This is a genomic window from Acinetobacter sp. ANC 5045, from assembly GCF_004331005.1.
Lineage (GTDB): Bacteria > Pseudomonadota > Gammaproteobacteria > Pseudomonadales > Moraxellaceae > Acinetobacter > Acinetobacter towneri.
Genome location: NZ_SJNS01000007.1, coordinates 1 through 57,671 on the forward strand (window position 1 = coordinate 1; position 57,671 = coordinate 57,671).

At 41.6% G+C, this 57,671-nt stretch carries 50 protein-coding genes, 1 tRNA gene and 2 pseudogenes (1 of these 53 running past the window's edge); 20 read left to right on the forward strand and 33 right to left on the reverse strand.

Annotated elements, in window-relative coordinates:
• Positions 1–557: 557 nt before the first annotated feature.
• From E0H79_RS07225 to def, 3 genes are all read right to left on the reverse strand, one after another.
• Positions 558–2,564, reverse strand: coding sequence for a TonB-dependent copper receptor (locus E0H79_RS07225; protein ID WP_131261253.1), 2,007 nt, complete (start codon positions 2,562–2,564; stop codon positions 558–560).
• Positions 2,565–2,627: 63 nt separating this feature from the next.
• Positions 2,628–3,056 carry a DUF2946 family protein gene (locus tag E0H79_RS07230; protein ID WP_104853276.1) on the reverse strand — a complete coding sequence of 143 codons (429 nt, stop codon included), beginning with the start codon at positions 3,054–3,056 and terminating at the stop codon, positions 2,628–2,630.
• Positions 3,057–3,171: 115 nt separating this feature from the next.
• Positions 3,172–3,702 carry a peptide deformylase gene (gene def / locus E0H79_RS07235; RefSeq protein ID WP_004970115.1) on the reverse strand — a complete coding sequence of 177 codons (531 nt, stop codon included), beginning with the start codon at positions 3,700–3,702 and terminating at the stop codon, positions 3,172–3,174.
• A 121-nt stretch (positions 3,703–3,823) separates the two neighbouring features.
• On the opposite strand from def, the gene E0H79_RS07240 reads away from it, so the two are divergent.
• Genes E0H79_RS07240 through E0H79_RS07250 form a run of 3 tightly spaced genes read left to right on the forward strand, consistent with a single transcriptional unit; the run spans position 3,824 to position 6,840 of the window.
• Positions 3,824–4,981, forward strand: a complete 1,158-nt coding sequence (locus E0H79_RS07240) for a LysM peptidoglycan-binding domain-containing protein (protein WP_070155503.1) — start codon at positions 3,824–3,826, stop codon at positions 4,979–4,981.
• Positions 4,982–4,998: 17 nt separating this feature from the next.
• Positions 4,999–6,222 (forward strand): DNA-processing protein DprA, encoded by a 1,224-nt coding sequence (gene dprA, locus E0H79_RS07245; RefSeq protein WP_004970117.1) that lies wholly within the window; start codon positions 4,999–5,001, stop codon positions 6,220–6,222.
• Positions 6,223–6,270: 48 nt separating this feature from the next.
• Positions 6,271–6,840, forward strand: a complete 570-nt coding sequence (locus E0H79_RS07250; RefSeq protein ID WP_004970120.1) for an L-threonylcarbamoyladenylate synthase — start codon at positions 6,271–6,273, stop codon at positions 6,838–6,840.
• A 34-nt stretch (positions 6,841–6,874) separates the two neighbouring features.
• Here the strand turns inward: E0H79_RS07250 and E0H79_RS07255 are convergent.
• Positions 6,875–7,932: pseudogene (locus tag E0H79_RS07255) on the reverse strand (RNA-guided endonuclease InsQ/TnpB family protein).
• 131 nt (positions 7,933–8,063) lie between these two features.
• On the opposite strand from E0H79_RS07255, the gene E0H79_RS07260 reads away from it, so the two are divergent.
• The gene (locus E0H79_RS07260) at positions 8,064–8,357 is read left to right on the forward strand and encodes a hypothetical protein (RefSeq protein ID WP_228258776.1); all 294 of its coding nucleotides are present in this window, start codon (positions 8,064–8,066) and stop codon (positions 8,355–8,357) included.
• Positions 8,358–8,441: 84 nt separating this feature from the next.
• On the opposite strand, the gene E0H79_RS07265 is transcribed toward E0H79_RS07260, so the two are convergent.
• Positions 8,442–9,350: a DMT family transporter gene (locus E0H79_RS07265; protein WP_096902732.1), complete on the reverse strand. Its 909-nt coding sequence runs from the start codon at positions 9,348–9,350 to the stop codon at positions 8,442–8,444.
• 285 nt (positions 9,351–9,635) lie between these two features.
• On the opposite strand from E0H79_RS07265, the gene E0H79_RS07270 reads away from it, so the two are divergent.
• Entirely contained in the window at positions 9,636–10,181 is a 546-nt protein-coding gene (locus E0H79_RS07270) for a glutathione peroxidase (protein ID WP_004970127.1), read from the forward strand.
• A gap of 335 nt (positions 10,182–10,516) precedes the next feature.
• On the forward strand, positions 10,517–11,107 hold the full coding sequence (locus tag E0H79_RS07275) for a hypothetical protein (RefSeq protein ID WP_104853273.1): 591 nt from the start codon (positions 10,517–10,519) through the stop codon (positions 11,105–11,107).
• A 79-nt stretch (positions 11,108–11,186) separates the two neighbouring features.
• Here the strand turns inward: E0H79_RS07275 and E0H79_RS07280 are convergent, their stop codons facing one another.
• The 10 genes from E0H79_RS07280 to E0H79_RS07325 form a co-directional block, all read right to left on the reverse strand.
• Positions 11,187–11,606 carry a F0F1 ATP synthase subunit epsilon gene (locus E0H79_RS07280; protein WP_004970132.1) on the reverse strand — a complete coding sequence of 140 codons (420 nt, stop codon included), beginning with the start codon at positions 11,604–11,606 and terminating at the stop codon, positions 11,187–11,189.
• A gap of 27 nt (positions 11,607–11,633) precedes the next feature.
• Entirely contained in the window at positions 11,634–13,028 is a 1,395-nt protein-coding gene (atpD, locus tag E0H79_RS07285; RefSeq protein ID WP_004970134.1) for a F0F1 ATP synthase subunit beta, read from the reverse strand.
• Between the two features lie 29 nt (positions 13,029–13,057).
• Positions 13,058–13,927 carry a F0F1 ATP synthase subunit gamma gene (atpG, locus tag E0H79_RS07290; protein ID WP_004970136.1) on the reverse strand — a complete coding sequence of 290 codons (870 nt, stop codon included), beginning with the start codon at positions 13,925–13,927 and terminating at the stop codon, positions 13,058–13,060.
• 83 nt (positions 13,928–14,010) lie between these two features.
• A complete protein-coding gene (gene atpA, locus E0H79_RS07295; protein WP_004970138.1) occupies positions 14,011–15,555 on the reverse strand; it encodes a F0F1 ATP synthase subunit alpha in 1,545 nt (514 codons plus the stop codon).
• Positions 15,556–15,595: 40 nt separating this feature from the next.
• Positions 15,596–16,132, reverse strand: a complete 537-nt coding sequence (locus E0H79_RS07300; RefSeq protein WP_004970141.1) for a F0F1 ATP synthase subunit delta — start codon at positions 16,130–16,132, stop codon at positions 15,596–15,598.
• 14 nt (positions 16,133–16,146) lie between these two features.
• Entirely contained in the window at positions 16,147–16,617 is a 471-nt protein-coding gene (locus tag E0H79_RS07305; RefSeq protein ID WP_004970142.1) for a F0F1 ATP synthase subunit B, read from the reverse strand.
• Between the two features lie 39 nt (positions 16,618–16,656).
• Entirely contained in the window at positions 16,657–16,902 is a 246-nt protein-coding gene (gene atpE / locus E0H79_RS07310) for a F0F1 ATP synthase subunit C (RefSeq protein WP_000424060.1), read from the reverse strand.
• Positions 16,903–16,987: 85 nt separating this feature from the next.
• Positions 16,988–17,863 (reverse strand): F0F1 ATP synthase subunit A, encoded by an 876-nt coding sequence (gene atpB, locus E0H79_RS07315; RefSeq protein ID WP_004970145.1) that lies wholly within the window; start codon positions 17,861–17,863, stop codon positions 16,988–16,990.
• Between the two features lie 103 nt (positions 17,864–17,966).
• Positions 17,967–18,365: an ATP synthase subunit I gene (locus E0H79_RS07320; RefSeq protein ID WP_004970147.1), complete on the reverse strand. Its 399-nt coding sequence runs from the start codon at positions 18,363–18,365 to the stop codon at positions 17,967–17,969.
• Between the two features lie 173 nt (positions 18,366–18,538).
• The gene (locus E0H79_RS07325; protein ID WP_131261254.1) at positions 18,539–19,378 is read right to left on the reverse strand and encodes a metal ABC transporter solute-binding protein, Zn/Mn family; all 840 of its coding nucleotides are present in this window, start codon (positions 19,376–19,378) and stop codon (positions 18,539–18,541) included.
• Between the two features lie 135 nt (positions 19,379–19,513).
• Here E0H79_RS07325 and E0H79_RS07330 point away from each other — a divergent pair, with 135 nt between their 5' ends.
• The 3 genes from E0H79_RS07330 to znuB are packed head-to-tail and all read left to right on the forward strand — an operon-like array spanning position 19,514 to position 21,576.
• Positions 19,514–20,008: a transcriptional repressor gene (locus E0H79_RS07330; RefSeq protein WP_004970151.1), complete on the forward strand. Its 495-nt coding sequence runs from the start codon at positions 19,514–19,516 to the stop codon at positions 20,006–20,008.
• The gene (gene znuC, locus E0H79_RS07335) at positions 19,984–20,772 is read left to right on the forward strand and encodes a zinc ABC transporter ATP-binding protein ZnuC (protein ID WP_131261255.1); all 789 of its coding nucleotides are present in this window, start codon (positions 19,984–19,986) and stop codon (positions 20,770–20,772) included. Before E0H79_RS07330 ends, znuC begins: the two co-directional genes overlap by 25 nt.
• 3 nt (positions 20,773–20,775) lie before the next feature.
• Positions 20,776–21,576: a zinc ABC transporter permease subunit ZnuB gene (znuB, locus tag E0H79_RS07340; protein ID WP_131261256.1), complete on the forward strand. Its 801-nt coding sequence runs from the start codon at positions 20,776–20,778 to the stop codon at positions 21,574–21,576.
• Here the strand turns inward: znuB and E0H79_RS07345 are convergent.
• Both E0H79_RS07345 and E0H79_RS07350 read right to left on the reverse strand, forming a co-directional pair.
• On the reverse strand, positions 21,573–21,971 hold the full coding sequence (locus E0H79_RS07345) for a hypothetical protein (protein WP_131261257.1): 399 nt from the start codon (positions 21,969–21,971) through the stop codon (positions 21,573–21,575). The two genes, znuB and E0H79_RS07345, sit on opposite strands and share 4 nt — an antisense overlap.
• A gap of 111 nt (positions 21,972–22,082) precedes the next feature.
• Entirely contained in the window at positions 22,083–22,703 is a 621-nt protein-coding gene (locus E0H79_RS07350; RefSeq protein WP_131261258.1) for a LysE family transporter, read from the reverse strand.
• Between the two features lie 159 nt (positions 22,704–22,862).
• Here E0H79_RS07350 and E0H79_RS07355 point away from each other — a divergent pair, with 159 nt between their 5' ends.
• Positions 22,863–23,783, forward strand: a complete 921-nt coding sequence (locus E0H79_RS07355; protein WP_131261259.1) for a Dyp-type peroxidase — start codon at positions 22,863–22,865, stop codon at positions 23,781–23,783.
• A 54-nt stretch (positions 23,784–23,837) separates the two neighbouring features.
• Here E0H79_RS07355 and E0H79_RS07360 read toward each other — a convergent pair whose 3' ends face one another.
• The 3 genes from E0H79_RS07360 to E0H79_RS07370 are packed head-to-tail and all read right to left on the reverse strand — an operon-like array spanning position 23,838 to position 29,024.
• On the reverse strand, positions 23,838–24,542 hold the full coding sequence (locus tag E0H79_RS07360) for a hypothetical protein (protein WP_004970164.1): 705 nt from the start codon (positions 24,540–24,542) through the stop codon (positions 23,838–23,840).
• Positions 24,529–26,142 carry a glycoside hydrolase family 19 protein gene (locus E0H79_RS07365; RefSeq protein WP_131261260.1) on the reverse strand — a complete coding sequence of 538 codons (1,614 nt, stop codon included), beginning with the start codon at positions 26,140–26,142 and terminating at the stop codon, positions 24,529–24,531. The genes E0H79_RS07360 and E0H79_RS07365 overlap by 14 nt, the downstream gene beginning before the upstream one ends.
• Positions 26,142–29,024: a type VI secretion system Vgr family protein gene (locus E0H79_RS07370; RefSeq protein WP_131261261.1), complete on the reverse strand. Its 2,883-nt coding sequence runs from the start codon at positions 29,022–29,024 to the stop codon at positions 26,142–26,144. The genes E0H79_RS07365 and E0H79_RS07370 overlap by 1 nt, the downstream gene beginning before the upstream one ends.
• Before the next feature lie 394 nt (positions 29,025–29,418).
• On the opposite strand from E0H79_RS07370, the gene E0H79_RS07375 reads away from it, so the two are divergent.
• The 3 genes and pseudogenes from E0H79_RS07375 to E0H79_RS07385 form a co-directional block, all read left to right on the forward strand.
• Positions 29,419–29,646 (forward strand): hypothetical protein, encoded by a 228-nt coding sequence (locus tag E0H79_RS07375; RefSeq protein ID WP_004970172.1) that lies wholly within the window; start codon positions 29,419–29,421, stop codon positions 29,644–29,646.
• A 205-nt stretch (positions 29,647–29,851) separates the two neighbouring features.
• A tRNA-Thr gene (locus E0H79_RS07380) sits at positions 29,852–29,927 on the forward strand.
• A gap of 362 nt (positions 29,928–30,289) precedes the next feature.
• Positions 30,290–30,547, forward strand: a pseudogene (locus E0H79_RS07385) (PAAR domain-containing protein); the annotation flags it as partial.
• 70 nt (positions 30,548–30,617) lie between these two features.
• On the opposite strand, the gene E0H79_RS07390 reads toward E0H79_RS07385, so the two are convergent.
• The 7 genes from E0H79_RS07390 to E0H79_RS07420 all read right to left on the reverse strand — a co-directional run bounded on the left by E0H79_RS07390 (position 30,618) and on the right by E0H79_RS07420 (position 38,656).
• Positions 30,618–31,448 (reverse strand): SAM-dependent methyltransferase, encoded by an 831-nt coding sequence (locus E0H79_RS07390; RefSeq protein ID WP_131261262.1) that lies wholly within the window; start codon positions 31,446–31,448, stop codon positions 30,618–30,620.
• Positions 31,449–31,745: 297 nt separating this feature from the next.
• Complete coding sequence (locus E0H79_RS07395) at positions 31,746–33,053, reverse strand: FAD-dependent oxidoreductase (protein WP_004970183.1); 1,308 nt, start codon at positions 33,051–33,053, stop codon at positions 31,746–31,748.
• A gap of 423 nt (positions 33,054–33,476) precedes the next feature.
• Positions 33,477–34,361 carry a pirin family protein gene (locus tag E0H79_RS07400; protein ID WP_131261263.1) on the reverse strand — a complete coding sequence of 295 codons (885 nt, stop codon included), beginning with the start codon at positions 34,359–34,361 and terminating at the stop codon, positions 33,477–33,479.
• Positions 34,362–34,562: 201 nt separating this feature from the next.
• On the reverse strand, positions 34,563–35,126 hold the full coding sequence (ahpC, locus tag E0H79_RS07405; protein ID WP_131261264.1) for an alkyl hydroperoxide reductase subunit C: 564 nt from the start codon (positions 35,124–35,126) through the stop codon (positions 34,563–34,565).
• Between the two features lie 234 nt (positions 35,127–35,360).
• Positions 35,361–35,936 carry a single-stranded DNA-binding protein gene (ssb, locus tag E0H79_RS07410; protein WP_131261265.1) on the reverse strand — a complete coding sequence of 192 codons (576 nt, stop codon included), beginning with the start codon at positions 35,934–35,936 and terminating at the stop codon, positions 35,361–35,363.
• Between the two features lie 51 nt (positions 35,937–35,987).
• Positions 35,988–37,352, reverse strand: coding sequence for an MFS transporter (locus E0H79_RS07415; protein WP_131261266.1), 1,365 nt, complete (start codon positions 37,350–37,352; stop codon positions 35,988–35,990).
• Positions 37,353–37,570: 218 nt separating this feature from the next.
• Entirely contained in the window at positions 37,571–38,656 is a 1,086-nt protein-coding gene (locus E0H79_RS07420; protein WP_131261267.1) for a DUF475 domain-containing protein, read from the reverse strand.
• Between the two features lie 330 nt (positions 38,657–38,986).
• On the opposite strand from E0H79_RS07420, the gene tenA reads away from it, so the two are divergent.
• The gene (gene tenA / locus E0H79_RS07425) at positions 38,987–39,661 is read left to right on the forward strand and encodes a thiaminase II (protein ID WP_131261268.1); all 675 of its coding nucleotides are present in this window, start codon (positions 38,987–38,989) and stop codon (positions 39,659–39,661) included.
• Between the two features lie 149 nt (positions 39,662–39,810).
• Positions 39,811–42,645 (forward strand): excinuclease ABC subunit UvrA, encoded by a 2,835-nt coding sequence (uvrA, locus tag E0H79_RS07430; protein ID WP_131261269.1) that lies wholly within the window; start codon positions 39,811–39,813, stop codon positions 42,643–42,645.
• 124 nt (positions 42,646–42,769) lie between these two features.
• Here uvrA and E0H79_RS07435 read toward each other — a convergent pair whose 3' ends face one another.
• Complete coding sequence (locus E0H79_RS07435) at positions 42,770–44,470, reverse strand: GGDEF domain-containing protein (protein ID WP_026438407.1); 1,701 nt, start codon at positions 44,468–44,470, stop codon at positions 42,770–42,772.
• A 428-nt stretch (positions 44,471–44,898) separates the two neighbouring features.
• On the opposite strand from E0H79_RS07435, the gene E0H79_RS07440 reads away from it, so the two are divergent.
• A complete protein-coding gene (locus tag E0H79_RS07440; protein ID WP_004970207.1) occupies positions 44,899–45,081 on the forward strand; it encodes a hypothetical protein in 183 nt (60 codons plus the stop codon).
• Between the two features lie 513 nt (positions 45,082–45,594).
• The gene (gene omp33-36, locus E0H79_RS07445; protein WP_265937122.1) at positions 45,595–46,509 is read left to right on the forward strand and encodes a porin Omp33-36; all 915 of its coding nucleotides are present in this window, start codon (positions 45,595–45,597) and stop codon (positions 46,507–46,509) included.
• 90 nt (positions 46,510–46,599) lie between these two features.
• Here omp33-36 and E0H79_RS07450 read toward each other — a convergent pair whose 3' ends face one another.
• The 3 genes from E0H79_RS07450 to E0H79_RS07460 all read right to left on the reverse strand — a co-directional run bounded on the left by E0H79_RS07450 (position 46,600) and on the right by E0H79_RS07460 (position 49,544).
• Complete coding sequence (locus tag E0H79_RS07450; protein WP_131261271.1) at positions 46,600–47,298, reverse strand: ion channel; 699 nt, start codon at positions 47,296–47,298, stop codon at positions 46,600–46,602.
• 202 nt (positions 47,299–47,500) lie between these two features.
• Positions 47,501–49,210 (reverse strand): cation acetate symporter, encoded by a 1,710-nt coding sequence (locus tag E0H79_RS07455; protein WP_096902225.1) that lies wholly within the window; start codon positions 49,208–49,210, stop codon positions 47,501–47,503.
• Position 49,211: 1 nt separating this feature from the next.
• Entirely contained in the window at positions 49,212–49,544 is a 333-nt protein-coding gene (locus tag E0H79_RS07460) for a DUF485 domain-containing protein (protein WP_131261272.1), read from the reverse strand.
• A gap of 185 nt (positions 49,545–49,729) precedes the next feature.
• Here E0H79_RS07460 and E0H79_RS07465 point away from each other — a divergent pair, with 185 nt between their 5' ends.
• Both E0H79_RS07465 and E0H79_RS07470 read left to right on the forward strand, forming a co-directional pair.
• Complete coding sequence (locus tag E0H79_RS07465; protein WP_131261273.1) at positions 49,730–53,221, forward strand: PAS domain-containing hybrid sensor histidine kinase/response regulator; 3,492 nt, start codon at positions 49,730–49,732, stop codon at positions 53,219–53,221.
• A 519-nt stretch (positions 53,222–53,740) separates the two neighbouring features.
• Complete coding sequence (locus E0H79_RS07470) at positions 53,741–54,508, forward strand: hypothetical protein (protein WP_131261274.1); 768 nt, start codon at positions 53,741–53,743, stop codon at positions 54,506–54,508.
• 125 nt (positions 54,509–54,633) lie between these two features.
• Here E0H79_RS07470 and E0H79_RS07475 read toward each other — a convergent pair whose 3' ends face one another.
• A complete protein-coding gene (locus E0H79_RS07475) occupies positions 54,634–56,334 on the reverse strand; it encodes an NAD-dependent malic enzyme (RefSeq protein WP_131261275.1) in 1,701 nt (566 codons plus the stop codon).
• A gap of 170 nt (positions 56,335–56,504) precedes the next feature.
• Positions 56,505–56,786, reverse strand: coding sequence for a DUF2798 domain-containing protein (locus E0H79_RS07480; RefSeq protein WP_004970219.1), 282 nt, complete (start codon positions 56,784–56,786; stop codon positions 56,505–56,507).
• A gap of 195 nt (positions 56,787–56,981) precedes the next feature.
• On the opposite strand from E0H79_RS07480, the gene argS reads away from it, so the two are divergent.
• Positions 56,982–57,671, forward strand: the 5' portion of a protein-coding gene (gene argS, locus E0H79_RS07485; RefSeq protein WP_131261276.1) for an arginine--tRNA ligase. It continues 1,101 nt past the right edge of the window; the window shows 690 of its 1,791 coding nt (coding positions 1–690); the start codon lies at positions 56,982–56,984; its stop codon lies beyond the right edge, outside the window.

The following is a 57,671-nucleotide window of genomic DNA, read 5'->3' on the forward strand; positions in this document are numbered from 1 at the left end:
AATCTGGCTCATCAATTTTCTGACTTAAATTTCGCTCAAATAAACTTCGAGTAATTTAAACCAATCAATCAATGAAATATCTTCGATTAATCAATCAGTAAAAATCCACACAAGTTGTTCTTCATAATCTCTTAATGATCTTCTCGATGCTTCGTCAGCATCAAGCTAGGTCGGCTATATTACGCTTTATTTCTAAAGTGTCAACTGGTAATTTAAATTATTTTAAACTTTCTTTCTAAAACCCAACTCAATCATTCTTAACCAAGTCATTGTTTTATCAGAAGTTTTAATCTTCATCACCGCCGATGGATGTGCATTATAGGTGAAATATTTCGCCTTGCAAGACTTTTTTCAAAAGAAATATACTGGGTGTTTATTTTATAAACCCTAAAATCGATAAACCACTGTTTTATCTTATAAATTTATTTTAACAAAAATCCACCCAATTCCTTTAAACCAAATTTTAAAACACAACTCAATGTTTTATATACAATTATTCTTATAGAAAAGCAAAAAGCAGAGCCGAAGCCCTGCTTTTGGTTTAAATAAAGTCCAAATTAGAACTTCATACTGATACGCGCCCAGTAGTTACGACCAATATTATTAAATTGCTCATTCGCAGCAAAACCCAAACCCGCATTACCCATTTTGTTTAGATGCTCGGTATAAGTTTTATCCAGTACGTTATCAATACCCACAGACACATCAACACTTTTATTGAGGTTATAGCTGCCGTTTAAAGACAATACGCCAAAGCCACTGCTTTCTTTCACATCATAGCCCACGATATTACCTTCACGTTCGCTAATACGACTTTGACCATCAACAACACGTAATAATGCACCTAAAGTATATTTATCCTGAACATAGCGCAGGTTTAAACGTCCTTCCAAAGGTGAAATTTGTGGTAACGGCGTATTGTTTGTGGTGTTTTCACCCCACGCATACATAGCACTCACATCTGCCTGTAAGGCATCAGTAAATTGATAACCTATACCAACTTCTGCACCTGCAATCGTTGCATCCACATTTCGGGTTTCAGCTTTATTGTTTGCATTGTACTTGGTCAAGATAAAATCTTGAACCAAACCCGCATAAGCCGATGCCCAAGAACTAAATGCACCATGCTCATGTTGATAGCCAAAATCCAGTTGAAGTGTTTTTTCAGTATCAATATTTTTAAATGTATTTGGATTACCATTTCCTGATTTTGGTGTAAATAATTCCCAATAATCAGGCATACGCTCTACATAACCCAAACCGACATACGTTTTTGCATCATGGTGTGGATGCTGATTTTCCAAACGGATAAAGCCACTTGGCAAAGTTTCTTTACGTTGTTGAGCTGTTTGCACTGCATCAACTTCGACCTGATCGACACGCACACCTGCAACTAATTTATTTTGATCATTAAGCTGATAACTCAATTCACCAAAACCACCATAAGATTGAAATTCCATATCAGTCAAAAGAGGCTTAGTTAGATAAGAGCCCTGCATATCTGTTTTACGAATACCATGCTCATTATTCTGAGTATCAATACCTGTTATAAACTGTAATTTATCCCATTCATGTGTCACCGCCATACGTGCATTTAATGTTTTACGCGTCACATTAGTTGCCATTTCCATCATAGGTTTGGCGCGTAAACTATAGTTATCCATCACGTGATCATTAAAGCTATAGTTCACCTGTGCTTCAATTTTCTTAATAACATCGGTGATGTTATTCTTTTCTACACGCAAACCCAAACTTTCGCGGTCAAATTCAGAACCGTCCATCATGCGGCCCGCATAAACCACTTCAGCATCACCACGACCACCCGTCAGTTCTAGCCAAGTGTTTTCATCGGGTGTCCAGCCTAAAGCGAGATCGGCATTCCAACGCTCCCAATCCGAAGGAACAGTCGTGCCATTGCCATCTTTATAGCTGTCTGCCACAGAACGGTTGGCATTTAAACGAATATATTTCTGCGCATCACCCGCAGCCGCTTCAACATTATGATCTAAACGGCCAAATGACCCCATCAAGACACTGGCTTGGCCACGATAGTTTTGACCTTCACCAAATCGCTCAGGCTTACGCTCAAACAATACCGTTGCTGCCGAACCTGTGTTGGCATATTGCACCGTTTGCGGGCCTTTAATGACGGTAATTTCATCAAAACTTTCTGGGGAAATATAAGAGGTTGGTGAATCCATACGACTCGGGCATGCACCCAAGTTTTCAGAGCCATCGGTTAAAATTTTAATACGTGAACCAAACATGCCACGGAAGGTCACATCACCATTGGTACCCGCACCACTGTTGACCGCACTAAAGCCGACGATGCTTTGTAAATAGTCTGCACCATCTGTGGCTGGAATCGGCTGAATGGGTTGTTTTGGATTAGCACGAACCACCAAACCATTAGCATCATTGCCCTGTTGTGCGGTTGCAACAATAGGCGCAAGGCTATGCGTATTTGCAGACAGCATACTTTGATCGGCAAACGCACTTGCTGAATAGCAGGCAACACAAACTGCAGCCGCAATGGGCTGTAATAAAAATTTAGGCTGAGCCATTTTATTTCTCACTTCAAAACATAAATACAGTTAGGGTCAAAGCAGACCCGAAAAACATTGAATTTATGCAAAGTGAGGTGGAGCACGCCCCTGCGGAAGTAAAAAGAGTTGCTGAAGTGCAAACCAAACGTGTTGAAAACGTTTTTGGAAAGCCAAAAGGCGCACTTGAATACGATCAAGCACTTCTTTCAGCTCTAATTCAGGTGGTAGGACTAAATTGCCATATACCGTACAGTACTGACATTGATGTGAAGCATCGTGATGATGATGTTCGTTTTGTGTCGTAACTTGTTGTTGATCTGCATGTAGATGTGAGCTGTGCACATCATGCCCCACAGCAGTCATTGTTTTGTGTGGCAATAAAAGTGCACGCGTGATGGTTTCACAGACTGGTGCAACTTGATATTGCTCAGGCAGCAAAGGCTGTAAAAAAACAGCAATCTGTAAAAAAACTGCGATAAATGAAAGCAGTAAACCACTACGCAACAACAAAAACATCTATCCTGAATTTGTGTGGCACAAGTATAACAAAGCCCAATCGAAATTGGGCTGATTTTTAGGCTTTGGTCTAAACTTGTGCGTCTAGTCTTCTTGATTGTTCTACGTCTTAACGCTTGACCGCGACTTTTTCTTTCTGACGCTGGCGCACTACTTTTTCGACTTTTTCACGGGCACGCTGACGCTTGAGCGGCGATAAATAATCGACAAATAATTTGCCATTTAAGTGATCCATTTCATGTTGGATACAAACAGCGAGAAGTTCATCCGCTTCTAGCGCAAAGGATTGGCCCTCAAGGTTAATCGCTTCAATTTTTACACGTGACGGACGCTCAACTTTGTCGTATATTTGAGGCACTGACAAACACCCTTCTTCATACGGTTGGGTCTCTTCAGTCAATGCGGTAACTTTGGGGTTAATGAAGACCATGGGTTGATCTTTATTTTCAGATAAATCCATGACAATCAGCTGAATATGATGATCGACCTGCGTTGCAGCCAGACCAATTCCGGGTGCGGCATACATCGTTTCAAACATATCTGCAGCCAGCTGACGAATTTCGTCGGTGACTTCTTCGACGGGTTTGGCAATGGTACGCAAACGGGGATCCGGGAAACTTAAAATAGGTAATAAGGCCATAGGACGTCCTCACTGATATGCCATTGATCAAAAAACCGAATGAAGGAATGCTTCATCAAAAAAATGTGTGTAAGATCGTTATTATAACGCAACTACATACATAATTTTAGGAATTATGATAATGAAAAAGGTTTTGACAGACACATCCTCTTTTCGTGTCTTGGGGTTTAAAAAGCAAGTTTTAGCACTCGCGGTATGTCTCACAGTGGGACTTGGTGCGATCAGTGTGGCTGAAGCAGCACCTGCACGAAACATCAATCCGCCTGCCTTAAAAGCCAGCGCACCAAATGTGTATGTGGTAAAAAAAGGCGATACCTTATGGGATATTTCCAAAAAATTCCTGAACAACCCATTACGTTGGCCTGAAATTTGGGCAAGTAACCGTCACGTAAAAAATCCACACTGGATTTTCCCAGGTGACCGTTTGTTGATGTGTACCTACGAAGGTCGCCCTATTATTGGTAAAGATGAAGGCGATGGCTGTGAAGGCATTATTCGTCGTTATGCAGGCAAGAGCACCAATTTACAGCCGCAAATTCGCGTGGAGTCTTTAAATAATACCATTCCTGTGATTCCACTTGACTACATCAAACACTGGTTAGAGCGCAGCAGCATTATTGCCGCAGATGCGTTACAAGGCACACCATATATTTTAGGTACTTCTGATCAACGTGTTTTAGCTGCTAAAGGTCAAAGTGTGTATGCACGTGGTGCAGGTCTGGAAGTAGGTCAACGCTACGGTGTATATCGTGAAGGCGAACCGTACATGCTGACCGATGCCAATGGTCAAAAATTCAATGCAGGCATTGAACTCACTCAAGTTGCTGCAGGTATTGCAGTACGTGGTGAAAATGACATCACCACACTTGAATTGACCGATACCTACAATGCCGAAGTGCGTCGTGGTGATCGCGTCTTACCAATTTATGACCCAATGCTGCCAACCTTGTTCTACCCAACGCATGCTGAAAATGTCAGCACAGGTGGTCAGGTGCTACGTGTGATGGGTTCGATTGGTACTGCAGCAAAACACAGTGTTGTGGCAATTGATCGCGGTACATTACATGGCGTGCAATCTGGTCATGTGTTTAGCGTAGCGCAAAAAGGCGAAGTGGTCACCGACCCGAAAACCAAAGAACGTGTTCAGCTTCCGGGCGAACGTATTGGCAATATCATGGTCTTCAAGAGCTTTGACCACATTAGCTATGCCTATGTTTTAGACAGTGAATTACCAATTAAAGTCGGTGCGAGCTTACAAGCACCACGAATGGACGACTAAAACGGTTTAAGATGGTGATGTTGAATTCATTCAGCCCACAGCAAATCAACTACATTTTGTTGTGGTATTTGGTTCAACATTCACTGTCTAGTTTTTCCAAACTCGTACAACATTATGGTTCCGTGGCTGCCGCAGTGCAGCCCGAACACCTCCTCACATGGTCAGATGTGCGCATTCATGCCAACCATCTACAACGCGCCAAAGAATATCTCAGCCCAACAGGGCAACTCGCCTTTGAACAATGTCTGAATCAACTGCAACAGCAGTGCGATTTTATTCTAACTTTGGACGATGCGGACTATCCCAATCAGTTACGACCCTATTCCAACAAGCCACCCATTTTATTTGGGCAAGGCAATGCACAGGCTTTGTTGCAAGCGCAAATTGCGATTGTCGGCAGTCGCAAAGCCAGCCCGCATGGTCGGCAAGTGGCTTATGATTTTGCTTATTATTTAAGTGAACAAGGGTTCTTTATCAATAGTGGTTTGGCACAAGGTATTGATGAAGCCGCACATCAAGGTGCTTTGCAACATCAACGTACCATTGCAGTCATGGGCACAGGTTTGGACAGCACTTATCCAAGTGCACATCACAGCCTGCGCCAAAAAATTGTAGAATCTGGTGGTGCCGTGATTACGGAGTTTTTACCACAGACTAAGCCCTTACAGCAACATTTTCCACGACGTAACCGTATTGTCAGTGGACTAAGTTTAGGCGTGATTGTTGCTGAAGCCAGTTTAAATAGTGGCTCGCTGATTACCGCGAAACTGGCAGCAGAGCAAGGCAAATTAATTTTTGCCATTCCAGGACATATTTACAGTGAATTTCATCAAGGTTGCCACCAATTGATTCGTGAAGGTGCAATTTTAGTGGATCATCCTGAACAAGTGATTGAAGATTTAGCCCTACCCACCCAATGGCAATATCAACAAAACCAAATAGCATCAAGCCAAAATCAGACTACAGCAGCTTCAACAAAAGCAAAATTATCTACACCACCGACTGAAGCAATACTTCAAACCACCACAACAAAAACAGCAGATACAAGTACACCGCATATTCCCGAGCATTTATTGGCACTGTATCAACAACTGGATTGGGTCGGACAAAGCATCGATCACTTGGCACAGCAACTGAATTTAGATATTGCCACACTCACCAGCGCATTAATGGAACTGGAACTCATGGGCTTCTGTTTACAACAATCAGGTTTATATCTGCGTTGTCGTCCACTCAAATAAGGTTCACAATAAGCGCCTATTTCACGTTTCTGTTTAGGTAAAACTCCCATGATTACAACTTCTGTCACCGAAGCCGCTGCATGTCTACAACAAGGACAGGTACTGGCCTATCCTACAGAGGCGGTTTGGGGATTGGGATGTGATCCATATAATCAACAGGCATTTTTGGAAATTTTGCGTCTGAAACAGCGTCCGATTGAAAAAGGTGTGATTTTACTGGCAGGACATCTGTCACAAGTAGAGCATTTGCTGCAGGATTTAAACCCCGAAATGCGAGATCGCGTAATTGCGTCATGGACGAATACTTATCCCACAGATCGAGCAACCACCTGGCTATTACCCAGCACAGCCGCAATTCCAGAGTGGATTACAGGTCAACACCCCAAAGTAGCGGTGCGCGTAACCAATCATCCTTTATGTATGGCGTTATGCCATGCCTTTGATGGCTTTATTGTATCGACCAGTGCCAATCCTGCGGGACTTGCCCCTGCACGCTCTTTGCAAGAGACAACGCAATATTTCCATCAACAATTGCACTACTTAAATGGTGATTTGGGTTTAAGCCAGCAACCTAGCCGTATTTTAGATGCAGAGAGTGGGGCAGTGATTCGCGCCTAGCTTTAGACAAATTTTAGTTGACATCCTCCCCGACCTAAAGGACGGAGATTCCTACTGCTAGACGCTCATGCCCGAGCGCAAGAATATTCAGTGCGGAATTTACATCCCGATCATGGAGCGTACCGCACTCCACACACTGCCATTCTCTTATTCCAAGTCCTGCTCTACCTTCCGGACTACTGGAGCGTGAGCCACAGCACGAACAAATTTGGGTGGTATAGGCTTCATTGACTTCTTCATAACATACCCCTGCGTTCTCGCATTTATACTTGAGCATGGTTCTTAGTGTTGTCCAACTGGCATCTAGCACTGATTTAGCCAATCTGGTTTGTGCTAATGCTTTGGCATTCACATTGCCAACGAAGATGGCTGCATGTTCATTAACCAATTTTCGGCTGAATTGATGCAGCATGTTTTGTCTTACATTTTTAATCTTGGCATGGATGGCTTTGACACGTTTCTTATTTTTTGCACGTTGAGCAATACCAAGTTTTTGTTCATATTGCCGATAGATTTGAGGTGCTTTAAGTTTTACGCCATCTGAACAAGTCGCTAAATCTTTTAAACCTAAATCTATGCCAATTGAGGTTTTAGCGTTGTTTTTTCTATTTTGACTGCATCAACTACAAGACAAACATACCAACGTCCACGACTATCTTCTACGAATGTGCCTGTTTTGATATTGTATTGACTTAATCCGTAACTATCCCATAGTTTAAATTGATGCTTGCCATATTGAACATAGCCATCAGCATATTTGATTGCAACCTTTTTAAACGGTATCCAACCCAGTGAACGTCTAGCTGATTTTTTATTACTGACACGCCATTTTAGTTTTGCTTTTTTGAACTGCTTGCGTCTTGTGACCAATTCTTCTGTCACTGCCTGAATAGTTTGACTGTGCAAGTTGCATTCTTTCGATGTGCCTTTCGTGTATTTTGCAAGGTCGTATGCTGAAAAGAATTGTTGTTTACGTTGTAGATGCTTAAAACACAAATCATTGACATAATTCCAGACAAAATTTACTTCGGATGCTAACTGATTTAGCACCTTGCAATGTTTGTCTTTTATGCGTAATTTGAGTGTCTTCATCCAATTATTTTAACAGTATTTTTCTTAATAGTGACTATAGTACAAGTATTTAAAACGACATTTCGTGTCGTTCATATGGTTTACTCCAGTGGCTTATATCCTCGTGCTGAACCACGAGGTTTTACGCTCCAGTGGATAAAAAAAAGCTCAACCATATAGGGATGGTTGAGCATAAAAAGGATGTGTATAAAAGCACATCCAGAGGGTTTGAAAATCTTGCTGCAAATGATATTTCACTGATTATTGAATACTGTGGATCATTTTCAGTACGTGAATTATGGAGTAATTTAGTCGACTATACAAATAGATTTTTCCTATTAATCCAAGACAAATATTCAATGAAAGATTCATCTTTTTTTCTTAACAATTTAAATTATCTTACTATTTTTACAATTATTTTAGAAAAATTAAAAAAACTGTCATAACTCATAACACTCAATACTGTATAAATTTTGAATAAAAGGCATTTTAAATACACCTTTATGTGATCAAAAAAACACCAATTAAACTCAACTTTTTGCTTGAATGTGTACGCGTGCTTTCATTTGTGCCAACACAATACCCGTTAAAATAATCAATCCACCGATACTGTGATAACTCCCCCACACTTCTGCCAACCAAAAATATGCAATGATAGCCGTGAAAACAGGCATCAAATTCATAAAAATACTGGTGCGATTTGGCCCTAAATATTGAACGGCCAACATCCATACCAAAGGTGCAATAATTGAAGGAAATATACCTGCATACAGCACACTTAAACCATTTTGGCTATTTAAATGATCCAAGCCGAACCACAAAATAAATGGCAGATGGTAAAGTAAGGCGAATATAATTTGCACATAAAGACTCAGCATGAGCGGCAATTTTAAATTCCATTTCTTTAAAAACACCCCATAAAAGGCGTAAAAAAATACCGCCAAAACCATGAGCATATCGCCCGCATGTCCTGTCAGCTGACTGAGTTGACGCAAATCTCCTTGTGCAATCACATACAACAAACCCGAAAATGAAATAATGCAGCCCAAAACCGCAAATCGTGTCGGAATGTCTTTTAAGATCAGCAATGAAACCAAAACCGTAAACATGGGAATAAACGCATTAATAATGCCCATATTGGTTGCAGTGGTGTAATTGGCTGCGGTATAGCTTAGACCTTGATACAGCACCAAACCAAAAGCACTAAGCACTGCCAACTGTTTCAAATGTGGACGAATCAACTCACGCTGCTGCCAAACTTTGGGCAATATCCACGGGGTTAAAATCAGAAAAGCAATCAACCAGCGATAAAAACTGATACTGACGGGTGAAATATACTCCGCCACATACCTCGTTACTGCAATATTTAAAGACCAAATCAATACCGCAATCAATGGCAATAAAATTGCCCAAAATACGCCTTTATCTGACCGTATCATGTATTCATCATCCTTGTTGTACCAAACAGCATACCTGCTGTGAAACCCTTTTCTATAACTGACTTGTGATGCAAAGTGCTAAAAACCCAGTGTCTATTTATGGCACTTTTCGCTCGATTTATCCATCAATAAAATAAAATGCAGATACGAATTACATTTTTCTGCGCAATATCACGGCTATGCGGGATTCCATCAGTGTCGTAAATTTCTTTGCTATAAAACTTGCTGTACCCAAAAATTACAGTTACAACAGTAGCGGTAAAATACAGATTCTAGGAAGCAACTATGCGCACTTCAGTTTATGACATTGCAGTAAAAACCAATCAGGGTACGGAAACCACATTAAATCAATATGCAGGAAAAGTGTTGTTGATCGTGAACGTGGCATCAAAATGTGGCTTAACCCCGCAATACGAAGGCTTACAGCAACTCTACGCAGCAAAACAGGCACAAGGCTTAGAAATTTTAGCCTTTCCATCGAATGATTTCTTGGCACAAGAACCGGGCAGCGATACAGAAATTCAGGAATTTTGCTCACTGAATTATCAGGTGAGTTTTCCATTGTTTGCTAAAATTCCAGTCGTGGGTGCAGAAAAACATCCTCTCTACACGGCTTTAACGCAAGCAATTCCTGAACGTATTGGTGAAGGCCCATGGTGGAAAGATTTGGTTGATTACGGCTTAACCCCAAATGAACCACCTGAAGTATTGTGGAACTTTGAAAAGTTTTTGGTGAATAAACAAGGTGAAGTGGTGGCGCGTTTTGCCCCAGATTTAACCGCAGATGACCCGCGCATTGTAGAAGCGATTGAGGCTGAATTGGCTAAATAATTTTTTATTCAGCAAGTTAAAGAGTTCTTTCATAAATTCTCTTTAAATCAATAATTCAGCTCCCTCATCCTCTTGCGGAATATATTCCACATCCTGAGCCATATATGGCGCAAGAGAAGGGACTATCAATATCAATTCGACATCAATTCGACGCATTACTTATGATCATTTTTCTTTTATGAAAGAAGTGTAATTCATAGGAGTTTCTTTAAAACTCCTATTTTTTTTGATTTAGACAAAAAAATTAAGATTTGTTATTGCTTTGCAACAATCTGTTTTTTATTCATATTTTCGTTTTATATTCATTCTCAATGAGTACCAAAAATCACATGAATATGAAAAATGTATCTTCGAAGACACTACTTCCGTTTGCACTATTGAGTTCTGCCTTGCTACTCAGCGCCTGTGATCAAATGAACACGCCGCAAACGCAAACAACTAATCAAGATGATTCCAGCGCATCATCCAACAGCAATACAAACCCAACCAACGCTCCATTAAGCAGTGGCAATATGTTCTATATTGTGCGCGATGTGGCTGATCTACAGCTCAAAGCAGGTCAATATGTCGAACAACTGAATCAAACCAAGTCTGAATTGCAAACCGCTGTAGATGCGCAAGATCCACAACAATTACAAATTGCAGCGACTCAATTACAACAGCAGTTACAAGGCTTCAATCAAACACTAAGCAGCCTAGACTTAAAAACACAGGAAATTGATACCATCCGTCAAAACTTATTGGCTGCCAATCAGCAAGTTTTGGCTTCACCATTTTTAAATGGACAAATCGATTTAAGCAAAGTGGACTTTAAAAAACTGGAACAGCAAATGGGGAGTATTCAAGCTGAAATGCTAAAGCTGGCGGGGATGATTTTACAGGGCGAATCGAATCAACCTACTGATACCACCAATATGGCATCCTAAGCAAAGATAAGACTTCAATTATAAACAGTATAAAAAAAGCCACTCTTTCGAGTGGCTTTTTTCAATCTTAAACCGACAATTAAAGTGCGCGGTTTTTGATTTTGCGGATGGTTTCCAACTGTGCAGCAGTTTCTGCCAAAGCAGCCAAAGCAGCAGCAGAGTCCAAATCGCTCTTTTGATTTGCCAACAATTGTTCAGCGTGTTTACGCGCTTCAATAATTGCCGCTTCATCTAAGTTTTCTGCACGAACTGCAGTATCTGCAAGAATCGTAACAACATGCGGTTGAACTTCTAGAACGCCACCAGATACATAGATTAATTCTTCTGTACCATTTTCCAGCAGAACGCGGATTGCACCCGGCTGAAGCAAAGTTACCAGTGGTGCGTGACCCGGCATAATACCGAGTTCACCGCCAGCACCTTTTGCAATTAGCATAGTCACAGTGCCCGAGTACAAAGACTCTTTTACACTTACAACATCACATTGCATAGTCGCCATGAGAATCTCCTAAATTAGAGCTGCTAATTAAAGTTTCTCGGCTTTAGCAATCACTTCGTCAATACCACCAACCATATAGAACGCTTGTTCTGGGATATGATCGTATTCACCAGCTAGAAGACCTTTAAAGCCACGAATTGTATCTTTAAGCGGTACAAGTTTACCAGGCGCGCCAGTAAATACTTCAGCTACGTGGAACGGTTGAGAGAAGAAACGTTGGATCTTACGTGCACGGTATACAGTAAGTTTGTCTTCTTCTGACAATTCGTCCATACCAAGAATTGCGATAATGTCTTTCAATTCTTTATAACGTTGAAGAACGTTTTGAACTGAACGAGCAATTTCGTAATGCTCAGTACCAACAACTAATGGATCTAACTGACGTGAAGTTGAGTCTAGTGGATCGATCGCAGGGTAAATACCTTGAGATGCAATGTCACGGCTCAATACTACAGTTGCGTCTAAGTGCGCGAACGTTGTAGCAGGTGATGGGTCAGTTAAGTCATCGGCAGGTACGTATACAGCTTGAATAGATGTAATCGAACCAGACTTAGTTGAAGTAATACGTTCTTGAAGAACACCCATCTCTTCTGCAAGTGTAGGCTGATAACCTACTGCAGATGGCATACGACCTAGAAGTGCTGATACTTCAGTACCTGCTAGTGTATAACGGTAGATGTTGTCTACGAACAATAATACGTCACGACCTTTACCGTTCTCATCTTTTTGATCACGGAAGTACTCAGCCATAGTCAAACCAGTTAACGCTACGCGTAAACGGTTACCAGGTGGCTCGTTCATCTGACCGTAGACCATTGCTACTTTGTCAAGAACGTTAGAGTCTTTCATTTCGTGATAGAAGTCGTTACCTTCACGAGTACGCTCACCAACACCAGCGAATACAGATAAACCTGAGTGCGCTTTAGCGATGTTGTTGATCAACTCCATCATATTTACGGTTTTACCAACACCCGCACCACCGAACAGACCAACTTTACCACCTTTCGCGAACGGGCAAAGTAAGTCAATGACTTTAATACCAGTTTCTAAAAGGTCAGTAGAAGCCGCTTGTTCTGCATAAGAAGGCGCTTGACGGTGAATTGGTAAACGCTCTTCAGTTGCAACTGGACCAGCTTCGTCGATAGGGCGACCAAGAACGTCCATGATACGACCAAGTGTCGCTGTACCTACTGGTACAGAGATTGGCGCGTTAGTGTTAGTTACGTTCAAACCACGCTTAAGGCCTTCAGTAGAACCCATTGCAATAGTACGAACTACGCCATCACCAAGTTGTTGCTGAACTTCTAATGTAGTTTCAGTACCGTCAACTTGGAGAGCGTCATAGATCTTAGGAACGCTGTTGCGTTCAAACTCGACGTCGATAACCGCGCCGATGATCTGAATGATACGACCGCCACTCATTGCTGTCTCCTCAATTCAAACTAATAATGTTAAACGGCAGCGGCACCACCAACGATTTCAGAAATTTCCTGAGTAATCGCGGCTTGACGCAGCTTGTTATAAATAAGTTGTAGGCTCTTGATCAGTTCACCTGCGTTATCTGTTGCAGCTTTCATTGCAACCATACGCGCAGACTGTTCACATGCGATGTTTTCAATCACACCTTGATAAACCATAGACTCGATGTAACGAACCAATAAACCATTTAACAGCTCTTCAGCTTCTGGTTCATAGATATAATCCCAACCGTATTGACGGTTAAGAGTCTTGTTTTCTTCAGCAGATGCTAAAGGAACAAGTTGTTCGATTTTCTGATCTTGAGTCATGGCATTGACAAAGCCGTTTGACACGAGGTAAATGCGATCTAACTCGCCTTTATCGTACGCATCTAACATCACTTGCACAGAGCCAGATAACTGTTCAAGACTTGGCGCGTCACCTACGTTTGTAGTTGCACCAAGCACTTTACCGCCGTAGTTTTTAAAAAACGAAACCGCTTTTTGACCAATTAAAGCAAACTGAACTTCAATTGACTGCTCTTGTTGTTGCTGTACATGCTTTACAACTTTCTTGAACAAGTTAATGTTCAAGCCACCTGCCAAACCACGATCTGAAGACACGATGATATAACCAACGCGTTTTACAGGGCGTTCAATCATATAACGGTGTTTGTATTCAGGGTTCGCCTGTACCAAATGAGCAATTACACGGTGCATATTTTCGGCATACGGACGGCCTTGAGCCATGCGCTCTTGCGCACGACGCATCTTAGAAGCAGCAACCATTTGCATCGCGCGAGTAATCTTTTGCGTGCTCTTGATACTAGCAACTTTGGCGCGAATTTCTTTTAAATTTGCCATACGCTTAACCTAGTATTCGAAAGCCCTTTCAGGCTTCCGAAGGTTGATTCCGTGAACCAAACCCCTAACTAGCCAATGCTAAATTAGTAAGTTTGAGTCGCTTTAAAGCTTTCAATACCTGCTTTGATTGCAGCTTCGATGTCTTTGTTGAAATCACCAGTTTCATCGATTTGTTGCATTAACGCAGCATGTTCTGAACGGAAGTAAGAGATTAACGCAGCATCAAAGTCTACGATTTTCTTCACTTCTACGTCAGCCATATAGCCTTCGTTAGATGCATAAACTGAAACAGCTTGGTCAGCAATTGAGTATGGCGCATATTGTTTCTGCTTCATTAACTCAGTTACACGTTGACCATGTTCAAGTTGCTTACGAGTTGCTTCGTCAAGGTCAGAAGCGAACTGAGCAAACGCTGCCAATTCACGGTATTGCGCCAAAGCGGTACGGATACCACCAGACAATTTTTTGATGATCTTAGTTTGAGCAGAACCACCAACACGCGATACAGAAATACCCGCGTTCACAGCAGGACGAATACCCGCGTTGAATAATGATGTTTCTAAGAAGATCTGACCATCTGTAATCGAAATTACGTTGGTTGGTACGAATGCAGATACGTCACCTGCTTGAGTTTCAATAATCGGCAATGCAGTTAAAGAACCAGTTTGACCTTTAACTTCACCGTTAGTGAATTTCTCAACATAGTCAGCAGATACACGAGAAGCACGCTCAAGTAGACGCGAGTGTAGATAGAACACGTCACCTGGATATGCTTCACGACCTGGTGGACGACGTAAAAGCAATGAAATTTGACGATACGCAACAGCTTGCTTAGACAAGTCATCATAAATGATTAACGCGTCTTCACCACGGTCACGGTAGTATTCACCCATTGTACAACCAGAGTACGGAGCTAAATACAGCATTGCTGCTGGATCAGATGCACCTGCTGCGACAACAGTGGTATACGCCATAGCGCCAGTTTCTTCTAGCTTACGTACTACGTTTGCGATAGTCGATTGTTTTTGACCAATTGCTACGTATACACACTTAATGCCAGAGTTTTTCTGAGCGATGATCGCATCGATCGCCATTGCTGTTTTACCAGTTTGACGGTCACCAATGATCAACTCACGTTGACCACGGCCTACAGGGATCATGGTATCAACTGATTTATAACCAGTTTGAACAGGTTGATCCACTGATTGACGCCAAATTACGCCTGGTGCTACTTTTTCTACAGCATCAGTTAATTTTGCATCAATAGGGCCTTTACCATCAATTGGGTTACCCAAAGCATCTACCACACGGCCTAAAAGTTCTGGACCAACCGGAACTTCTAATACACGACCTGTGCAACGTGCTTTTTGACCTTCTTGAAGGCTTAAGTAGTTACCTAAAACAACGACGCCCACTGAATCCTGTTCTAGGTTCAGTGCCATACCAAATAAGCCGCCGTCGAATTCGATCATTTCACCGTACATTGCATCAGCAAGGCCGTGAATGCGCACAATACCGTCGGATACCATAACAATGGTACCTTCGTTTTTAGCGGTCGCGCTGGTGTCCAGATCGCCGATACGCTGTTTAATGAGCGCACTGATCTCGGATGGATTCAGTTGTTGCATTGCGCTATACCTCAATCTTTTATTAGTTCAGTCTTCGCAATTAAGCTAAAAGACGTGTCCGCATTTTTTCAAGCTTGTTAAGCGCAGAATCATCTATCACTTGGTCGCCTGCACGAATAACCACACCCGCAATTAACGCTGGGTTCACTTCTACAGAAACATTTACTGCCGCAGCGAAACGTTTTTCTAACGCTTGAGCAAGAATTTGTTCTTGTACAGAAGTCAATGGGAATGCTGATTCAATCACAACATCCACAGTATTGTTATTCTGTGATTTGAGCTGTTCGTATTCTGCTTGAATTTCAGGAAGCAAAGCCAAACGGTTGTTTTCAGCAAGCAATGTCAAAAAGTTTGACACTGCTGCAGTTTGGTCTTCACCTAAAACTTTGGCAAAAATACTCACCTGCTCAGCAGGCGTAAGCTCAGGGCGATTTAAGTAAGCTGAAAATGCTTCGTCTTGCACCGCAGCACTGAGCAAGTTAAGTGCTGTTGACCAATTGTCAGTTGCACCTTGCTCAGAAGCGTAAGCAAATGCTGCTTTAGCGTATGGGCGTGCCAACGTCAAGAGTTCAGCCATAATCTGCCTCTCTCTTAAAGTTTAGCAGCCAGCTGAGTCAGCATGGCATTGTGAGCTTCTGCGTCAACTTGCTGGCTAAGAATTTTCTCTGCACCAGTTACTGCAAGCGCAGCTACTTGTTGACGTAATTCTTCGCGAGCAGAATTGATTTCTGTATCAACAGCTTCTTTCGCTTGTTGACGAATACGCTCACCTTCAGCAGATGCTTGGGTACGCGCTTCTTCTACCAATTGTGCTGCACGACGATTCGCTTGTTCGATCAATTGAGCCGCTTGTGCTTTAGCTGCATCTAATTCAGCTTTCACTTGAGCTTGCGCATCGGCAAGATCAGCTTTGGCTTTCTCAGCTGCATTTAAGCCGTCAGCAATACGACGCTGACGCTCACTAATCGCATTGATTAGTGGTGGCCATACAAACTTCATGCAGAATGCGACGAAAATCGCAAATGCAATCGCTTGGCCAAACAATGTGAGGTTGATATTCATTGCAAATTCCTCAAATAGTGAATTTCGGAATTAAGCTGATTAACCTACAAATGGATTAGCGAAGATGAAGAACAAGCCAATACCAACACCGATCATAGGCACAGCATCAAGAAGACCTGCGATTAAGAACATACGAGTTTGAAGTTGTGGAGCCAATTCTGGTTGACGAGCAACAGCTTCAAGGAAGCGACCGCCTAAAAGACCAAAACCAATCGCAGTACCTAAAGCACCGAAAGCGATCAAGATAGCAGATGCAATTGCAACTAGACCTAAAGTGAGTTCCATGATAATTCCTCAGAGGTTAGGTTTTATACCAAATTAAGTTAAAAAATTGTGTGCCCAACCGCCCGATGACAGTTAGGCCATACCATTAATGCTTTTCGCTTGCCATGCTCATGTACACGATAGTCAACATCATGAAAATGAATGCTTGTAGCGTAATAATCAAAATGTGGAAAATCGCCCAAGGCACAGACAATGCCCACTGGATCCAGAACGGTAATAACGCGATAAGAATGAAGATTAACTCACCCGCATACATGTTACCGAACAGTCGTAGAGCCAATGAAACTGGTCGCGCCAAGAAAGTAGTCAATTCCAACAATAAGTTGAATGGAATTAAAAGCACTTTAGCAACTGGATTACTTGGGTTGAATGGGTTAAGTGCCAACTCACCAACGAAGCCGCCAACACCTTTCTCACGAATACTATAGAAAATAATTAAGAAGAATACAGAAATAGACATACCTAAGGTAATGTTTGGATCTGTAGTCGGAACAATTTTAAAGTAAACCTGATGAGGGTCCACACCCAGCATAGATGCAATCGCCTGTTGAGCTACATAAGGAATAAAGTCAACAGGGATTAAATCCATCAAGTTCATGAGGAAAATCCACACGAAAATGGTTAATGCTAAGGGTGCAATTAATCGAGACTTCCCATGGAAGGTATCACGTACACTTGAATCCACAAACTCGATAATCACTTCAATTACTGACTGGAATTTACCAGGCACGCCTGAATTTGCAGCTTTCGCAACAATCCAGAACAATAAACAGAAGATCAGACCAAGTCCGATAGACCAACCCATTGAATCCAAGTGAATAGCAGTGAACCCCATCTGTTGAGCTTCTTCAGCAGACTCAGCCAACTTCCATGAACCGTCTGGCATTTTGCCATAGGTCATATTGGTCAAGTGATGCTTGATATACTCGGTCGAAGTAAGGGCATGTTCTTCAGCAGCCATAAATCACACCTGGTCAATGTAAAAAAACTAATAGAACAAACGAACATCGCGTGCTGCTTGATATCTCGCCTATTCCTGAAAAACTTTTCAATTTTTGCTGCGTTTAGACTCGTTTTTGTAATCGTGACACCCAAAATGGCGCAACCCACGACATGCTTTGAACGAGCATAAAACCACAAAACAATGCCACCGGGGATAACGGCTGTACATTGCTTAAAATTAAAATGAATCCTACGATCACGATTGCAAACTTACCGAGCATTCCTCTATACATGTTCGAAAGAACCTGTCTGGACGCTCGTGCACCTGCTGCTCGAAACGACTGCCATGAAAAATAACAACTTGCCAACCAACAAACACTAGCACCAAGTGCAGCGCTTAAGGCAGCCGTTGAGTCTTTCAAGACCCACGCTATCAGGGCTGAAACTGGAATCATGAATGCTTGTAAGAAGACCAAAGCTTTAGCTAATCGTCGGTCAATCAAGCGACTAGTTCGGCTCATTTTTTTATCCACTCACAGCATTAATGCTTGACAAGTTCAACTGATGATCGTTTTTTTATCGCAGGCATTATAGAGTTAGCCCCCTGAACATGCAATCGTTTCCCGACCTTAGTCGTGTTTTTTTGCATGTTTGTCTCGGAATTGTCATATTTCAATTTTGCTTAAAAAACGCATCATTTTCGTGCATTTAATACACAAGCCTTGGTTTGCTTGGCTAATTGCTGCCACGCTTGCACAAAATCATCTGCACCGCGCATGCTTTCATCGACCTTTTGAAACACAATTGGATTCAATTTCATATACTGATTTTTACTGGCATGTCCTTCTGCAAGTAGGCACATTTTTGGATTTGGTCGGTGATCGTTCAAATATTTAATTTGTGCGACTGTTGGCGCAATATGCGGATCATTGGTCATCGACCCAGAAAATTCTAAATTTAAGGCACGTTCTAAATATTGATAGGCATCGTGATAAGCCCAATATGGCTGTACTGCAGTTTGAGTCTGAAACTGACTTGCACTTTTGAATAAACTCTGTGCGAAGGCACGTGCGTTATTCCAATAAGCATCGCGATGTTCAGGCATTTGCTGAGAACGTAACGCGGCAATAAAGAAGCCGATACGCACCGCATTGTTTGGGTCTAGCCAGACATGGCTGTCTACTGTATTTTTTAATGCTGCACCACGTTCTGAACGCTGCGGCAAAGTTTTCATAATGCCCGTATCTAATAAAGCAATCGCTTTAGGATTTTGATGTAATACACGTTCTAGCGGTGCTTCATGCGCCTTACCTAGCCAAATAATTAAATCCGCATCTTGGATGATTTTTCGATGTGCAGGCGTGAGCGATACATCATGCCCTGTTTGATCTGCCAGTAATAACGTGGGTGTTTCGATATTTTGCGTGACTTTTTGGGCAATCAAATAGATAGGATGCGTAGACACCACCAAAGCCTGCGCCATGCTGACAGTACTGCATAACGCTAAGAAACAGAAACTAAATAAACGAAACATTGCGGCATATCACGAAAAATCGATAAATGTTATAATATAACAAATTTATAAAAATACCTACGTATAATCGAAACTGATAACGCTTCATGCTAAGATTTACTGTCGTTTTTCTTTTAAAGTTCAACTGGGGTGGCTATGAGCTTATGTTCGCACGAGCATCACAATGCATTACATGGCGTTCACGACCATCACAATGTCGATCAACGTCTTGCCGAAGCTGAAAGTTTATGTGCGGCAACAGGTGCTCGTTTAACACCGCTACGTAAAGAAGTGTTGGAACTCATTCTCAAGGCATCTGCACCAATGGGTGCTTATGATTTATTGGCGAAAATTAAAAGTGAGTCTGATCGTCCTGCAGCACCGCCAACGGTGTACCGTACTTTGGATTTTTTACTGGAAAAAGGACTAATTCACCGTTTGACTTCAATCAATGCCTATATTCCTTGCTGTCATCCACGTGAAGGACACCAAGCGGCTTTTTTGATCTGTACTGAATGTAAAGTCGTTAAAGAAGCTTCAGCGCAAGGTTTATTAGAGCAACTCGATCAGTTGGCAGCCTCTGACCGCTTTAGCCCGCATCACAGCATTATTGAGATTTCTGGAAAATGTCAGCAGTGCAACAGCAAATAACCACTGCACCGCTCATCGCCTTGCACAATATTCAGGTGCGAATAGATGAGCGCGATATTTTAAAAAATGTCGATTTTGAATTACATGCACGTGAAATTGTCACGCTAATTGGCCCCAATGGCGCAGGAAAGTCGACTCTAATTAAAGTCTTGCTTGGCATTGTCAAACCAAATGCAGGCAAGCTCGTAAATGCTCGCAAATTGACCTTTTCTTATGTGCCGCAAAAGTTTAATCCTTCACACAGCTTGCCTTTAAGAGTGAAAGATTTACTGGCTTTAGAAAAATGCCCAGACGCAATTAAAGCAGAAATTATCCGCGATACTGGCATTGCCAAACTGCAAGATTCAAAAGTACAACAACTGTCTGGTGGTGAGCGGCAACGGGTGCTATTGGCACGCGCCTTATTACGTCAACCTGATGTTTTGGTACTGGATGAGCCGATGCAAGGACTAGATATTCAGTCCGAAGCTGAACTGTATGACTATGTGCGCAACTTACCCAGCAAATATGGCTGTGCGGTGTTGATGGTGTCGCATGATTTGCAATGGGTCATGCAAGGTACGCATCGTGTGGTATGTTTAAATAAACACATTTGCTGTAGCGGTTTGCCCGAAAATGTACAGCAACATCCTGAATACCAAGCTATTTTTGGAACCAATCGGGTGTTTTATCAACATCACCATGAACACTGCGCCCATGGCGATCATGCCGAGCCTTGTCAGCATGATTCACGTCCTCATATTCACCCTGAACCGGAAGCTTAACCCATGATGGATTGGCTACAATTGCTGTTACCTGCATGGATCATGGGCAGTTTATTGGTATTTTTGACCGCCCCACTTGGCTGTTTAATGCTGTGGCGACGCATGTCCTTTTTTGCCGATACGATGGCGCATGGCACTTTATTGGGTGTGGCAATTGCAGGCGCGTTAAGTTTACCTCTGTGGATGGGCGTGACATTCTTGGCATTATTATTGGTGGGTGTTTTGTGGATTTTACATGATCCACGGTTGCCGAATGATGCATTATTGGCGCTCTGCTCTGCGACCTTGCTCTGTTCAGGTTTGCTCTTTATTCAGCATATTCCAAGTTTGCGTCCTGAGTTGCTGAGCTATTTATTTGGCGATTTACTCACCATTTCATGGGCAGATTTACCCGTATTTGCTTTGGTCATTATTGCAGCCTTAGCGGTACTCTATAAGTTTTGGCAGGCTCAAATTCAAATTGCAATTGACCCTGACATTGCAGTCAGTGAAGGTCTGAATGCACAATGGCAACGTCTGATTTTTATGTTGTTATTGGCATTATTTACAGTATTGGCTTTACGTGCAGTCGGCTCTTTATTGATGGGTGCATTGCTGGTGATTCCCGCCTTAACCGCACGTTTATTGGCTCACTCGCCTAAACAAATGGTGATTTGGGCGTTTATTGTGGCGCAAATTGCAGTCAGCGTAGGTTTATGGTCAAGTGCAGGCTTAAACATTTCAACAGGTTTAAGCATTGTGATGACTATGGCGATCATTTTTGCAGTAATTTTTAGCGTGCAAAAAGTCAGAAAGATAGCTTAGTTTTTCGTTAATGAATATCTATATTTTTGTATTGCAGCAATGAGCATTACGACCAAAAATGGCAGTATATACGCTATCCACAGTGCTATATCACTATGAATCACTTGCTGTAAAAGACTCAATTGCTGCTGACTTTCTGAAACAGCATTCCAATCTATCTTTTGTAGATAAAACATTGCATGAATGGCAATCAACAACACAGCCGTAATATTAATCAACACCACACTTTGCCACACCGTATGTTTAAAATAAGTTTGCAAGGCGGCAAATACAAAAGAAAAAATCAAATTGATACTCAAATGTGCCATCAAAGCAATTGGCCAAAACACGCTATCTACTGAAAAGTGAATCGCTAATCCAATTGCAATTAAAGTTGAAAAACTTAAAAGCAACATGCTGATCCACCAATGTTGCCAATAAAGTGCTCGCGGAATACATTTTATTTTCAACGTATGTCTCAATCTATTTTTATAATTACAGCGTACACTTTTGTGTAATTGAAGACATTACTGATGCACCAAACTCAACAAAAACGCAGCACCTGCAAACAATGCAGCAAAAGTACGATTCATAAATTTTTGCTGCTTCGGTGATCTTAACAAACGCAAAACTTTTGCAGCCAAGCCCGTATAGCCCGCCATCACAATCAAATCAATACTAATCATGGTCAGTGCCATAATTGCATATTGCGTCCATTGCGGTTTAGATAAATCTAAAAATTGCGGTAAAACTGCCAATAAAAACACAATTGCTTTGGGATTGCTCATATTGACCAGAAAGCCGTACATCACCAATTTTCCAGCAGATTTTCGCGTCAGCTCATGCTGAATTTCAATCGACTGTGCAGGCGCTGCCCATTGCAAATACGCCAGATACAACAAATACGCCACACCAAACCATTTCACAATCAGAAATGCCCAAGGCGTTGTCGCAAATAATACCCCTGCCCCTGCGGCTACAATCGCAATTTGCAATAATAAAGCCAGTTGTAGACCAATCGCATTCCAATAACCATGTCGAAAACCATAACTCAAACCGCTCGACATCGAAGCAATCGCACCCGCGCCAGGTGAAACACTAATCACCCAACAGGCCAACATAAACGCAATCCAAACTTGATAAGACATATATCGCTGCTTTTCACAAGACAGTGCATTATATGATATTTCACTTAATCTCATGGCTAAAAACGTTGAATAAAATCGGGTTCGGGCTATTAAGCCTGCATGCAATCAGGCACAATAAAGTCAACTTTATAGAAAACAACAAATTTTCAGGAGCTATACATGACTGCCCAATCTGTAATTTTGCCACTACCTTCAGATCATGCTCGCTTTCTTGTACTTCGTTTAAAATACTTAAGCATTGCTGAATTAAAAGAAAAATTGGCTGACTTGTTTAGCACACGGGATCGTTTGATTACCCAACATCCACATGCCCAAATTAAAACTGGCGTTGCTTTTGGTCCTGAACTTTGGGCACAGCTCTATCAGCAATCTCCAGAAGGTTTTAAACAATTACAACCGATTCAAGGTGCGTACCCAATGCCTGCCGTGCCTGCAGATGTGATCATTCACCTCGCCAGTACACGTGCGGATATTTGCTTTGCACTTAGTCAGGCATTTTTTGAGGGGATTCAAGACAAAATTGAAGTCTTGGATGAACGGGTCTGTTTCCGTTATTTTGATGGACGCGACATGACGGGATTTATTGATGGTACCGAAAACCCACAATTTCCAGATGATCGTGCCGAAGTTGCACTTTTAGGCGAAGATGCAGGCGTGTTTGCCGATGGTTCTTTTATTTTTGCACAGCGCTATTGTCACGATTTAGAAAAATGGAAAAAACTCAAAGTTGATGCCCAAGAACACGTGATTGGACGCACCAAACTTGAATCGATTGAATTAGACGAAGATGTACAACCTGAAAATTCGCACGTTTCACGTACAGTCGTTGAAGATGATGCAGGCGATGAAATGGAAATTTTGCGCCACTCTTTACCTTATGGTGATGGCAAGGGCGATCAGGGTTTATTCTTTATTGCTTATACCAAAGATTTGAGCATTATTGATGCCATGTTAGAACGTATGTTTGGTACTTCAGGTGATGGCATCCATGACCGTTTATTGCACTTTGTGACTGCCATGGATGGCGCATATTACTTTGCCCCAAGTGAGGAGCTGCTAGAAGAAGTTTTGGAAGGTTGATCAAAGCTATCATGAAGTTGCTACAAAGCGACTTCATGAGGATTATCCTATACATCAAATAACATCGGACAGCATAATATATGCCTTTACCACTCCATTTTTTTTACTAATATAATCAATACTTAGGAAAAAATTATCTTTGTTTTTTGCAATATGGTTTATTTTGACTCGATCCCCTTGGATGAGATAAGACTTTTTCCGAATAAAATAACGATCAAACAAGAATGCTTTAGGAGAAGTTATCATCAGATTTTGAATCTCTCTTCCTAAGTCATCTTTAAGCACATAAACTTTATAACCATTTAAAAAATAAGTACTTATATTTATGTTTGGAGCCAAAGATTTCCATTCCTCTTGTCTTGAATAGCTTCCAGACTTTAATGTATAGATTCTTTTGTAGCTGATTGCTCCATCTTTGAACCTTTCAATAATCTGATTATTTATAAATTCAGGATCATACAAAGGACTTAAATAAAATTCTTTTGCCTTCAGGGAAGAAATTTCAAATATTCGATACTGCCCACTTGGATTACAGTCTTCAGTATAATTGACCACTACATATTTTTTTAAAGGAATACCAAAATACTCTACTGAAAAAGCATCTTTATCAAAACAATAGTCTTTTTTATTAAATAATAAGAAATTTTCTCCGTTTTCATTATAATAAATACTATTTTTTTCTTTAATCAATATTTCTTCTGCCGATACATAACAAGTAAAAAGCAATAAAAAAAATAGATAAAATTTATTTAAACCCATCTCTTTTCTCAACCTCTTTTAATATTTTTATAAATAATTTTTTTCTTTCAGCCATACCATTATTTCCACCGTTTATTCTCCTACTAACAGATTCAACAACTTTTAAATGATAGTTATCACTATAAGTGCCATTTAAATCTTTATATCCTTTGTGAATTAAACTATCAGCATTTTTAAATACATTAAAAGCCCAGACTGAGCTATCTACAGCATGAAATAAATCATCACAGAGTAATTCCGGATTATTAACCACGTCAATTCCAGAATAGCTTTTATATTTTTTATACGCACTTTTCCAAGTTAGCTGAATTAAGCCTCGCCCTTTGTATTTAGGGCCATCTCCTAAAGAGGTGTTTCCTTCAGCCAAAATTTGTTTTCTTCTTCTACATGCTCGGCTTTTTTTTATATCACAAACAGATGGTGGAAAATTTGAAATATCATAATCCTTACCGCTCGCATACTCAATCAATGTATTAAAATGATCACACTCATGATAAATTTGTGCTAAAAAATGACATAACATTAATTTGTCTTTAAGATTATGCTTAATTAGGCTTTTGTTTAACTCTATAACAAATTTTTCAGGTGGAGTATTATGTGTCGATCGCCCTTTCATTACACGATGAGAAAATAGTTTATTAGAGCCATAAACAGCTTTAAAAAAACTTAATGAAACTATCTCCTCTAAATTATACTTGATACTTTTCTCAATACTCGGCCTACCCTCTGCCGTGATACCTTTAACAACCTCCACATCCAAACGCAATTCAACCGCATCTGCACGCATTCTTTTTGCACTATAAGTCACAGGGCTTAAAGCATCCCCATTCGGCTTTAATACTCTAAATTGCAAACGCTGCCCCACCATACTGAACAATGGAGTACTGCCATTTAAAATGGTAATTATCTGTTTTTTACCCGTATCCAACATCAACATTTCAATATCAGTTGGAGTTTCAATTAACTGCTCACCTGTTCTATCTTTTAGTTTTAATTCAGATCGGCTTTTGAAATTACTATATGGTTCATCGAGTTGTATTAAAATCGGCTGCTGTGAGCCATTTTTAGAATTTACCTCACATTTCACGACAAATTGATCATTTGAAGTTAACACCAAAATTTCAATATCACGCTGTGGTGATGACAATACCTCCACGATCCCATTTTCATTGGTATATCGTTCATAAGCATTTTTCCGCCCTCTAGGTCTTGATTGAATAGGAAAATTTGAAACCACTTTCCCAGCACAATCTACCACTTTAAAAGTAGTTGTAACAATTCTAGCTTTGGTTTCACCTAATTCTTTTTGTTTATATTCTTCAATTGTTTTAGGTAACTGAATTTTTATTGGATCTTGTGATGATGAACCAATAGATGTATGAATGACCTTAAAAACAGTAAAATCTTTTTGATTGGGTGGTTTTGCCAGTATTTCTACTGTTCTTTGTGGAGATGCCTGAAATACAAACTGCCCATGAAGATCAGTTTTCTGAAGATTTTCACGTTTTGAACCTTGGTATCTAGACATAACATTTAAGTTGATCACCCGACGCCCTGAACGATCATAAAATTTTGATGTAATTGTGACTAGATTACTCATTAGCCTAAATCCTCTTCTGCATAAACTTCATCTTCTTCTAATTCTGTTTCTTCTTCTATTTCAGCCCATAATTCATCAATATTATTATCTTGTACAGCCGACTGAGTTAAATAGACATAGGATGAATTAAACCCTAACGCAACGAATTCAGTTTTTTCTGACGTATAAAATCTTAATGAACTGACACTCTGATTTGCATCTTGTATATTTTTATTCGTGTTAATGAGCCTTCCATCTTGCTTTCCGACAACAAAAATCTCTTTCTCATCTTCAGTTGCAACATCCCACTGATAATCAATTTGATGACTATATTCAGTCTCAGCTTGAGGCAAACTGTATTGGACGCTTGCCACCCGTTCCCCACCCTCAAAACAATGCTGTCCTGCTTTCGCCTCAAATTTAGCTGAAGTACTCACAAAAACACCTTTTGAATTAATTTTGATTTGTGAACCACCTGCCGTTAGCACAATTTCTTTTGGACTGGTAATTTCCACCCGATCTTCCGTAGAAATCAGCTTGATTTTCTGGCGTGCAATTGCATCTATAGCACCATCTTGTGCCTGAATTTCGACTTTACCCTTGGCTGCAAAAGCACGTATACCTTGCTCCGCTGCAAATAAACTGATTTTATCGCGTGCATGTGTAATCACAGATTTTTGGGTAGAAACATTAATACTGCCTGCGGCACTTTGATGAATATGTTGATCTGCAGAAAGGTGTAAATCTTGCTGAGTTGAAACTGCAATTGAGTTGGGCGCACAAAGAATCATAACCGCCTGCTTAAAACTTGCCGCTTTAGTTTGATCTTCTAGTTCAATTTGATTTAAAAATTCTTTGAGATGCTCCAGTGTTTCCAAAGGATCTGTTTGCTGATTTTGTGCCAACTCACTTAAGCCTTTGCTTGCCGCTAAACTGGACTCCAATTGCCTTTTGGCAGGACTCGCATCTAAATGATACGCTTGTGCCTGTGCTTGTGGATGAGTTGAAAGCAGTAAGCCTGCACCTGCACGCACAGCTCCCCACCGATCAGTTCTTAATTCAAAGCCTTCGCCGCGCCCAATTGAATCCTCCTGCCGCATTGGATGGCTCAAATATCCTAAATTCAACTGACTCGCAGCATGACTACTCTGCAATTGCGCACTGAATTGTTTGGTGGTGTCATTGAAGCGAAGTTGGTTAAACCCTGCACCACGTATTTCTTGTGAACGAATCCCGCTCAAGTATTTGGTATCGGGTAGAGTTCCAACTGTATCGAATTGTGTCTGTTGTCGTTCTGCCTCATGTAAACGTCCAACCACAAAAGGACGATCAATATTGCCATCAAAGAAATCCACCACCACAATTTCACCAATACGTGGGTGAAATCTTGCACCATAACCCTCACCTGCCCACGGTGTGAGTACATCCACCCACGCCGAATCGCTCTCATTGTCGTTGGCACCCGCACCACCATCATGCAAGTGGTCATCACTTCGGGTAAATAAAAACCGAACTTTAATACGCCCCCACGCATCTACATGCACGGTTTCATCCTCAGGTCCAACCACTTTAGCGCGCTGTGGATAAGCCACGGGACGATGCAGTAATGGATTAAACTCTGGAACGAGCGCAATATGTCGTCGAATCAAATTCAATTGACAAAATTGTTGAGGATCACCCTCCAACGGTAACTGAAATGTCCACTGACTTTGTTGCAGCAGACTCAAAAAATGCTGTTGTAATTCAGGTGCTAAATTGTTTTGGTTATAAAACTGTTTGGACAGTATTAAAAACTCTCGTTCAGTTTGGGGATGTTGATCAATTTCAGCATGCCCGTGTAATTCAAACCAATACCCCACTTGCGCATCACGTAAATTACTTTGCGCGGAAAAATATTTTGCCTGCAAATCATAATACTGAGCCAATTGTTGTCCCAATTGTTCTAATTGTTCGGTACTTGCAGCTGTCACCTGATCTTGCCCAGTTAAGTCTTGCATCCACGCAGGACTCACGCACCACGCCTGTTCTAAACTTAAAGCTTCACTATTTTGTGTGCTACTTTGTAAGGGCGATGTGAACTGTACTGAATTTTGGTCCTGTGCCAAAAGATCGGGTTGCCAGCGTTGTAACTGTACTTCAGTGGGTTGCAGGTTACGCTGTGCCATCCAAGTGTAAATGCTATCCCGCTGCTCGATTGCACTTGTACGCTGAAATGCCACTCGTCTACGTTTTAAGGGCTGATAATGACTATTCTGCTCAATCAGTCTTAATTTTTGTGTATCCATAGGCGTTAAAAAATACTCAACCCAAGGTTGTTTTTCATCCACCAACCAATTGATGCCTTCGCTACGCCACAAACGGGTTAAAAACTCATAATCGCTTTCGTTGGATTGTATGATGAGAGGTCGAACTGCATAACGCTGACTGAGACCACTTAAATCTAAACTTAAACTTGCAGCAAATAATGCACTGCGGTCTTGCCATTCTTTAAACAGAATTTCACTCACCTCCACCACAGTTTTATTCATAAATACCCGACTGTTGCGGCGTTTATGCCACAAAGCCGTTGCATCCTGAATCTGCAATTTATAGAGACTGAGCGCGCCATCACTTTGCCCTTGCGCTGCTGCAGTAATAATGCCGCTATGTCGAAATAATTCGCCTTGATCGGTGAGTTGATCTACAGCCACCCGACTGCCAATAAATTGTTTCAACGGCAAATTTGCATGCGGTGAGAGGCATAAGACATCCATCTGCAAACCTTGGTTGATGGCATGCTGACCATAAACGCACTGCAAAAAGACCTGATGATTTAAGGCTGAATTAGAAAACTGGATATGAATTGTGCGGTGTTGAGGGCTTAAGCCAAATTTTTCTAATACAGCAAAGAGTGAACTTTGCATTGTTATTATCGTTGCTATTTTTATAGTGGCGCTATTCTAATCAGCAACTTGGCAATTATCTAGAGCGTAAAATGGATAAAGCGATAAACGGAATTTGCAGTTAAGACCATCTCCATCGCCAATTTTGATAATCCTCAATCCCTCTATTGATGAAAAATCAACAAACATGACACATTGCGTTACTCTGCAGTCAAGACAATCTTCAATCGCTATGCTACAACTGAGTTATGCCGTCAAAAAAGGAGAGGTGAAGAAATTTATTGTTTTTTATCAAAACCTTTTTTTATTTTTATTTCGTCATCTCAGCTTTCTACATAAAAGGGTCATCATTAAGCTTTAGCATAATAAAAGCATGCAAATGCCTTACATATATAACTGCTATTCGGGAGCGAACATGAATAACAGCCAAAATTATGTCAAACAAATTAAAAATGCTAAACGTGGAGGATATACGCCTACCATCGCCAAAGACATCAACAAACATAAGATTCAAAAAGCCATTCGCCTAATTGAACAATGGAGAACGCTCGCAAATGAACTCAAACCACAAATGCAACTTGATATGGCCTTTACCTTAGAAGAATGTGCACAGGATTTAGATCGCATCTTAAGAAATAAATAATCGCTTTTCACACTTCATTTCAAGTTATTTTCTTCAATGAGCCCACCCGCTGGGCTCATTTCATACAAAACCTTCTATGTGATTTCCTCGTTTGTAACGCGCCAAAATACTGTGTACAAAATCTTCAAAAACTCTATGCCCTGCATTAAACGGTTACTTTTTGGCTTGCGCACACGTAAAAATTCTGTAAAATTCTCTACACAACGCCGGCATAGCTCAGTTGGTAGAGCAACTGACTTGTAATCAGTAGGTCCACAGTTCGAATCCGTGTGCCGGCACCATATTAAACCTCATAAGTTTTTAATTTATGAGGTTTTTTGTTTCTATAAACGTATATTTTTATCTTCCTCATGCTGCTCGAATCTCCAATTTATTTAGGGCTTCGATGTATCTGCAAAACTTCAATTGCAATACAAGATTGTGACTTTTCACTTGTTAAATGTATTTTATGATTTAGAATGCTGTACACATATTTCAGATCGTATTTTTATATTGATGGTCTATTTTGTTGATGTTTCATCCATATAAACTGACATTTAGAAATATTTTTGTGAATTAAAATAAAAATTTAAAATTATAAGTCTTAGAAAATTGAGTATTAAAACAATGCTTCTCTAAAATTTTCCAGTTTAAGGAAGACCTCATGGCTCAAAGCTTTGCAACGCATCATTCCATGACCAATCATGGTGGAATCATCCTTGCCAACCAAATGCGTGTTTCTCAAATGGGAAATTTATTTTTAGTGGCGGGTGATGGACATTTCTGCCCTCAGTGCCAACGTTGGTCCACGATTATAAAAAGTCACGATCATATTCTTTTTGATGATAAAGCCGTGGCTTATGTCGGAGATCAATTGACGTGTGGCGCAAAAATTTTACCGAAGCAGTTTCATGTGGTGGGTGGGATTTAAAGCCAATTATGAACATCCAAACACCGAAAAACTTCATTATCTAGCAGCTGATTACGATAGATTAAGCTTTTTCCGCACTCACCTGCACATATTTAATCCAGCCATCTGCATAGAGCTTGGCACATAAACGTGCGGTCATGGCAATTTTAAACCAGTCTGTATCTCGCGTTTGTACTCGATGCTTGAGATGCTGATTCACATAGTCAGCAAAACCCGCCAAAACTTGTGCCGACAAATCTTCCACCTGAATCTGTTTAAATTCAAACTGTTCTAAAACCGCTCGAAGCTGACTTTCGGACATTAGATCTTTAAAATTGACAGCGGCAGATTTTAATAAGGCACGATATTGCAGCTGTTTGAATGCATGTGGTGGCGCTTGTTCTGCCCAAATTAAATAATGAAAGCCCAAACGTCCGTTTGAATTCAAAACTGCATTGACCTGACTTAAAAATGAATTCAAATGACTGTGATATGCCGCATCAATACAGAACACCACATCAAAACGTGGTTGTGGAAAAAGTGCTTTTAAATTTAAAAATGAAGCAGCGTGAATTTTAATATTTGAATTTAAATGTTGTCGAATCGACTGCACATGATGATCTTGTAGCTCAACAGCTTCAAGTCGTTGTATTTGATAGTGTTCCAACCAATATTTAAGACTGGCACCTTGCCCACAGCCTAAATCCAGTACAACATCTTTTGAATTTAAATGCACTGCTGCGGCCAAATGCGCTGCTAAATTTTGACATGCAGCGGGATAATCAGATCCCACTGCATCTGACCAATAACCTAAATTGCTCCACGGCAGTGCGGAAGTATCTCCCAAATATGCCGCTTGAATGGCATATTTATGTTTTGGAAAATGCTGTCGTATCGCCTGTTGCCATTTCATACTGACTCAGTCTAATTCAAAAAAGAGGGGCTGTTGATAATTCATCTATGTTTGCGACAACGCATATTTTTTAGCTGATATAAGGCATGAGGCAGGAAATTTAGTCATTCTAAATGACTGACTCATAACGCAATAGCAGCAAAAAATATGCTTGTCCTGAAAGGCTGTGGCTAAAACTTTCTCAGATTGCGTTATGAAACTTGGCAATAGTCTCGCTATTCCCTGCGTTTCATGCCTGATCTGCTCAGTTTTAGCCTACAGCACAAACCATTTATGAAATATCAACAGACCCTAAACTTAATAACCTAATTGCGGCGCAACCTCAACTTGTGGTTTTAAATCAATAAACGGTAATGGTGCACCAAAAATTTCTGCAATATGCATAGCGGAAGTCACTGCAGATTCTAAAATTGGTAAACCATCGCACGACCATGAACCGCAGAAGAACACTTTACGATTGTCTTGGTGATGGCGCTGCTGCAACTCTTTGTTTAATGCCACTGTCTTTGAATCCACCACAGCGCGGGTTAAAGTTACCGTTGAAATGATCTTTTTCGGATCAATTGGTGTAACTGGACGCCATGTTTGGAACACTGGCGATTTACCGACCAAAGTTGGTTCGATCGAGTTAAGCCATACCGTAAATTGCTGACGAGTAAATTTACGATCCATCATATAACTTAAAACAGACCAATCTTTACGTTTTGGCGGCATCACCGTTTGATCAGTGTGAATCACCAAATCACCCTGCTCGAATTTGAACTGTTTAAGCAATTCAATATCTTCTGCAAATTGTTGATTGTCCAAGAAGTCTTGGACTTTGGTGGTTGGCGTTGCAATCACCACACGGTCAAATGTTTGCGACTGACCCTCAGAATTTTCAACAATTACACCATCTTCTTGTTGATGAACACGAGTAATCGCTGCACCACTTTGAATATTAATACCTTCAATCAACTTATCAACCAATGCAGGCGTGCCACCTTGTAAACGCAATAATGCATCACCATCAGTCAATTGGCGTAAAAATACCAACAATGGTTTTGCTGGCCATTCACCAATGGTTTTAGGGTCACAAGTACAAATGGTGTAAAGCACTGGCATCACTGCACCATGCCAAAACACTTCTTCAATTTCGTTACGGTTGATAAATTCCGCAAGGGTAATGTCTTGGTTTTTAGATTTGAAAAATTTAGCGATGGCTGTTTTTAACTGCAACATGCCTTTTACCAAACGCCAGCCGTATTGTTGTATGCCTTTACGGTTGTTAATGATTGGGAAATTACCAATACGGGTACGGCTTGTGGTCAGCCAAGTTTCGGTACGATCTTCAAATAACCAACTGCACGCCATATAAGTACGCACAGGATAAGTTTTAATGCCTAAATGTGTGGCCAAGCTGAGGGTGTTTTTCCACAAATGTGGGTTCATGACCCGTAACGGCGCATCAATTAAACCATCTTCAAATTCGATGCTATGACTGTCCATTCCACGACCAGGCAGCGCCTCAAAAATTGTAATGTTATGCCCTGCATCTTTAAGAATTCTTGCGGTAGCCAGTCCAGCCATACCACTACCGATCACTGCGATATCCAAACCGATCATCCATCTTTTTACATACTTTATGAAATTATGAACCATGCCTAAGGAAAATGAGCTATTAAAAACTACCAGATTGTGTACTTTTCACAGAGAAACAACACAAAGTACATTGGCAATATGATTACATTTTTTAACAATCAGAAAGTGCTTAAATAAGCCTTAGAATTTATTCATATTATTTCTTTAATACTATAAATAGTGTTCTAAACCATGTAGATAAATTCACCAATTTTATAATTTTCGTTTTACAAATAAATCTCTAAACGCTATGATACCAAGCACAAAAATGATAACTACATCACATATAATTATCATAAGGAATATGATCAATCCGCTAAAACTAGAAATTTGACAGCGCCAGAACAACAAAAGCCTCGGTCGGGACATCGACATGAGGCTTTTTTCTTGGCTAAGATTTTTTAAAGCTTAACCCGCTTGATGCTGAATTGGAATTTCACCAAATTTGCCCTGATTAAAATCATCAAAAGCCTGAATAATTTCCTGTTTGGTATTCATGACAAATGGCCCATAGCCTTGAATAGGCTCATTTAACGGTTTGCCTGTTAGCACCAAAAACTTAGTATCTTGCAATGCTTCCAACTGAATCAGTGCTTCACCATCTTGAGCAAATAGCATGACCGAATGATCCAGCATCTGTTGGCTGCCATTGACACGCAATTCTCCTTCTAAAAGCACCAATAAAGTATTGTGATCGACAGGTACATGCACAGCCTGAGTTTGTTCGGCTTTAAGCTGCCCATCCCAAACATTCACTGGACTAAAGGTACTCGCAGGCCCATGCTGATTAGCATATTGACCTGCAATAATGCGTAAATGACCCGCATCGTTTTCAAACTCCACCACAGGAATATTTCGCGCCTCAATGGCCTGATAACGTGGTGCTGTCATTTTATCTGCAGCAGGTAAATTCACCCAAATCTGCACCATTTCAAACAGCCCGCCTTGCTGCGCATAGTCTTTGGAGTGAAACTCCTCATGCACCACACCTGCACCTGCTGTCATCCACTGCACATCTCCTGTTTTAATGGTGCCACCACCACCCGCAGAGTCTTGATGTGTGACCTCGCCCTGATAGGCCAAAGTCACTGTTTCAAAACCACGATGTGGATGTGAACCCACACCATGCTGTGCCGTCGTAGCATCAAAATGATACGGCGATGCATAGTCCAACATTAAAAATGGGCTGATGACCTGACCTAAACGATCATAAGAAAATAAGTTTTTAACGGGAAAGCCATCGCCCACCCAATGCATGTTCTGATTGCGATATACACCTATTATTTTTTTCATGTGTGATGCCTATAACTGAATATGGAAGATACTTTGATCTTAATATTTTGCTTAGCTGCGACCTAGCACAAATTTGGCATACTGCATTGCAAGAATAGAATAATCCCTGGCAAGATGCGCAGTGTATTGCGCTATCTTAAAAATTGCATAAAAAATCCAGAACCGAAGTTCTGGATTTTGAAATTTTCATGGCTAGATGATTTAGATTTTTCCAACCAGATCAATAGATGGTGCAAGTGTTGCATCACCTTCTTTCCACTTGGCTGGGCAAACTTCACCCGGATGTGCATGCACATATTGCGCAGCTTTCACTTTGCGCAACAGCTCTTGCGCATCACGACCAATACCACCCGCATTGACTTCTACAATCTGAATTTTACCTTCAGGATCAATCACAAATGTACCACGATCTGCCAAGCCTTCTGACTCAATCAGTACTTCAAAGTTTTTAGCCAAAGTCCAAGTTGGGTCACCAATCATTGGATATTGAATCTTTTTAATTTCTTCTGAAGTGTCATGCCACGCTTTATGGGTAAAGTGGGTATCTGTAGATACTGAATAAATTTCTACACCCATTTTTTGGAATTCTTCATATTGATCGGCCAAGTCTGCAAGTTCAGTCGGGCAAACAAAGGTAAAATCTGCAGGGTAGAAAAATACTACTGACCATTTGCCAATAAGGTCTTGCTCAGACACTTCAATAAATTCGCCATTTTGGTAAGCGGTTGCGTTGAATGGTTTGATTTGAGTATTGATTAAACTCATGCTGTATTCCTCAATTCGTTTCGGGGATTGCTTATCTTGTGTAGTTAGAATACAAAACCCGATAGAATCGGTAAAACAGTACTTTTTTATAAAAATGATCGGTTTTTAGAATTAAAAATCCATTTATTATTTAAAAACTGATTGATCAAGCCAATGCTGAACTCACTAATCTGCATTAAAAAACCCTTTGTCGAAACAAAGGGTTTGGAGGATGATTTGCCGTTTTAACTTAAGTTAGAATGGTAGATCATCATCTAAATCTGCTGGTGCGGTTGCAGGCGCCGCTTGCGGCTTCGGTGCAAAACCACTTGGGTTATTGTTGGCATAGCCACTACCCTGATTTTGGTTAAAACCACCTTGATTTTGGTTGCCATAACCCGCAGCCTGACCTTGATTCTGATTACCATAGCCACTTTGGTTATTGTTAAACCGTGGCTGTGCAAAACCGCCATCTTGTTGGTCAGATTGTCCACGATTACCTGAATCGAGCATTTGCATTTGATCACCACGAATTTCAGTGGTGTAACGCTCTTGACCGTTTTGGTCTGTCCACTGACGCGTACGCAATGAACCTTCAATATATACCTTAGAACCTTTGCGTAGATATTGCTGTGCAATTTCACCTAAACGGTTATGCAACACAATACGGTGCCACTCTGTTTGCTCTTTACGCTCGCCCGTATTTTTGTCTGTCCAGACATCACTGGTTGCGATAGAAAATTGGGTGAGAGAACCCCCATTTGGGAAAGTTTTTGTTTCAGGATCGCGACCTAAAGTACCGACTAAAATGACTTTATTTACACCACGCATTAGACGTTTTCTTCCTATTTGTTTCTATTATTTACTTTATAAGAGTTATGCTTAAATGGCTACCTCTTTCCCTAACAAGTGCGTTAATTGTTGTCGCGCAGCATCATCAATTTGCTGTTTATCCACTTTCACATACGCCACTTGCTGGTCAGACATCACCACGACCTCTTCAATACCACGAATCGCTAAAAGTTGAGAAGTCCATTCATCTGTTTCTCGACTATCAGGCAAACGCAACACCAAAGATGAAAGATAGCGCGGCTGCGCCAATCCAAAACTAACCAATAACCAAATTATAGCAATCGCAGTCAAAATACTCCAACCCATCGCAGTGTGATTCAGTAACAGCAACTGTCCACCAATCATCCCACCAAAGAAAGCGCCTAAAAATTGGCTGCTGGCATTTACACCCATGGCGGTAGCTTTAGACTGAATAGGTGCCGCCTTAGACAACCATGAAGGCAACAAGGCTTCCATGACGTTAAAGGCAATAAAGAATAAGCCCAAACCCAACAATAAAATGTATTTTGATTCAAACCCGAAAATCAGTACCAACAGACCTAAAATAATGCCTGCAATAGCCGTCAGGAAAATGCCACGCATTTTGCGATATTTTTCTGCCAAAACAATGCTTGGGAAAGCTACAAACAGGCTGACCAACAGTAACGGCAAATACACCCAACCATGATGCTGTAAAGGAATATCGGCAAACTGGATTAACTGCGAAGGCACATAAATAAACATGGCTGTCAGCAATAAATGCAAGGTAAATACGGATACATGCAGGCGGTTTAAATCGCCCATTTTTAGCACTTGCTTTAACTGCGGTACATAACCTTGCTGGAAATTACGATGATGACGGGTAACTTTCGGCACCAGCAGCAACATGAGAATGGCGGCCAACCCCATCACTGTGGTCACCCAAAACAGTCCTGAAATACCGACCCAATCTGTAAGCCATGGCCCCAAACTAAAGGCCACCACAAAGGACATGCCAATACTCATGCCCATCACCGCCATGGCTTTCATGCGGTTTTCTTCGCGGGTCACATCGGCCAGTAATGCCATCACCACCGCAGACACCGCACCACCACCGGCTATAGCACGTCCAATAATCACGCCATAAATGGTGTCAGACATGGCAGCAATTGCACCACCCAAAGCAAACAATAATAAGCCCAAAACCACCAAAGGTTTACGGCTATAGCGGTCTGCAATTAAGCTAAATGGAATTTGTAAAATGGCTTGAGTGAGTCCGTATACCCCAACAGCAAGCCCAATTAAGGCAGGTGTTGCATATTGATACGATTGCCCTGCTACTGAAAACACAGGAATAATCATGAACAAACCCAACATGCGCAATGCAAAAATACTGCTTAAAGCAAAGGTCGAGCGGCGTTCCAAGGCATTCATCATATCAATCGACTAAAACTAAATAATTTTGAATTTGCAGATATCCTACAACATTCAGCTGCATGATGCTGATTTTTCCCGATGTTTATTATACGCGATGCCTAGAATTTCAATAAAAAAAGGGCGCAACGCTGTGCACCCAAATTCTAACTTCGTTCTGTCTGTATGATTGTTCTGCTTGGTTATGCTTGAGTCTTACCATCAAAGCATCAGCAGATGCATTAACTTGCTTTTGCCTGACGCTTTTTAAATTGAATCGAGGCAATCACTGCCCAAACAATAAAGGCAACGCCAATTAAACCTGTCACTACTTCTGGCACATGCAGGCCTGTACCGCTGGCAATCATAATAAAGGCCAAGGCACCAATGGCGTAGTGCGCACCGTGTTCAAGGTAAACGTACGCATCCAACGTACCTTTTTCGACCAAGTAAATGGTCATAGAACGCACAAAAATCGCACCAATGGCTAGACCTAACATAATGATTACCACATCTGAAGTAATCGCAAAGGCACCAATCACGCCATCAAAACTGAACGAGGCATCTAGTACTTCCAGATATAAAAAGCCACCAATCCCCGCTTTTACCACACCTGTTGGCACACCATTTTCATCATGGCGCACAGCATTGCCCTGCTCATCGACTTCAGGCTCTCCGCCCAGCATGTGACTCAGCACTTGTACACCAATATAAATCACGATGCCCCAAATACCCGCCATCGTCACCACAAGGCGTTTATCTTCAACCACGTTCGCTGCCATGATCAGCAAGGTCACTAAGGCTAAAAATACAGACATGGCAGGTACGCTTGCCAAATTGCTCAAACGACGTTCCAACCATCTGAACCAGTGGGTGTCTTTTTCATCATCCAAAAAGAAATTCAGGAAGACCATCAACAAGAATGCACCACCAAATGCAGCAATTTCAGGGTGATGTGCCATCAGTTTGGCAGAATATTGCTTCGGATCATTCAGTGCCAGTTGTACCACTTCCATCATGCCCATATCGGCAGTGACAGCCACAATCACCACGGGGAAGATCAAACGCATGCCAAATACAGCAATGATAATCCCCACAGTTAAAAACAGCATTTTCCAGAAATGATCCCAACCGCGTAGGACTGAAGCATTCACCACCGCGTTATCAAACGACAACGACACTTCCATAATCGCTAAAATTGCGGTGATGGTCAGTGCGGTGAGCATGGTCTGCACACCTGCTTCTGGGCCATGGGTATAGCCCCAATATGCAGATAGCGCAAGACACACTATCGAAAATACGATTGAGAAACCAAAATGTTTCATCATGACAAACGACCTATCGATATATTTTGATCTGAATTTTTTATCTGTCGAATCTGCACCACAAAAGCCAAGCATAGCTTTGGGTGAGCAACAACAAATCTAAAAATTCTGAAATTTGAATTGTCCAAATTTTAAATCGGACAAAAGCTGAGAATGTAAAATTTTATGCCGCAATTATGACGCTTTTTTCTCAACTTCGCCAAAATTCTTCGTATGATTTTTTTGTTGTGATGGATTTCGCCCCAACTGCGCTATTTCAATATTGATCAGTTGTGATCACCGTACAGATATGCAATGGTATCTGCATCAATAAAATTCAAATGGAAATCCAACATGCGCTTTTCTCAAGAGGCTTGGCAGCGTAACCTTGCGCTCTATCAAAAAACACTGGCGTTGCCATTTAATCAGGAACTGGCGCAAGGTACATTAAGCAAAGCTGCGTTTTGTCATTATGTGATTCAAGATTCACATTACTTAATTGCCTATGGTCGTGCGCTGGCTGTCTGTGCTGCCAAAGCTTTTGATGCCGATGATATTATTCAATTTTCGGAAGCAGCCAAAATTGCAATTGTGGTTGAACGCACCTTACACGACAGCTTTATGCAAGCATTTGATATTTCCAAACAGGAATTTGAAAGCACCCCACTGACCCTCGCCTGCCATCATTACACCTCTTATTTGCTCGCAACAGCGTGGTCAGAAAGTTATCCTGTGGTATTGGCTTCATTGCTGCCATGTTTCTGGATTTATGCAGAAGTGGGCAAAGACATCGTCAATAATTCAGTACCGAATAATCCGTATCAGGCTTGGGTAGATACCTATTCAGGCGAAGAATTCCATAGTGCAGTCAACAATGTAATTCAGACCATTGACCGTATTGCTGCGCGCTGTGATGCCGACACCATTGAAAAAATGCATCAGGCCTATACCAAAGCGGCAAAACTAGAATGGCTATTCTGGGACAGTGCTTACCATCAGCGTCAATGGCTAGGCTTAGACCAAGTTTAAACCTTAGTCACTTTAAGTGCGCACTGTATTGGCGTTTCTCTATACAGTGCGACAAGCCATGACTGATAAAGCGTGAAAAATAACACTTGAACAATTTTCATGCGCTATCATATATAAGTTTTTCATTTGTAGAATTTCGAGAATTTTTTATGAGCCAAAGTCATATCCGTATTCGAGGTGCACGTACCCATAACCTAAAAAACGTGAACCTTGATATTCCACGCGATAAATTTGTGGTGATTACGGGCTTATCTGGTTCAGGAAAATCCTCACTGGCATTTGATACTTTGTATGCAGAAGGGCAACGTCGCTATGTCGAATCGCTTTCTGCCTACGCACGCCAGTTCTTATCACAAATGGAAAAACCTGAAGTCGATTCAATTGAAGGTCTAAGCCCTGCAATTGCGATTGAGCAAAAATCGACAAGTCATAACCCACGCTCAACGGTGGGTACCATTACCGAAATTTACGACTATTTGCGTTTACTGTATGCCCGTGTCGGTACACCGTACTGCCCTGAACATGACTTGCCGATGGTGGCACAAACCGTATCAGAAATGGTTGATGCGGTAAAAGGACTGGAAGAAGGCACTGCTTTGATGCTGCTTGCACCGGTGATTCGTGAGCGTAAAGGCGAATATGTGCATTTGTTTGAACAGCTACAAAGTCAGGGTTTTGTACGCGCCCGAGTGGATGGCGAAGTCATGGACATTGACCCACCGCCTGAACTCGACAAAAAGAAAAAACACACGATTGAGGTAGTGGTAGACCGTTTTAAAGTCCGAGATGATTTGGGTAACCGTATTGCCGAAAGCTTTGAAACGGCACTGCGTTTAGGTGGCGATCTGGCCATTTTATCGTGGATGAATGCCGAACAGCCTGATCGTATTTTTTCAGCCAAACATTCATGTCCAAAATGTGATCGTGCCGTTGCTGAACTTGAGCCACGTTTGTTCTCGTTTAATAATCCGTTTGGCGCCTGCCAAACCTGTGATGGCTTGGGGACACGTAGCCATTTCAGTGCAGAAAAACTAATTCCAAACCCTGAACTTTCAATCAGTCAGGGTGCAATTCGTGGTTGGGACAGACAGCGTCCCTATTATTACAGCATGCTAGAAAAAGTCGCAGCACATTATGAACTTTCATTAGAAACTGCGTGGAATCAGCTTGACAGCACTACCCAGAAGAAATTTCTGTACGGTACAGGCAAAGACAAAATTGACCTGAGTTATACCGATGAACGTGGTCGCCATCATAAACGTGTGATTGCTTTTGAAGGTGTGTTGCCGCATTTAGAACGTCGTTATCGTGAAACCGAAAGTAATTATGTACGCGATGATTTGGCACAGTATTTATCTAATGCGGCCTGTGATGCCTGCGGAGGTTCACGCTTAAATGAAATCTCCCGTAATGTCCGTGTGAAAGACAAAACTATTGCTCAAATTACCCAAATGTCAATTGGTGATGCCGAGCAGTACTATCAAGGACTGAATCTGGATGGTGCCAAAGGTGAAGTGGCAGATAAAATCTTTAAAGAAATTCGTGAGCGCTTACATTTTTTAGTGTCGGTAGGTTTGAATTATTTAAGTTTGTCACGTTCTGCCGAAACGCTGTCTGGCGGCGAAGCACAGCGCATCCGTTTGGCATCGCAAATTGGTGCAGGCCTCATGGGCGTGATGTATGTGCTGGATGAACCCTCTATTGGCTTACACCAACGCGACAATGACCGATTGCTAGAAACCCTGATTCGTTTACGTGACTTGGGCAATACCGTATTGGTGGTAGAGCATGATGAAGATGCCATCCGTGCAGCCGATCATATTATTGATATTGGCCCAGGTGCAGGTGTGCATGGTGGACATATTATTGCCGAAGGCACCTATGCAGAACTGGCCGAACATGCAGACTCCCTAACAGGGCAGTATTTATCGGGCAAATTAAAAATTGAAGTGCCGAAAACGCGCACCCAACCGCCACATCCCGAACAACAAATTAAGCTAATGGGCGCAGCAGGACATAACCTGAAAAAAGTGGATCTCACTTTGCCTTTAGGGGTAATGACTTGTGTCACAGGCGTGTCGGGTTCAGGAAAATCCACCCTAATTAACCGTACTTTGTTGCCTTTGGCTGCAACACAATTAAATGGCGCAACTACATTAACCGCAGAAAAATTCGACTCGATTGATGGTTTGCAATATTTAGATAAAGTGGTGGATATTGACCAAAGCCCGATTGGGCGAACGCCACGCTCGAACCCCGCGACCTATACAGGCTTGTTCACTCCAATTCGTGAGCTGTTTGCGCAAACCCCTGAAGCTAAAGCACGTGGCTATGCAGCAGGACGCTTCTCCTTTAACGTTAAAGGTGGACGCTGCGAAGCTTGTGAGGGTGATGGCATGATTAAAGTTGCCATGCACTTCTTGCCAGATATGTACGTGCCTTGCGATGCCTGTCATGGTAAACGCTATAACCGCGAAACTTTGGAAGTCAGTTATAAAGGTCGCAATATTTCTGATGTTTTGGAAATGACCGTTGAAGATGCCATGCATTTCTTTGATGCCATTCCTGTGATTCATCGTCGGTTGGAAACGTTAAATCAGGTTGGCTTGGGTTATATCCGCCTTGGTCAATCAGCTACAACTTTATCTGGCGGTGAAGCACAGCGCGTAAAACTGGCGCGTGAACTGGCCAAACGAGATACAGGCAAAACCCTGTATGTACTGGATGAACCGACCACTGGTTTGCACTTCCATGACATTGCCAAATTGCTCGACATCCTGCATGAGCTACGCAACAAGGGTAATACCATTGTGGTGATTGAACACAACCTAGATGTGATTAAAACTGCAGACTGGATTGTCGATTTAGGCCCTGAAGGTGGTGCAGGCGGTGGACAAATCATTGCCGAAGGCACACCTGAAACTGTCGCAAAATCTAAAATTTCACATACCGCAAAATTCTTAAAACCGATGTTAAAAGGCTAAAATAGATTATTTCAGTTTTTAAGCCCATTCAAGTTTAAATACAGATTCAGCACAAACTTGTGCTGAATCTTTCACTCTAGGCTTTTTATCACTTCGGAAATGCTCGTGGATCAATTACTGTGACTTAGTCACCAGCAACGGCATTGCGCCCACGTGCTTTGGCTCTAAATAAGTGTTTATCGGCTTTTTCCAACAATCTGCTCCATGACGCAGCACCCACCGCCACGCCAGCACTGACCGACACTTGAATATAATCATTCAGTTCTGGAATAAAAATTTCTTGATTCACAATATGGCAGCGCAATTTATCTGCCAAATACAGCGCCTCAGTAAATTCTATTTGCTCAATCAAAACCAAAAACTCATCGCCACCATAACGCACCACCAAGTCTGAGGCACGGACATGCGCTTTGAGAGTATCGGCAATACATTTTAAAGCTTGGTCACCTACCACATGCCCGAAGGTATCGTTAATGTGTTTGAATTTATCCACATCCATAATAATCAGACCAGTTTTGCTCAATTTTTCAGGTCGATGTTCTAAATATTTGATGTATTCCTCAAGCGCCAAACGGTTGGAAACACCAGTTAAGGCATCGGTATTGGCAATATTACGCAGCTGAAATTCTAAAATATCACGCTGCTCTAGGCGTTGTTTTAATTTTTGAATGGCCTCTAAGAGCGTTACCTTGTCTGGATTTTGCGTCCCTTGAGCTTCATCATCATAAGCTGCCAAGCGTAAAATTTGGCTGCGTGCCTGAATTAAAGGAATAAAGACCTTTGAGCGCGCATAGACCATGGTGAAAATAGCAGCCAATAACGAAATAATTGACGCTACTAGGGTTAAAATGAAAATACGCTGAGCTTGATGATAATCTTTGTGCGCAACCTGCAAACTGTGCGCTAATATAAATGACTGCAAACTGACCACAGTGTTGAATTTATCCACCAATTTTTGGGTGAGTTCAGTGCCTGTCAATGAATAGGGTTGCCCATCAATACTTTGCTGAATCAATTGATTGACGATAGGAATTCCCTCATCCAGAAACTCCTTTTTTAATTGATCATGCAAAATATTATATTCAGGAATTTTATGTGCTTCAGGCAAAATGGTATGGATTAAATCCCACAAATAATAAGCTTGGCGTTGGGTTTGCAAAGAGCTCGCCAAATTGGTTTCAGGAATTTTTTCAGCAAACGTTACCGCGGCAATAATATTGGATGCCACCCTTCCCGCTTGATCACGCAAATCTGAAAGAACAAAAATCACACTATAATAGGTCGATACCGATGAGTCTTTTGCCACTGAATCGAGCATGACGTGTTTCAGCACATGCTGAGAACTGTCCCATGCCGCAAACATTTTTTGAATCGCATGATCCATCTGTTGAGAGCTACGCAAATGCTGTGGAGTTGCTGCATATTCATCGACCGCCTGACGCCCTTGTTCTAAAGCGGTCTTTAATTGATGCGATAAATGATGCGCATGGATAATAAAACCTTCTTTTCTTAAAATATTGATGGTCTGTTCTACTTGTTGATCCACGCCAGCACGGTACGCTTTCAGTTCTTGTAAATTTTGCTGAAATTCAGCTGCTGAACTCGACATGACTTTGTTTGCAGGTGCTCGTTCACGCGAAATACTATTGGTCAGTTCAGCCACTTTGCCTAATACAGAAATTTCAATTAAAGCACGTTTTGTTTTTTGATAACTCTGATAACTATTCACCATCAGAGGAACGCAAATAAAAAGCAATGACACGATAATAATGATCATCGAGATCAACAGTCGCTGACTGATATGCTCTGTGCGCAATTTCATCATCATGCTAAGTTTCACCTACGTCATTATAACTGTGCAAAATCGTGGACTTGATCACTTAATCGGCGACTATATTACATGAGCAATCTTTAAATTACTTACAAAAAAGATAATTAATTCACTTATATTTTGAATTATTTAGTTTTTATCACCAAATCATAACAGCTAAATTGGATCTGATATTTTAAACCTGTCTAACTAGAGCATCTTATTCAAGAAAACTTCTAAGCGCATACCCATGACCCATTTGCTTAAAACAACAAATACAAAAAATAATGTTTCAGCATGCAGAAAATATTTTACAGATGCAACATTTGGGTGCATAATGCACCTCATTAGGGCGAGTTTAGTTTTTCCTCAGCAGTAAACTAAATTTACCCGCAAATTTTGGCGAAAAATCCCAGTTTTTGAAAGAAAACTGGGATTTTTTTATGGGTTTTGATCATATCACACCCTCAAACTGCACCATATCAGTGCAATTTTCGCAAAACCATTTGCGTTTTCACATGCAAAAAAAACCCAACCTTGGGGAAAGTTGGGCAGATAAAAAGCAAACAATTATGGAGAATCAGATCGCACTACTGGATGAACCAAGCTTAGGATTTGATGGTTAAATTATGAGATAAGTCACATAATTTACAAACCCGACTTAAGTAGTAGGACTTCATGGTGGAATTATGAAATAAATCACAGTTTATGTAAAGCCTAGTCAACCAGTCTGATTTATTTTTATACAAATATTAAAATTTAATGTGACTAAACTCACATTAATTCAAATATTCCACTCAAATTCAGTCTAAACAAGCCTTCTTTATTGCTTGTTTTTTACCCAAATATCATGATTTCACCCTAAAACAGGTGAATTTTTCCGTTATTCTTCACATTCCAAGAATTATTATTAAAGATAATTTCAATAAAACTGATCGATTAATCCAATTAATGCTTTGCTTATTATTTCTACTTTTGTTGCAAAAACGAACATATCGACTTGTTATCCATACAGTTTTTAGGTTGACAGCAAAAATTTTATTTGAATATTTTTTAAACAACAAAGTCAATTGGACTTAATTCTTAAATAAAGTCCTTTTAGTTCATTGACTTAATAATTTGTTACACTAAAATGATCAATGTTTCATCCATTTTTAACAAAACTGGTAACTATCATGAAAAAACTCGGTTTAGCCACTGCATTATTATTAGCCATGACCGGTGCTCAAGCGTACCAATTCGAAGTTCAAGGTCAATCTGAATACATCGACAATACAGTAAATGATAAGAATTTCACTGGTGCTGTTCAAGGTACTTACTACTTCAAAAATGTTGATGCGACTAAAGGTCCATTGGCTGAAGCTGCGTTCTTAAACCAAGCGTCTAACTTCTCTTTAGCATACAACTATGGTGAATACGATGTAGATGCTGACGAAGCAGATTTCGTATCTCATGTTTATGGTGCTAAAGCTGAAGCGTATATTCCAACTCAATTGGTTCCTGTTTATGCAAGTGCAGCATATAGCCACACCATCACAGATGGTAAAGGCGGTCAAGATAATGACAATGGCGACCGTTATGCCTTAGAACTTGGTGCAGTAGTAGCGCCTAACTTCTTAGTTGCTGTAGGTTATACAAGCGTTGCAGACCAAACTTCTTATGATGCTTTCAACATCCTTTCTAATGGTGTTGCTAAAGCAGCACTTGAGTCGGGCACAATCAATCAAGATCAAGATGCAATCACTGCACGTACAAAATACGTAGGCGCAATTGACGGCACCAATATGGCTGTTGGTTTTGAAGCAGGTCTTGTATATGGTGAAGATACTATGTACAACTTAAAAACAGATCTTTACTTAACACCAGCGCTTAGCGTAGGTGCTTCTTATGTAGAAACAAGTGCTGACTCTGTTGTCGATTCTGCTTGGGGCGCGAACGTAAACTACTTCATCACTCCTGCAGTTGCAGTTGGTGCTAGCTATGTAAATGCGAATGCTGTAGGCGAAGCTGTTGACACTCAAACTGTTGGTGTAAACGCTAAATTCCGTTTCTAATTTCACATTAGACACTGAAGTTAAAAAAGACGCTCATCTGAGCGTCTTTTTTATGCCTGAAATATGTCATGAAAAATTTGAACTGCTATTTCACTCAGCCGAATCATCATGGTGATGATGCGGTAAGTGGCGAATGTACTGCAATGCGATTAAACGTGACACGATCAATGCCAAATACATCACCCCACAGAACATTTGCAACATGGCAATCACCCGTGCTTCCGGGCTGATCGGTATAAGGTCGGATAAACCTGTCGCGGACTGCAAACTAAAACTTAAAAACAGTAAATCCAACCAGCTTTGTAAACCTGCAGCATTTGGGTTCTGAAAACTTTGCGGAATCAAAATTTGACAGATGCTATATAAAAAGGCAAAACCCCAAGCGAGTAAAGTAAATACCGCTGCAGCAGCAAACAGTTCATCTTTGGTTAAATAACGGTCATGGAACATATAGCGCAATAAGCCATAGGCTGCGCTAAAATAGGCTGCAGCTTCACAGGCATGACTCATCACCAAAATAAGAGGATGCCGCACACCCAATAAAATAAAGAATGAAAAGAACAAAGCCGCATAAACAAAACTGAGCCCCACAATACTCAACATTGGCGTTTGTCGAATCACTTTAGCAATGAGCAACAACACCAATACACCCACCATCCACGTAATGACTTTATAGGGCATATGGTGATGCGCAAAGAGTGAGAGCAGCAAAATCACAAACTGCAAAAACAACAGCCATGCCGAAGGCAAAACCCGAAACTTTTTCCAGACATTGTCTAATATGTACATATATCTGCTGCCTATTCTTTTTATATTGCATCCAACATAGCAGCTTATTTGCGCATGCAATGCAATCTCTCTGTATCAAAATTGCATATCTCAATAACCGTATCCACAAATGCTCAAAATATTTATCGGCATGCTTGCTCAAGCCAACATACAGGCATAAAAAAAGTCCCATGACTGGGACTTTTTTGAGGTGTTTCAGACCTTAGTGGTCAGATGCACCAGAGATACCAATACCTGTTTGTGAGCGTACGAACTGTGCATCGAATGCTTTACGTTCAGCTTGTGCTTGCGCAGAGTTATCTGTAATAGAGAAGAACCAGCAGCAGAAGAATGAAAGTGGCATTGCAAAGATCGCAGGACCGTTAAATGGGTTGATTGGTGTATCAGAAATTTGCAGCGTATCGACCCAAACTGCTTTAGACAATACAATCAAGGTTACTGCTGAAGCTAGACCAGCAACACCACCGATTACCGCACCACGAGTCGTTAAGCCTCTCCAGAACATCGACAATACCAGTACTGGGAAGTTCGCACATGCCGCTACAGAGAATGCTAAACCAACCATGAACGCAACGTTTTGTTTCTCGAAAAGAATACCCAAGATCATTGCGAAGATTGCCAAGCCTAAAGTTGCAATTTTAGACATGCGAAGTTCAGATTCAGGTGTCGTTTGACCTTTCTTGAATACGTTAGCGTACAAGTCGTGTGAAATTGCTGAAGCACCTGACAATGTCAAACCAGCAACAACTGCAAGAATCGTTGCGAATGCCACCGCTGAAATGAAGCCCATGAACAAGTCACCGCCCACCGCATCAGACAAGTGCACCGCAGCCATGTTGTTACCACCAACAAGTTCCAACTTGCCCGTTACTGCCATTTTCGCAACATCAAGGAATTGTGGGTTGTTCGATACATAAAGGATCGCACCAAAACCAATGATGAAAGTTAAAAGATAGAAGTAACCAATGAAACCTGTTGCTACAACCACTGATTTACGTGCTTCTTTCGCATCTTTTACAGTGAAGAAACGCATCAAGATGTGTGGTAAACCTGCCGTACCGAACATTAATGCAAGACCCAGTGAAATCGCATCAATTGGGTTAGAGGCCAATTTACCAGGACCCATAATGTTTGCAGCATCGGCCAAACTTAAATCGTGTACTTTAGAGAAGACTTGAATAGATTGTTCGAACATGTTGGTAAAGCTGAAGCCCACGCCTTTCATTACCATGAAAGCCATGAAAGTCGCACCTGAAAGTAACATCACCGCTTTGATGATCTGTACCCAAGTCGTTGCCAACATACCACCGAACATAACGTAAGCCATCATGAGTAGACCCACGATTACCACTGCAAGGTTGTAGTTCAAACCAAAAAGAAGTTTGATTAACTGACCCGCACCTACCATTTGTGCAATCAGGTAGAATGCAACTACTACAAGCGAACTGAATGCTGCAAGGGTACGTACTGGCTTTTCAGCTAAACGGAACGATACAACGTCAGATAGGTTGTATTTACCTAAGTTACGTAAACGCTCAGCAATCAAGAACAATACGATTGGCCAACCGACCATGAAGCCAAGTGAATACAGCAAGCCGTCAAAGCCTGACATAAACACCATTGCGGAAATACCCAGGAACGATGCTGCTGACATATAGTCACCTGCAATCGCGAGACCATTTTGGAAACCTGAAATACCACCACCTGCGGTATAGAAGTCCTTGGTGCTTGTGGTTTGCTTTGCTGCCCATTTAGTAATGAACAAAGTTGCGCCCACGAAAATCAAGAACATAATAATTGCAGGCCAGTTGGTTGGCTGCTGTTCTGCTGCACCTAAATCTGGTCCTGCAAATGCCATACCTGACATTAATACAGTAGACGCAGCCAGTGCTTTCAATGAATTCCATTTCATCTTAGTGCGTTCCTTTCTCATGTGTAATTGCTTCAACTTCACGCATCGCTTCTTCGTTCAATTGGTCAAGTTTGCCATTCGCAATTGATGAATAAACAGCACACAAAATGAAAGATAAAACGATAATGCCCAGACCCAGTGGAATACCCCAAGTCGTCACACCACCTGAAATTGAACTCAATAAGAATTCTTTGTTATAGCCCACTAAAAGCATAAAACCTACGTACACAAACAACATGATTGCTGTTAATGTCCAGCTTAGGTTACTTTTTCTGCGAACCATTTCTTTGAATTTTGGGTTTTGTAGAATACGTTCTACTTGTACCTCATCCATAACCTGCTCCTTCAAGCGCCCTGCCTTAGGCGCAAATTTTTAATTCGAATTATTTCGAACTTAAAATTAACAATGTTGGAGCCGATTTGCAATTTAGACTTTGGTCGCTAAAAAAATGATCAACCTCAGCGCAAAGGCAATGGAATAGGCTATCATAGCCCTATTGTCGATACTTTTAAGGCATCATGAACAGCTGGCTCATTATGGGGGTTTTAGCCCTCTATATCGCATTACTTTTTATCTGTGCTTTCTATGGGGAAAAACACGCCAGTCGTTTAAGCACGCGTGGGCGCATGCTCATGTTCAGCTTAACTTTAGGGGTGTACTGTTCATCATGGACTTTTTATGGTGCAACGGGCGCAGCCGTTCGTGAAGGGATCATTTTTTTACCCATTTATTTAGGGCCATTGCTGTTTGTCGCTGTTGGTTATGATATTTGGCGACGTTTAGGTCGAGTGCGACAACACCACGCCATTTCATCGATTGCTGACTTTGTTGCTGCACGTTACGGTAAAAGCGGGCCATTGGCATCACTGGTCACAATTTTGGCGGTGATTGCAATTATTCCCTATTTGGCTTTGCAATTACGCGCAATTGCGCTGAGTGCCGCAGTGATTTTGGATCAAAGCACCAATGTTGAAAGTACCACCAATGCGGTGTTATTCCTGACAGGTTTATTGGCTATTTTGGCGATGCTGTTTGGTACCCGACAAATTGCCAATACGGAGCAGCACGGCGGTTTAATGCTGGCAGTGGCCTTTGAATCGTTTGTGAAACTGTTTGCATTACTCGCAGTAGCATTCTTTTTTGTTTTTGAAGCACCCGGCAATATTCATCAAATTGCCAATGACGTTTCAATCACATTTAATGAAGTCCAGCTATTTGGTGTGCCTGAAACCTTCTGGGTACAAACCTTATTGGCTGCATTAGCCATTATTTGTTTGCCACGTCAGTTTCACGTTGCTGTGGTCGAATTGCGTGATGAAAAACATATTCGGGGTGCGCGTCGCTGGTTTGCCGTTTATCTGATTTTAACCACCATCGCGATTGTTCCAATTGCCAGTTGGGCCTTGCACGCAGCTCCGCAATATTTAGCCATCCCAGATGTAGCGGTTTTGTCTTTGCCACTCAGTTATAACCAAGACTGGTTGACGCTGTTGGCGTTCTTGGGAGGATTCTCCGCCTCAACAGGCATGCTATTGGTATCTTCAGTAGCACTGTCGATCATGCTGAGTAATGACCTGATCATGCCTGCCTTGTGGCGCATGGGCATTTTCTCACGCCATGACAAGCGCTTGCCTTTGGTACTGAAATTCACCCGACGCATTTGTATTTTAGCGGTGATGCTGCTCGGCTTCCTGTTCTTCAACTTCTTTAACGATATTGATCAACTTTCTGTGTTTGGCTTGTTGGCCTTTAGTGCAGTGGCACAGTTCTCCCCTGCCCTGATTGGGGGGTTATATTGGCGTGGTGGCAGTAAACAGGGCGTTTATGCAGGCTTAATTGTTGGATTTGCGATGTGGGCCTATACCCTGCTACTTCCGACTATTTTACGCAGCCTGCCAAGTCAGTTCAGCGAGTTTACCCGTGAATTTTTATTGCTGGGACCTTTAGGCATCAACTGGTTACGCCCTGAAGCCTTGCTTGGCTTTGAATCTTTTGCCCCGCTCACACATGGGGTGGTTTGGGCGCTCGGTTTAAATATTTTGTTATATGTTTGGGTGTCACGTATTTTCCGCCCAAGTGTGGCAGAACAGATTCAGGCCGAAAGTTTCTTTTATTATGAAACCAAGCCTTTGCCAACTCAGAACATGAGCAACGAGGTCAGCTATTCACATCAGGATGTAGCGCGTTTAAAAGTAGGCGATTTAATCACACTGGCAAAACGCATTACAGGCGAATCTCCAACCCGACAAGCCTTTGAGCAGTTTAGTCAGCAAAATAATGTGGTGCTGAATGAAAATGCCAATGCCAACGGCATGTGGTGGCGTTTTACCGAACAATATTTGGCAGGCACCATTGGTGCAGCATCTGCGCGTACTTTGCTCACCACTGCCATGGTCAATAACGGACTCGCTTTAGGGCAAGTTGCGAATATTCTTGACCAAGCCTCACAATGGCAACGCTTTAACCAAAACCTAATCATGACCATGATTGACCACATGACCCAAGGCGTGAGTGTGGTAGATGAAAATATGTGTTTGGTAGCATGGAATAATCAATATCTCAAACTATTTGATTATCCTAAAGATATTGTCTATGTCGGGTGCCCAATTGCCGATTTGATTCGCTATAACGCAGAACGTGGTGAATGTGGTCCGGGCTCAATTGAAGAACACGTGCGTAAACGTATTCACTGGATGAAAATGGGCAGTGCACACGAGTTTGAACGCATCCGTAAAGATGGTCGTGTAATTCAAATGCGTGGTAATCCAATTGAAGGCGGTGGTTTCGTGACCACCTTTGCCGATATTACCGCTTTCCGTGAAAACGAAGCCGTACTTGAAGCACGGGTACAAGATCGCACACAACAATTGGCCGATGCTTTGGCAGAACAGCAATTGGCACGTGAACAAGCCGACAAAGCCAATATGTCCAAAAGCCGCTTTATTGCCGCTGCCAGTCATGACTTATTACAGCCAATGCATGCAGCGCGCTTATTCAGTACGGCTTTAGAGCAAAGTATTCAGTCCGATGAAGACCGTAAAACCCTGCAACAACTGGATCGTGCCCTGCATGGTGCAGAAAGTATGCTCTCGGCCTTGTTGGATATTGCCCGTTTGGAAGGCGGTACGATTCAGCCGAAACGTCAGGCTTATCCACTGCATGACTTACTCAGCGATTTAAGCCTGCAATTTAAATCCATTGCGGCACAACGTGGCATTGAATTCCGTGTGCATGACGTACAGTTCTGGATTGATACCGACCCACAATGGATTCGTCGTATTATTCAAAACTTTGTCAGCAATGCGCTGCGCTATACCGCCAAAGGGCGTGTGGTCGTGGGCGTGTTACGTTCTGCAGAACATCCACAACATATTAGAATTGGGGTGTGGGATACAGGTCCGGGTATTGCCGAAGAACAACGTATTAAACTGTTTCAGGAATTTGAGCGTTGCGGACATACGTCGCCTTGGGGTGAGCAAGGTCTAGGTCTTGGGTTAGCGATTGTGCAGCGTATGACCAGTTTGCTGAACTACCCTGTGCATGTCTATTCGGAATTGGGCAAAGGCTCGTGCTTTATGATTGAAGTGCCGATTGTCGAAGCTCCAAAAGTAGTGGCTGCACCTGTGCAAGTGGTGCCGTTGAAAACCAAAGCCTATAAAATTTTGTGTTTAGACAATGATGAAACCATTTTGGAAGGCATGGCGACCCTGCTGAGTAAATGGGGCTATCACGTATTTAAAGCCACCGAACCTGAACAAGCAATTGAGTTGATTCAACGTGAGCACATTCAAGTTTGGTTGGTCGATCAGCACTTAAATGACGATAAAATCGGTTTAGATTTTATTCTGGAACATCGTCAAGCCGATGTACCTGTGGCGTTAATTACTGCTGACTCTGATCCAGAACTACCGCAACGCTTAAAAGAACTCAACATCGTCTTGCTGAAAAAACCATTAAAACCAGCATCGCTACGTTCTTGGTTATCGGGTCTGAAAATTTCGGAGACTTGATTCACATACCTAACTTTGGCTAATTTGGGGCGCTCATCCCACAGAGATAAAGCTGAGATGAACGCACCGACCTTGTTACATTTTCTGGTTTGGTTACATTTGTTAGTCTGATGACCAAGCTTCACTTTACATAGCGAAATATGGCTACAATGAAAATCCAACACATTTGCTGTCAATATTGACAGCGATTGACCTGATGCAGCACACCAATTGACCAAACTTTTCAAAAATGTCGCGTTTTGAGTGCCTGCCCTTCACATTAAATACCATCACCTCACTGGCTATGGCAAAGTCTGACAAGATGGTAAGTGAATATGCTCAATAAATTTTACAATTTTTCTAAGCCCTGAGTTTGTCGTTATTTTTTGCCCTTATCGCCAAAACATTAGACTTTAGTCGTATATGCTTAAAACGCTTCATGCGCGCATAACTGAGTACAAGAAATGATCAATTGGCTGGTGTAGCCTGTATAAATACTGCGATTGATCAACCCTTCTTCTCATTTTAGGAAGTGATGTCATGAATTTAGCTGAATATGAACAGCAGCTTGCCGAACAATCTCAGCAGCTGCATCGTCAATACGGCGTCAATGCACTCTTACCCGAAATTCAATGGAATCAACTGTTCCCCAATAGCAAACTCAGTTCCACTCATCTTCAAGCTTTGGAAACCATTTACCAAAGTGCTGTGCCCTTAGCCTTGCAGGTTTTTGAAGAACTCAATTTTGATGTGTTTCGCCCTGCGGCGTATCAACCACAAGGTTTAGGTCTGTTCAACAAACTTTCAGCACAGGAGGAGCAATTACTGGATGTTTTGGAACAAGAAGCGCAAGGCTTAGATCAAAGCACCCGCCAGCATATTTGGAGTATGTTATTACGTGGTGGTGCGGTACTGGTCTTTAAAGCATGGTTAGGCAAAGTCAAAATAGATGAGGCACAACTCGATACAGCTCAATTTGATGAATTGTCCGATTTGCTGTTCATTAAAACCTCACCTTTTGAGCTGGCAGAACGCTTAAAAGTCGATGCGCATGCACCCACTGAACATATTTTTCTACTGTATGGCAATGACGTGTATTTAGACCGTTTTAACAGTCTTGAAACGGCAGCCTTATTTGTCGATTTAGGCGTGTACGATGCTGCGTTTATAAGCCTGAGAGATGACCACGTTGCAAAATACCTGATTGGACAAGGCTATGTCAGTGAGCAGCAAATTGATGAATTGCAATGTGCCTTAAATCCTTTGAATTGTGCCGATTTAAATCCAAAACAGAACTATATTGCTTAGTGTGAGTTGAAGACTTAAATTCCAAGTAATCACATCGCAAACCCCATCCTATTCCAAATAAAAACAAGGCGTGCAATAGCACGCCTTGTGGCTTATTTCATTAACAATACACGAATGAATTTTGCTTAAAACGTCACACGTTTATAATCACGATATTCAGGCTTCCAGAAATTAGCCTCAATTGCCTCGCGTAATGCCTCATCACTCATGACCGGTGCAACCCCTGCATCCATTGCTGCTTTTGCGACTCTAAATGCAATAAATTTAGACACCTGCTGAATTTCATTTAAATCAGGCAATAAATCTGCGTTTGGATCCTGCAACAATGGTGAGCAGTCCGCCAGCGCATTACTTGACGCAATGAGCATACTGTCTGTCACACGTGTAGCCCCTGCAGCGATTACCCCTAAGCCAATACCTGGGAAAATATACGAGTTATTGCATTGGGAAATATTATAAAGTTTGCCCTGATAGTTCACTGGCTCAAACGGGCTACCTGTTGCAATTAAGGCCTTGCCTTCAGTCCACTCCAAAATATCGGCAGGAAAGGCTTCAACTTGTGAGGTTGGGTTTGACAATGGCAACACAATTGGACGCTCGCAATTGGCAGCCAAGGTTTTAATCACCTCTTCAGTAAATAAACCCGGTTGCCCCGAAACCCCAATCAATACCGTTGGCTTGGCATTTTGAATGACGTCCAACAGCGAAATCACACCTTCAGGATTGCCCCAATGTGCCACACGGTCAGGACTTTGTGCCAATTTACGTTGGAAGTCGAGCAAGTTTGGCTGATTGCTGGTGAATAAGCCAAAACGATCCACCATATACACACGAGCACGTGCTTCAGCATCGCTCAAGCCTTCCACCACCATTTGCGCCACAATTTGCTCGGCAATACCACATCCTGCAGAACCTGCACCTAAAAAGGCAATGGTTTGATCTTTCAGCTGCTTGCCTGCCGCACGTGATGCAGCAATTAAACTGCCCACAGATACTGCCGCAGTGCCCTGAATATCATCATTAAAACAGCAAATCTGATCACGATATTTATTCAGCAAGGGCATGGCATTTTTCTGAGCAAAATCTTCAAACTGAATCAATGCCTTAGGCCAACGGCGTTTCACCGCATCAATCACCTGATCGACAAATTGATAGTATTCCTCACCACTAATACGTGGCTGATTCCAGCCCATATAGATCGGATCATTCAGTAATTGTGGGTTATTGGTACCGACATCTAAGGTAATGGGCAAGGTATAGGCCGGGCTAATACCACCACACGCTGTATATAAAGACAGTTTCCCAATTGGAATGCCCATGCCGCCAATGCCCTGATCACCCAAGCCTAAAATACGCTCACCATCGGTAATCACAATCACTTTGACATTCTTTTTATTGATGTTTTGTACAATATCATCAATATGGGCACGGTCTGGATAGGAAATAAAAATACCCCGATGACGGCGGTAAATATCGGAAAAACGCTGACATGCCTCGCCTACAGTTGGGGTGTAAATAATAGGCATCATTTCACTCAAATGCTGTTCAATCAGGTGATAAAACAGGGTTTCATTGGTGTCCTGAATGTTGCGCAAATAAATATGCTTGTTGATGGCATCGCTAAAAGCAGAATATTGCTGATACGAACGCTGGCTTTGTTCTTCAATATTTTCAATTGCATGTGGAATTAAGCCATGCAAGTTAAAACGGGTGCGTTCTTCTTCTGAAAATGCAGAACCTTTATTTAATAAAGGCAATTCTAAAAGGCCGTTGCCCGCATAGGGAATATATAAAGGACGTTTCTGCTGCAAATTTGCGGTTGTCATTGTTCATCTCATTCTAATCGGTTGCTGATGGCGCATGGATTGAGATGCACCATCTGACATCTGACTAGCTTAGCCCGAATTGCAGCAAATAGGGCATTTAGAAGTTTGATAACCAAATCTGAATGATTTTTATTTCTGATAGCCCATGTTATATAGGCATCGAACCTAATTTATTTGGGTGGTTGCAGTGGCGTCATATCTACAATTAAGCCAGTGAACTTACGCACCAAAGGCAGCACACATAATACGACTGGAAAAGCAAACGCCCAAGAAATCATCCAGTTATGCAACCACAGGGTAAAAAATCCCTCAATCCAGCCCAAATTTCGGATCATATTAATCAACGAAATGATGCCACTCATCAAACATGATAAAAAGAAAGGCATTACCACCGTGGCCCATTTCATGGGTAATTTGGGTACATTGCCAAAAATCATTGCACGTTGTTTCATGCTCCAGCCTTTTCGCCTCACTGAATGCCGCATACTATGCCATGAATTGCTTGCTTAAAGGATGATTTTTCAGGCAATTTGTTCATGCTTAGCTACAATCTCTGAAATTCGATAAAGCATACAATTGCACTCCCCTAAAGCCCCTGAAATTTGCTATATTTAGCGTTTTTCTGCACATCTATTTTTCGACTAAATATGAATACGGCAATACAAGCAGCGCTCGATCATGCAGTGCAATCCCTTCAAGCTGAAGGTGTACTCCCATCTGACTGGAACAATACGAGTAATTTAACCCGTACCAAAGACCGCAGCCACGGTGATTTCGCATCAAATATTGCCATGATTGCCTCTAAAGCCGCAGGCATGAAGCCACGCGATTTAGCCGAAAAAATTCTTGCTGCTCTGCCTGAAGTTGCAGACATCAGCAAAGCAGAGATTGCAGGCCCTGGTTTTATTAACTTCTTTTTAAATGCCGACCAGCGTTTTAGTGTTTTAGATCAAATTCAAGCACAAAAACAACAATTTGGATGCAGCCAAATCAATGCAGAAAAACGCATTCAGGTCGAGTTCGTTTCTGCTAACCCAACCTCAAGCCTACACGTGGGTCATGGTCGTGGTGCTGCTTATGGTATGACAGTTGCCAATTTACTTGAAGCCACAGGTGCTAAAGTTGAGCGTGAATACTATGTCAATGATGCTGGCCGTCAAATGGATATTTTGGCGACTTCAACTTACTTGCGTTATTTGGAACTGGCAGGTCAAACGCTGGTGTTCCCCAAAAATGCGTATCAGGGTGACTACGTTAAAGACATCGCACAAAGCATTTTAAAACAGGATGGTGAACGCCATGTACGCCCTGTTGCAGATGTATATAACAATGTGCCT

Bases quoted from the DNA above. Each gene is read 5' to 3' on its own strand.
- E0H79_RS07225 (WP_131261253.1), bottom strand. From the start codon at position 2,564: ATGGCTCAGCCTAAATTTTTATTACAGCCCATTGCGGCTGCAGTTTGT.
- def (WP_004970115.1), bottom strand. From the start codon at position 3,702: ATGGCCTTATTACCTATTTTAAGTTTCCCGGATCCCCGTTTGCGTACC.
- E0H79_RS07240 (WP_070155503.1), top strand. From the start codon at position 3,824: ATGAAAAAGGTTTTGACAGACACATCCTCTTTTCGTGTCTTGGGGTTT.
- dprA (WP_004970117.1), top strand. From the start codon at position 4,999: ATGTTGAATTCATTCAGCCCACAGCAAATCAACTACATTTTGTTGTGG.
- E0H79_RS07250 (WP_004970120.1), top strand. From the start codon at position 6,271: ATGATTACAACTTCTGTCACCGAAGCCGCTGCATGTCTACAACAAGGA.
- E0H79_RS07265 (WP_096902732.1), bottom strand. From the start codon at position 9,350: ATGATACGGTCAGATAAAGGCGTATTTTGGGCAATTTTATTGCCATTG.
- E0H79_RS07270 (WP_004970127.1), top strand. From the start codon at position 9,636: ATGCGCACTTCAGTTTATGACATTGCAGTAAAAACCAATCAGGGTACG.
- E0H79_RS07275 (WP_104853273.1), top strand. From the start codon at position 10,517: ATGAAAAATGTATCTTCGAAGACACTACTTCCGTTTGCACTATTGAGT.
- E0H79_RS07280 (WP_004970132.1), bottom strand. From the start codon at position 11,606: ATGGCGACTATGCAATGTGATGTTGTAAGTGTAAAAGAGTCTTTGTAC.
- atpD (WP_004970134.1), bottom strand. From the start codon at position 13,028: ATGAGTGGCGGTCGTATCATTCAGATCATCGGCGCGGTTATCGACGTC.
- atpG (WP_004970136.1), bottom strand. From the start codon at position 13,927: ATGGCAAATTTAAAAGAAATTCGCGCCAAAGTTGCTAGTATCAAGAGC.
- atpA (WP_004970138.1), bottom strand. From the start codon at position 15,555: ATGCAACAACTGAATCCATCCGAGATCAGTGCGCTCATTAAACAGCGT.
- E0H79_RS07300 (WP_004970141.1), bottom strand. From the start codon at position 16,132: ATGGCTGAACTCTTGACGTTGGCACGCCCATACGCTAAAGCAGCATTT.
- E0H79_RS07305 (WP_004970142.1), bottom strand. From the start codon at position 16,617: ATGAATATCAACCTCACATTGTTTGGCCAAGCGATTGCATTTGCGATT.
- atpE (WP_000424060.1), bottom strand. From the start codon at position 16,902: ATGGAACTCACTTTAGGTCTAGTTGCAATTGCATCTGCTATCTTGATC.
- atpB (WP_004970145.1), bottom strand. From the start codon at position 17,863: ATGGCTGCTGAAGAACATGCCCTTACTTCGACCGAGTATATCAAGCAT.
- E0H79_RS07320 (WP_004970147.1), bottom strand. From the start codon at position 18,365: ATGAGCCGAACTAGTCGCTTGATTGACCGACGATTAGCTAAAGCTTTG.
- E0H79_RS07325 (WP_131261254.1), bottom strand. From the start codon at position 19,378: ATGTTTCGTTTATTTAGTTTCTGTTTCTTAGCGTTATGCAGTACTGTC.
- E0H79_RS07330 (WP_004970151.1), top strand. From the start codon at position 19,514: ATGAGCTTATGTTCGCACGAGCATCACAATGCATTACATGGCGTTCAC.
- znuC (WP_131261255.1), top strand. From the start codon at position 19,984: ATGTCAGCAGTGCAACAGCAAATAACCACTGCACCGCTCATCGCCTTG.
- znuB (WP_131261256.1), top strand. From the start codon at position 20,776: ATGATGGATTGGCTACAATTGCTGTTACCTGCATGGATCATGGGCAGT.
- E0H79_RS07345 (WP_131261257.1), bottom strand. From the start codon at position 21,971: ATGTTGCTTTTAAGTTTTTCAACTTTAATTGCAATTGGATTAGCGATT.
- E0H79_RS07350 (WP_131261258.1), bottom strand. From the start codon at position 22,703: ATGTCTTATCAAGTTTGGATTGCGTTTATGTTGGCCTGTTGGGTGATT.
- E0H79_RS07355 (WP_131261259.1), top strand. From the start codon at position 22,863: ATGACTGCCCAATCTGTAATTTTGCCACTACCTTCAGATCATGCTCGC.
- E0H79_RS07360 (WP_004970164.1), bottom strand. From the start codon at position 24,542: ATGGGTTTAAATAAATTTTATCTATTTTTTTTATTGCTTTTTACTTGT.
- E0H79_RS07365 (WP_131261260.1), bottom strand. From the start codon at position 26,142: ATGAGTAATCTAGTCACAATTACATCAAAATTTTATGATCGTTCAGGG.
- E0H79_RS07370 (WP_131261261.1), bottom strand. From the start codon at position 29,024: ATGCAAAGTTCACTCTTTGCTGTATTAGAAAAATTTGGCTTAAGCCCT.
- E0H79_RS07375 (WP_004970172.1), top strand. From the start codon at position 29,419: ATGAATAACAGCCAAAATTATGTCAAACAAATTAAAAATGCTAAACGT.
- E0H79_RS07390 (WP_131261262.1), bottom strand. From the start codon at position 31,448: ATGAAATGGCAACAGGCGATACGACAGCATTTTCCAAAACATAAATAT.
- E0H79_RS07395 (WP_004970183.1), bottom strand. From the start codon at position 33,053: ATGATCGGTTTGGATATCGCAGTGATCGGTAGTGGTATGGCTGGACTG.
- E0H79_RS07400 (WP_131261263.1), bottom strand. From the start codon at position 34,361: ATGAAAAAAATAATAGGTGTATATCGCAATCAGAACATGCATTGGGTG.
- ahpC (WP_131261264.1), bottom strand. From the start codon at position 35,126: ATGAGTTTAATCAATACTCAAATCAAACCATTCAACGCAACCGCTTAC.
- ssb (WP_131261265.1), bottom strand. From the start codon at position 35,936: ATGCGTGGTGTAAATAAAGTCATTTTAGTCGGTACTTTAGGTCGCGAT.
- E0H79_RS07415 (WP_131261266.1), bottom strand. From the start codon at position 37,352: ATGATGAATGCCTTGGAACGCCGCTCGACCTTTGCTTTAAGCAGTATT.
- E0H79_RS07420 (WP_131261267.1), bottom strand. From the start codon at position 38,656: ATGATGAAACATTTTGGTTTCTCAATCGTATTTTCGATAGTGTGTCTT.
- tenA (WP_131261268.1), top strand. From the start codon at position 38,987: ATGCGCTTTTCTCAAGAGGCTTGGCAGCGTAACCTTGCGCTCTATCAA.
- uvrA (WP_131261269.1), top strand. From the start codon at position 39,811: ATGAGCCAAAGTCATATCCGTATTCGAGGTGCACGTACCCATAACCTA.
- E0H79_RS07435 (WP_026438407.1), bottom strand. From the start codon at position 44,470: ATGATGAAATTGCGCACAGAGCATATCAGTCAGCGACTGTTGATCTCG.
- E0H79_RS07440 (WP_004970207.1), top strand. From the start codon at position 44,899: ATGGGTTTTGATCATATCACACCCTCAAACTGCACCATATCAGTGCAA.
- omp33-36 (WP_265937122.1), top strand. From the start codon at position 45,595: ATGTTTCATCCATTTTTAACAAAACTGGTAACTATCATGAAAAAACTC.
- E0H79_RS07450 (WP_131261271.1), bottom strand. From the start codon at position 47,298: ATGTACATATTAGACAATGTCTGGAAAAAGTTTCGGGTTTTGCCTTCG.
- E0H79_RS07455 (WP_096902225.1), bottom strand. From the start codon at position 49,210: ATGAAATGGAATTCATTGAAAGCACTGGCTGCGTCTACTGTATTAATG.
- E0H79_RS07460 (WP_131261272.1), bottom strand. From the start codon at position 49,544: ATGGATGAGGTACAAGTAGAACGTATTCTACAAAACCCAAAATTCAAA.
- E0H79_RS07465 (WP_131261273.1), top strand. From the start codon at position 49,730: ATGAACAGCTGGCTCATTATGGGGGTTTTAGCCCTCTATATCGCATTA.
- E0H79_RS07470 (WP_131261274.1), top strand. From the start codon at position 53,741: ATGAATTTAGCTGAATATGAACAGCAGCTTGCCGAACAATCTCAGCAG.
- E0H79_RS07475 (WP_131261275.1), bottom strand. From the start codon at position 56,334: ATGACAACCGCAAATTTGCAGCAGAAACGTCCTTTATATATTCCCTAT.
- E0H79_RS07480 (WP_004970219.1), bottom strand. From the start codon at position 56,786: ATGAAACAACGTGCAATGATTTTTGGCAATGTACCCAAATTACCCATG.